Annotated in this window: 51 protein-coding genes and 2 pseudogenes (1 of these 53 cut by a window edge); 28 read left to right on the top strand and 25 right to left on the bottom strand. The window is 57.3% G+C overall.

Annotated features, from left to right (window positions below; genetic code table 11):
* Window positions 1-79, top strand: partial view of a DUF1648 domain-containing protein gene (locus DXB53_RS03440; protein WP_089572786.1) — the final stretch only. 305 nt of this gene lie to the left of the window's left edge; 79 of the gene's 384 nt are visible here — the last part of the coding sequence; its start codon lies off the left edge, out of view; it ends in the stop codon at window positions 77-79.
* Between the two features lie 9 nt (window positions 80-88).
* Here DXB53_RS03440 and DXB53_RS03435 read toward each other — a convergent pair whose 3' ends face one another.
* Window positions 89-478 carry a hypothetical protein gene (locus tag DXB53_RS03435; protein WP_117583322.1) on the bottom strand — a complete coding sequence of 130 codons (390 nt, stop codon included), beginning with the start codon at window positions 476-478 and terminating at the stop codon, window positions 89-91.
* Window positions 479-554: 76 nt separating this feature from the next.
* On the opposite strand from DXB53_RS03435, the gene DXB53_RS03430 reads away from it, so the two are divergent.
* On the top strand, window positions 555-773 hold the full coding sequence (locus tag DXB53_RS03430; protein WP_035136926.1) for a helix-turn-helix domain-containing protein: 219 nt from the start codon (window positions 555-557) through the stop codon (window positions 771-773).
* A gap of 22 nt (window positions 774-795) precedes the next feature.
* On the opposite strand, the gene DXB53_RS03425 is transcribed toward DXB53_RS03430, so the two are convergent.
* Window positions 796-1,809 (bottom strand): asparaginase, encoded by a 1,014-nt coding sequence (locus DXB53_RS03425; RefSeq protein ID WP_117583321.1) that lies wholly within the window; start codon window positions 1,807-1,809, stop codon window positions 796-798.
* 267 nt (window positions 1,810-2,076) lie between these two features.
* Here DXB53_RS03425 and guaA (DXB53_RS03420) point away from each other — a divergent pair, with 267 nt between their 5' ends.
* The 4 genes from guaA (DXB53_RS03420) to DXB53_RS03405 all read left to right on the top strand — a co-directional run bounded on the left by guaA (DXB53_RS03420) (window position 2,077) and on the right by DXB53_RS03405 (window position 7,577).
* Complete coding sequence (guaA, locus tag DXB53_RS03420) at window positions 2,077-3,675, top strand: glutamine-hydrolyzing GMP synthase (protein WP_117583320.1); 1,599 nt, start codon at window positions 2,077-2,079, stop codon at window positions 3,673-3,675.
* A gap of 211 nt (window positions 3,676-3,886) precedes the next feature.
* Window positions 3,887-4,108 carry a type II toxin-antitoxin system RelB/DinJ family antitoxin gene (locus tag DXB53_RS09920; RefSeq protein ID WP_158551530.1) on the top strand — a complete coding sequence of 74 codons (222 nt, stop codon included), beginning with the start codon at window positions 3,887-3,889 and terminating at the stop codon, window positions 4,106-4,108.
* Window positions 4,109-4,142: 34 nt separating this feature from the next.
* On the top strand, window positions 4,143-5,501 hold the full coding sequence (locus DXB53_RS03410; RefSeq protein ID WP_117583318.1) for a P-loop NTPase fold protein: 1,359 nt from the start codon (window positions 4,143-4,145) through the stop codon (window positions 5,499-5,501).
* Between the two features lie 9 nt (window positions 5,502-5,510).
* Window positions 5,511-7,577 (top strand): DUF262 domain-containing protein, encoded by a 2,067-nt coding sequence (locus DXB53_RS03405; protein WP_117583317.1) that lies wholly within the window; start codon window positions 5,511-5,513, stop codon window positions 7,575-7,577.
* A 413-nt stretch (window positions 7,578-7,990) separates the two neighbouring features.
* Here DXB53_RS03405 and DXB53_RS03400 read toward each other — a convergent pair whose 3' ends face one another.
* The 3 genes from DXB53_RS03400 to DXB53_RS03390 all read right to left on the bottom strand — a co-directional run bounded on the left by DXB53_RS03400 (window position 7,991) and on the right by DXB53_RS03390 (window position 10,157).
* The gene (locus DXB53_RS03400) at window positions 7,991-8,821 is read right to left on the bottom strand and encodes a class I SAM-dependent methyltransferase (protein WP_117583316.1); all 831 of its coding nucleotides are present in this window, start codon (window positions 8,819-8,821) and stop codon (window positions 7,991-7,993) included.
* A 114-nt stretch (window positions 8,822-8,935) separates the two neighbouring features.
* Window positions 8,936-9,541, bottom strand: coding sequence for a class I SAM-dependent methyltransferase (locus tag DXB53_RS03395; RefSeq protein ID WP_117583315.1), 606 nt, complete (start codon window positions 9,539-9,541; stop codon window positions 8,936-8,938).
* Window positions 9,528-10,157: a class I SAM-dependent methyltransferase gene (locus DXB53_RS03390; protein WP_117583395.1), complete on the bottom strand. Its 630-nt coding sequence runs from the start codon at window positions 10,155-10,157 to the stop codon at window positions 9,528-9,530. Before DXB53_RS03390 ends, DXB53_RS03395 begins: the two co-directional genes overlap by 14 nt.
* A gap of 564 nt (window positions 10,158-10,721) precedes the next feature.
* On the opposite strand from DXB53_RS03390, the gene DXB53_RS03385 reads away from it, so the two are divergent.
* Window positions 10,722-11,171: a hypothetical protein gene (locus DXB53_RS03385; protein ID WP_117583314.1), complete on the top strand. Its 450-nt coding sequence runs from the start codon at window positions 10,722-10,724 to the stop codon at window positions 11,169-11,171.
* A 208-nt stretch (window positions 11,172-11,379) separates the two neighbouring features.
* Here DXB53_RS03385 and DXB53_RS03380 read toward each other — a convergent pair whose 3' ends face one another.
* Entirely contained in the window at window positions 11,380-11,799 is a 420-nt protein-coding gene (locus DXB53_RS03380) for a YjdF family protein (RefSeq protein ID WP_117583313.1), read from the bottom strand.
* A gap of 505 nt (window positions 11,800-12,304) precedes the next feature.
* Window positions 12,305-13,267 (bottom strand): Abi family protein, encoded by a 963-nt coding sequence (locus tag DXB53_RS03375; protein ID WP_117583312.1) that lies wholly within the window; start codon window positions 13,265-13,267, stop codon window positions 12,305-12,307.
* Window positions 13,268-13,469: 202 nt separating this feature from the next.
* On the opposite strand from DXB53_RS03375, the gene DXB53_RS09875 reads away from it, so the two are divergent.
* From DXB53_RS09875 to DXB53_RS03350, 6 genes and pseudogenes are all read left to right on the top strand, one after another.
* Window positions 13,470-13,700: a hypothetical protein gene (locus DXB53_RS09875; RefSeq protein WP_128619958.1), complete on the top strand. Its 231-nt coding sequence runs from the start codon at window positions 13,470-13,472 to the stop codon at window positions 13,698-13,700.
* Window positions 13,701-14,120: 420 nt separating this feature from the next.
* Window positions 14,121-14,321, top strand: coding sequence for a type IV toxin-antitoxin system AbiEi family antitoxin domain-containing protein (locus DXB53_RS03365; protein ID WP_117583310.1), 201 nt, complete (start codon window positions 14,121-14,123; stop codon window positions 14,319-14,321).
* A gap of 169 nt (window positions 14,322-14,490) precedes the next feature.
* Entirely contained in the window at window positions 14,491-14,703 is a 213-nt protein-coding gene (locus DXB53_RS03360; RefSeq protein ID WP_117583309.1) for a hypothetical protein, read from the top strand.
* Window positions 14,704-14,719: 16 nt separating this feature from the next.
* Window positions 14,720-15,052, top strand: coding sequence for a nucleotidyl transferase AbiEii/AbiGii toxin family protein (locus DXB53_RS03355; RefSeq protein WP_117583308.1), 333 nt, complete (start codon window positions 14,720-14,722; stop codon window positions 15,050-15,052).
* Window positions 15,052-15,222, top strand: a pseudogene (locus DXB53_RS10080) (IS30 family transposase); the annotation flags it as partial. The gene DXB53_RS03355 and the pseudogene DXB53_RS10080, both read left to right, overlap by 1 nt.
* Before the next feature lie 58 nt (window positions 15,223-15,280).
* Window positions 15,281-15,643: a hypothetical protein gene (locus DXB53_RS03350; protein WP_117583307.1), complete on the top strand. Its 363-nt coding sequence runs from the start codon at window positions 15,281-15,283 to the stop codon at window positions 15,641-15,643.
* A gap of 26 nt (window positions 15,644-15,669) precedes the next feature.
* On the opposite strand, the pseudogene DXB53_RS03345 reads toward DXB53_RS03350, so the two are convergent.
* The 3 genes and pseudogenes from DXB53_RS03345 to DXB53_RS03335 all read right to left on the bottom strand — a co-directional run.
* Window positions 15,670-16,212: pseudogene (locus tag DXB53_RS03345) on the bottom strand (restriction endonuclease subunit S); the annotation flags it as partial.
* Between the two features lie 57 nt (window positions 16,213-16,269).
* Window positions 16,270-17,262 carry a site-specific tyrosine recombinase/integron integrase gene (gene xerA / locus DXB53_RS03340; RefSeq protein WP_117583305.1) on the bottom strand — a complete coding sequence of 331 codons (993 nt, stop codon included), beginning with the start codon at window positions 17,260-17,262 and terminating at the stop codon, window positions 16,270-16,272.
* Between the two features lie 37 nt (window positions 17,263-17,299).
* On the bottom strand, window positions 17,300-21,127 hold the full coding sequence (locus tag DXB53_RS03335; RefSeq protein ID WP_117583304.1) for an N-6 DNA methylase: 3,828 nt from the start codon (window positions 21,125-21,127) through the stop codon (window positions 17,300-17,302).
* Between the two features lie 634 nt (window positions 21,128-21,761).
* On the opposite strand from DXB53_RS03335, the gene tnpA reads away from it, so the two are divergent.
* A complete protein-coding gene (gene tnpA, locus DXB53_RS03330; protein WP_117583303.1) occupies window positions 21,762-22,232 on the top strand; it encodes an IS200/IS605 family transposase in 471 nt (156 codons plus the stop codon).
* Between the two features lie 138 nt (window positions 22,233-22,370).
* Here tnpA and DXB53_RS03325 read toward each other — a convergent pair whose 3' ends face one another.
* From DXB53_RS03325 to DXB53_RS03310, 4 genes are all read right to left on the bottom strand, one after another.
* Window positions 22,371-23,117, bottom strand: coding sequence for an NAD-dependent protein deacetylase, SIR2 family (locus DXB53_RS03325; protein WP_117583302.1), 747 nt, complete (start codon window positions 23,115-23,117; stop codon window positions 22,371-22,373).
* A 199-nt stretch (window positions 23,118-23,316) separates the two neighbouring features.
* Complete coding sequence (locus tag DXB53_RS03320) at window positions 23,317-24,225, bottom strand: radical SAM mobile pair protein B (protein ID WP_117583301.1); 909 nt, start codon at window positions 24,223-24,225, stop codon at window positions 23,317-23,319.
* Complete coding sequence (locus tag DXB53_RS03315) at window positions 24,213-24,902, bottom strand: radical SAM mobile pair protein A (RefSeq protein WP_055252677.1); 690 nt, start codon at window positions 24,900-24,902, stop codon at window positions 24,213-24,215. Before DXB53_RS03315 ends, DXB53_RS03320 begins: the two co-directional genes overlap by 13 nt.
* Window positions 24,899-25,099 (bottom strand): hypothetical protein, encoded by a 201-nt coding sequence (locus tag DXB53_RS03310; RefSeq protein WP_055252679.1) that lies wholly within the window; start codon window positions 25,097-25,099, stop codon window positions 24,899-24,901. Before DXB53_RS03310 ends, DXB53_RS03315 begins: the two co-directional genes overlap by 4 nt.
* 143 nt (window positions 25,100-25,242) lie before the next feature.
* Here DXB53_RS03310 and DXB53_RS03305 point away from each other — a divergent pair, with 143 nt between their 5' ends.
* Window positions 25,243-25,803, top strand: coding sequence for a TetR/AcrR family transcriptional regulator (locus DXB53_RS03305; protein WP_117583300.1), 561 nt, complete (start codon window positions 25,243-25,245; stop codon window positions 25,801-25,803).
* A gap of 83 nt (window positions 25,804-25,886) precedes the next feature.
* On the opposite strand, the gene DXB53_RS03300 is transcribed toward DXB53_RS03305, so the two are convergent.
* Genes DXB53_RS03300 through DXB53_RS03290 form a run of 3 tightly spaced genes read right to left on the bottom strand, consistent with a single transcriptional unit; the run spans window position 25,887 to window position 28,390 of the window.
* The gene (locus DXB53_RS03300; RefSeq protein ID WP_117583299.1) at window positions 25,887-26,735 is read right to left on the bottom strand and encodes an NAD-dependent protein deacetylase, SIR2 family; all 849 of its coding nucleotides are present in this window, start codon (window positions 26,733-26,735) and stop codon (window positions 25,887-25,889) included.
* Window positions 26,723-27,421: a hypothetical protein gene (locus DXB53_RS03295; RefSeq protein ID WP_117583298.1), complete on the bottom strand. Its 699-nt coding sequence runs from the start codon at window positions 27,419-27,421 to the stop codon at window positions 26,723-26,725. Before DXB53_RS03295 ends, DXB53_RS03300 begins: the two co-directional genes overlap by 13 nt.
* 3 nt (window positions 27,422-27,424) lie before the next feature.
* Window positions 27,425-28,390: a hypothetical protein gene (locus DXB53_RS03290; protein WP_199409671.1), complete on the bottom strand. Its 966-nt coding sequence runs from the start codon at window positions 28,388-28,390 to the stop codon at window positions 27,425-27,427.
* A 143-nt stretch (window positions 28,391-28,533) separates the two neighbouring features.
* On the opposite strand from DXB53_RS03290, the gene DXB53_RS03285 reads away from it, so the two are divergent.
* From DXB53_RS03285 to DXB53_RS03275, 3 genes are all read left to right on the top strand, one after another.
* Window positions 28,534-29,088 (top strand): TetR/AcrR family transcriptional regulator, encoded by a 555-nt coding sequence (locus DXB53_RS03285; protein ID WP_117583297.1) that lies wholly within the window; start codon window positions 28,534-28,536, stop codon window positions 29,086-29,088.
* Window positions 29,089-29,292: 204 nt separating this feature from the next.
* Window positions 29,293-29,823 (top strand): flavodoxin family protein, encoded by a 531-nt coding sequence (locus DXB53_RS03280; protein WP_117583296.1) that lies wholly within the window; start codon window positions 29,293-29,295, stop codon window positions 29,821-29,823.
* 180 nt (window positions 29,824-30,003) lie between these two features.
* Entirely contained in the window at window positions 30,004-31,293 is a 1,290-nt protein-coding gene (locus tag DXB53_RS03275) for an ATP-binding protein (RefSeq protein WP_117583295.1), read from the top strand.
* Window positions 31,294-31,392: 99 nt separating this feature from the next.
* On the opposite strand, the gene DXB53_RS03270 is transcribed toward DXB53_RS03275, so the two are convergent.
* Window positions 31,393-33,633 (bottom strand): DNA gyrase subunit A, encoded by a 2,241-nt coding sequence (locus tag DXB53_RS03270; RefSeq protein WP_117583294.1) that lies wholly within the window; start codon window positions 33,631-33,633, stop codon window positions 31,393-31,395.
* Between the two features lie 45 nt (window positions 33,634-33,678).
* Window positions 33,679-35,676, bottom strand: a complete 1,998-nt coding sequence (locus DXB53_RS03265) for a type IIA DNA topoisomerase subunit B (RefSeq protein WP_055252409.1) — start codon at window positions 35,674-35,676, stop codon at window positions 33,679-33,681.
* A 234-nt stretch (window positions 35,677-35,910) separates the two neighbouring features.
* Between DXB53_RS03265 and DXB53_RS03260 the strand changes: the two genes are divergently transcribed.
* The 3 genes from DXB53_RS03260 (at window position 35,911) to DXB53_RS03250 (ending at window position 37,566) form a co-directional block, all read left to right on the top strand.
* Complete coding sequence (locus DXB53_RS03260) at window positions 35,911-36,471, top strand: sugar O-acetyltransferase (protein WP_055252408.1); 561 nt, start codon at window positions 35,911-35,913, stop codon at window positions 36,469-36,471.
* Window positions 36,472-36,741: 270 nt separating this feature from the next.
* Window positions 36,742-36,972 carry a helix-turn-helix transcriptional regulator gene (locus DXB53_RS03255; protein WP_055252407.1) on the top strand — a complete coding sequence of 77 codons (231 nt, stop codon included), beginning with the start codon at window positions 36,742-36,744 and terminating at the stop codon, window positions 36,970-36,972.
* Between the two features lie 9 nt (window positions 36,973-36,981).
* Entirely contained in the window at window positions 36,982-37,566 is a 585-nt protein-coding gene (locus tag DXB53_RS03250) for a hypothetical protein (protein WP_117583293.1), read from the top strand.
* A gap of 90 nt (window positions 37,567-37,656) precedes the next feature.
* On the opposite strand, the gene DXB53_RS03245 is transcribed toward DXB53_RS03250, so the two are convergent.
* Together DXB53_RS03245 and DXB53_RS10015 are read right to left on the bottom strand one after the other, a co-directional pair.
* Window positions 37,657-42,024 (bottom strand): hypothetical protein, encoded by a 4,368-nt coding sequence (locus DXB53_RS03245; protein WP_117583292.1) that lies wholly within the window; start codon window positions 42,022-42,024, stop codon window positions 37,657-37,659.
* Between the two features lie 155 nt (window positions 42,025-42,179).
* Entirely contained in the window at window positions 42,180-43,184 is a 1,005-nt protein-coding gene (locus DXB53_RS10015) for a helix-turn-helix transcriptional regulator (protein WP_055252404.1), read from the bottom strand.
* 297 nt (window positions 43,185-43,481) lie between these two features.
* Between DXB53_RS10015 and guaA (DXB53_RS03235) the strand changes: the two genes are divergently transcribed.
* Complete coding sequence (guaA, locus tag DXB53_RS03235; RefSeq protein ID WP_082435590.1) at window positions 43,482-44,462, top strand: glutamine-hydrolyzing GMP synthase; 981 nt, start codon at window positions 43,482-43,484, stop codon at window positions 44,460-44,462.
* A 116-nt stretch (window positions 44,463-44,578) separates the two neighbouring features.
* On the opposite strand, the gene DXB53_RS03230 is transcribed toward guaA (DXB53_RS03235), so the two are convergent.
* Together DXB53_RS03230 and DXB53_RS03225 are read right to left on the bottom strand one after the other, a co-directional pair.
* Window positions 44,579-45,727 (bottom strand): HAMP domain-containing sensor histidine kinase, encoded by a 1,149-nt coding sequence (locus tag DXB53_RS03230; RefSeq protein ID WP_055252403.1) that lies wholly within the window; start codon window positions 45,725-45,727, stop codon window positions 44,579-44,581.
* Window positions 45,724-46,398 (bottom strand): response regulator transcription factor, encoded by a 675-nt coding sequence (locus tag DXB53_RS03225; RefSeq protein ID WP_055252402.1) that lies wholly within the window; start codon window positions 46,396-46,398, stop codon window positions 45,724-45,726. Before DXB53_RS03225 ends, DXB53_RS03230 begins: the two co-directional genes overlap by 4 nt.
* Window positions 46,399-46,487: 89 nt before the next feature.
* Here DXB53_RS03225 and DXB53_RS03220 point away from each other — a divergent pair, with 89 nt between their 5' ends.
* From DXB53_RS03220 to DXB53_RS03200, 5 genes are all read left to right on the top strand, one after another.
* The gene (locus tag DXB53_RS03220; RefSeq protein ID WP_197032826.1) at window positions 46,488-46,634 is read left to right on the top strand and encodes a CD1871A family CXXC motif-containing protein; all 147 of its coding nucleotides are present in this window, start codon (window positions 46,488-46,490) and stop codon (window positions 46,632-46,634) included.
* Window positions 46,627-47,538 carry a 4Fe-4S binding protein gene (locus DXB53_RS03215; RefSeq protein ID WP_055252400.1) on the top strand — a complete coding sequence of 304 codons (912 nt, stop codon included), beginning with the start codon at window positions 46,627-46,629 and terminating at the stop codon, window positions 47,536-47,538. Before DXB53_RS03220 ends, DXB53_RS03215 begins: the two co-directional genes overlap by 8 nt.
* A gap of 35 nt (window positions 47,539-47,573) precedes the next feature.
* On the top strand, window positions 47,574-48,536 hold the full coding sequence (locus tag DXB53_RS03210; RefSeq protein WP_117583291.1) for a redoxin domain-containing protein: 963 nt from the start codon (window positions 47,574-47,576) through the stop codon (window positions 48,534-48,536).
* A gap of 226 nt (window positions 48,537-48,762) precedes the next feature.
* A complete protein-coding gene (locus tag DXB53_RS03205) occupies window positions 48,763-50,454 on the top strand; it encodes an FAD-dependent oxidoreductase (protein ID WP_117583290.1) in 1,692 nt (563 codons plus the stop codon).
* Window positions 50,455-50,675: 221 nt separating this feature from the next.
* Entirely contained in the window at window positions 50,676-53,930 is a 3,255-nt protein-coding gene (locus tag DXB53_RS03200; protein WP_117583289.1) for an ABC transporter ATP-binding protein/permease, read from the top strand.
* Between the two features lie 37 nt (window positions 53,931-53,967).
* Here the strand turns inward: DXB53_RS03200 and DXB53_RS03195 are convergent, their stop codons facing one another.
* Together DXB53_RS03195 and DXB53_RS03190 are read right to left on the bottom strand one after the other, a co-directional pair.
* Window positions 53,968-55,101, bottom strand: a complete 1,134-nt coding sequence (locus tag DXB53_RS03195) for a hypothetical protein (RefSeq protein ID WP_117583288.1) — start codon at window positions 55,099-55,101, stop codon at window positions 53,968-53,970.
* Between the two features lie 63 nt (window positions 55,102-55,164).
* A complete protein-coding gene (locus DXB53_RS03190; RefSeq protein ID WP_117583287.1) occupies window positions 55,165-55,692 on the bottom strand; it encodes a DUF3592 domain-containing protein in 528 nt (175 codons plus the stop codon).
* A 539-nt stretch (window positions 55,693-56,231) separates the two neighbouring features.
* Here DXB53_RS03190 and DXB53_RS03180 point away from each other — a divergent pair.
* A complete protein-coding gene (locus DXB53_RS03180) occupies window positions 56,232-57,188 on the top strand; it encodes a tRNA-dihydrouridine synthase (protein WP_117583392.1) in 957 nt (318 codons plus the stop codon).
* Window positions 57,189-57,274 lie beyond the last annotated feature (86 nt).

The raw sequence follows: 57,274 nt of genomic DNA, 5'->3' as shown, positions 1-57,274 counted from the left end.
GGGTGTGTTCCTCAACGTGATTAACGTTTACTTTATGTACTCGGCTATTACCGGAACAGGCTTTGGCTTTGGTTTCTAGCTTGTCCTTTTAGGCAACGAGCCTGCACGCATATTCAATGGCTGCTGCGAGGCCGCCGCTCGATCGTGGTTTAAAGACCATATCGGCGGCGGCCTCGTTTTCGTATCCGGAACCGCGGAGGGCGAGTGCGATACCGGCTTCTAAAAGGAGTGGCAGGCCGCGTTGGCTGGTTGCGATTACGGCAGCCTGATTGAGCGAGCGGCTGTGCGCTTGGCATTGGATGACAAGTTCGCCTTGCGCCGGGCAAGGGACCAGAACGGCGGCGACGCGACTTGATAGCAATGCAAATGCTGTGCGCTCATCGGGCGAAAGACATTCTGCTTCAACGACGACGAGCTTGGGCGGTGCGCTGTTTGTGCGAAGCGTGGCTCGGTACGTGCGGACCGAAGAACCCGACATAGAAAACTCCTGTGTATTCGGCAAAACGTAAACTATAGTTTACGTTTATGTTCGGCTCCATTTCAAACTCGTCTGCATGGACGAACGTGCTAAACAGATTCTTGGCAGGCGGGTCGAAGAGACACGCAGGGACCTTGGTATCTCCAAGGTTGATTTTTGTGTGGCGACAGGAATCAGCCGACCCTACCTCGACCGAATCGAAGATGGGACGGCAAATTTCACGCTCAAGGTTCTATTTAAGATCGCGCCCGCACTCGGCATGACGGTGTCAGAGCTTCTCGAGGGGATCGAATAGGGGATACCCGTCGACAACTGAATTACGCCATCGGGATGCGGTCGTGGTTGACTTGGCTGTAGAACAGGCGCTGGATCTCGGCGGCATCGCGTGACTGGCCGAGTGCCCACATGGTTTTGGCTACGAGCGTCTCGGTGGTCATGTCGTCGCCGCGCAAAATACCCGAATGATCGGCGTAAGCGCGGCCGACCTCATAAACACCCAGGTCAAGGCCCTCTTCGGGGACCTGCGTGGTCATAACGACAGTGCGGCCCGAATCGACCCAGCGGAAAATTGTCTCTTGGAACGACTCGCCCGACTCACCAAACTCGGGGATGCCGCCAATGCCAAAGGTCTCCAGGATTACAGCATCGTAGCTATCGGCAAGGGCGTCCAGGATACCCGGGTTCACGCCGGGCGTGAGCTTAAGGACAAACACACGCGGGTCGATACTGTCGTAGAAACGAACCGGGCACTCATTCTGGTGAGTGCCGTGAATCCCGTTGCGCACGATGCGGTCGTTGCGGATGTAGGCAATGGGCGGATAGTTGACACTAATGAACGCGTTAAAGCTCATGGTGCGCTGCTTGCGGGCGCGCGTGCCGGCAATTGCCACGCCGCCAAACACGATCGAGACATCGTGCGAATGCTCGTCGAGCGCATAGAGCAGGCTCTGGTACAGATTGAGCTTGGCATCGGTAAAGGGGTTGCCCATGGGCTTTTGCGAGCCGGTGAGCACGATGGGCTTGGGGCTGTCCTGAATCAGGTAGGAAAGCGCCGCCGCGGTGTAGCTCATGGTGTCGGTGCCGTGCAGAATCACGAAGCCGTCGTGGTCGGCGTAACCCTCGACGATGACGTCGCGGATACGCATCCAGTCGCTCGGACGCATATTGGTGCTGTCGATGTTCATGGGCTGCACGACGTCGAGCTCGCAGAGGCCCGAGATCTCGGGGACGCTCTGGGCGAGCTCCTCACCGGTCAGGGCGGGGGAGAGGCCGTTGCCGTCCTCGGTCGATGCGATGGTGCCGCCCGTGGCGATGAGAAGGATGCGCTTCATGCTGGTATTCCTATCGTATTTGCCGCCCCAGAGGCGGAGTCGTTCGGCAGTATTGTGGCACAGGGCGTCCAATGTTCAAACGTAATACATCATCTGTAATGTTTAGTAACACTCCAATTGCCGTCAAATAAGGCCCAGGTCGTGCGTTTGCCGTGCGCTGATGGCTGCGAGGGACGAGAAACCCCATATAACGTGTACACTATGAAAGTTATTTTCGTTCATTCACGCGGGTGGGCACCGGCTCCCCGCCAACAAGAGGGGGAAACCATGGATCAAAAGGCTTCCGCAAAGGTCCTCGTACTCGACTTTGGTGCGCAGTACGGTCAGCTCATTGCCCGTCGCGTTCGCGACCTCAACGTGTATTCCGAGATCGTTCCCTGCGACATCTCGGCCGACGAGATTCGCGAGATGAACGCCTCTGCGCTCATCCTTTCCGGCGGCCCGGCTTCTGTGTATGCTGAGGACGCTCCGTCCATCGATCCTGCCATCTTTGACCTGGGCCTTCCCGTCCTGGGCTTTTGCTACGGCCATCAGATCACGGCCGTGACGCTCGGCGGCAAGGTCGGCCACTCCGAGGTGGGCGAGTACGGCCGCGCCACCATCACGCGCACGGCTGGTGCCAAGCTCTTTAACTCCACGCCTATGGAGCAGACCGTGTGGATGAGCCACCGTGATGCCGTCTCCGAGGTGCCCGAGGGCTTTACCGTTACTGCCAGCACCGACGTGTGCCCGGTTGCCGCCATGGAGTGCGTCGAGCGCAAGATTTTCACCACGCAGTTCCACCCCGAGGTCAAGCACTCCGAGTACGGTCAGCAGCTGCTGAGCAACTTCCTGTTTGAGATCTGCGGCCTGGAGCCCAACTGGAGCATGGACAACCTGGTCGAGACCATGACGGCCGAGTTCCGCGAGAAGGTCGGCGACGACCGCGTGATTCTGGCCTTGTCCGGTGGCGTCGACTCCTCCGTCGTGGCTGCGCTGGGCGCCCGCGCCGTGGGCAAGCAGATGACCTGTGTGTTCATCAACCACGGTCTGCTGCGCAAGGGTGAGCCCGAGCAGGTGGAGGAGGTCTTCACCAAGCAGTTTGACGTCGACTTTATCCACGTCCACGCCGAGGACCGCTATGCCGAGCTTCTGGCCGGCGTGACCGAGCCTGAGGAGAAGCGCCGCATCATCGGCACGCAGTTCTGGAAAGAGTTCTTCGCGGTCGCCCAGCAGCTCGAGTGCGATGGCAAGCCGGTCAAGTATCTGGCTCAGGGCACCATCTACCCCGACATCATCGAGTCCGGCGCTCGCAAGACGGGCGGCAAGACGGCCACCATCAAGAGCCACCACAACCTGATCCCGTTCCCCGAGGGCGTGCACTTCGACCTCATCGAGCCGCTCGACCACTTCTTTAAGGACGAGGTCCGCGCGCTTGGTCTGGCGCTCGGCCTGCCGGGTCACATCGTGTTCCGTCAGCCCTTCCCGGGCCCGGGTCTGGCCATCCGCATCATCGGCGCGGTCGACAAGGAGAAGCTCGAGATTCTCAAAAACGCCGACGCTATCGTGCGCGAGGAGCTCGACGCCTACAACCAGCGTCTGTTTGAGCAGACTGGCGAGCGCAACTCCGAGCACAGCTGCTGGCAGTATTTCGCGGTCCTGCCCGACATTAAGTCCGTTGGCGTAATGGGCGACGAGCGCACCTATCAGCGTCCGATCATCCTGCGTGCCGTCGAGTCCAGCGATGCCATGACCGCCGACTGGGCCAAGCTGCCCTACGACGTGCTGGCCCGCATTTCCGGCCGTATCGTGGCTGAGGTCCCCGGTGCCAACCGCGTGTGCTACGACATCACGTCCAAGCCGCCGGCGACCATCGAGTGGGAGTAGTTAAAATATGTGCAATTTACGTGCATGAAAACCTAGATAGCACCCATGGCGCACTGCATCATGGGTGCTATCTTTGTATATGGGAGCGGGTCACGGCATATTCCAGTCGCCACGTGACGGATATCCGCCACACCATGACGGATTCCAGGAACATACCGCCTGCCGCGCGTGCAATCGCCGTATTGCGCACACACGAGGCAAGGAGGTCCGCATGGAGACAGTTAACGTCACCGTACGCATGGAGAGGCAGACGAGGGACGACGCTGCGAAGCTCTTCTCGAAGCTCGGCATCAGCACCACCCAGGCGATCAACATGTTCCTCAAGCAGGCCGTGAGGGAGCAGAGGACACCCTTCGAGGTCTGGATTCGCGGCAATTTTGAGACTGGATGCAAGTGGGACAAACTGAGGCAAACTGGAACGAACTGGAGATAGTTTCTAACTATTGAGTGGGATTAGAGTAAGTAACATGCGAAGAATCGATTCAGCACCTACACGCGACATCCTTGTTAAGCTGCTGCACAACGACGCCCTCGGGAGGAATGGAGATCTCGCCGAGTTTGCCGGGATACTCAAATCCATCGAAGGCGGGTTTTCCCTGTTCGTCGACGCTGATTGGGGAAGCGGGAAGACATTCTTCGTTAGACAGGTGGCCTGCATCCTTGAAGAGGTTAATCCTTTTCTTGAGTCTCACGGAGACCTCGACGGATTGCTTGACAACAATCGCGAGCTTGCACCCTATATGGAGCTGAACAGCTTCTTGCCCGTATACTACAACGCCTGGGAAAATGACCATTGGGATGATCCGCTGCCTTCGATTGCAGCATCTATAGCCCTCCAAGGCGATGCATGCGCCTCTTTTCGCAGTGACACCGAAGCTGGCGAAAAGATTGCCGGAACACTCGACGCCATATTGGGGGTCTTTGGACATGGCGGAGCCAGCTCTTTAAGAGACGCTTTTTCGGGCAGAGATTTAATCCAGGCTTATCGTGACAGAGAAACGCTAAGGTCCTCTGTTTCAAACCTGGTAGATGTAGCTCTCCCTGAAAAAGCCAACACATTGCTTCTCATTGTCGATGAGCTCGATCGTTGCCGTCCTTCTTTTGCAATGAAGGTGCTCGAGCAGTTGAAGAATCTGTTTACAGATGATCGAGTAGTCATCGTGTATTCGGTCAACGCCAATCAACTATCACATGTTGTTGAAGGCATGTATGGGCAAGGTTTTGACGGCCGACGTTATTTGTCGCGTTTCTACGATCTAACCATCCCTCTAAGAAAGGTCGATAGCTTTAAGCAGCTAGAAGCGAACGGCTTCATAAAAACCTCCAACCGCTTTGACGTAATTGCGTATGAGCTTGCAGAGGCATACGGAATGACGATGAGGGACGCCAACAGGTATCTGACTGAGCTTTTCAGAGTTCGCCCTTTAGTATTGGAAAGCCGCGATGGATTTGTAGACGACCGGGTTCGAGCGTTTGCCGATGCCGGCCTGGTCCCGACTATGCTCGCCTTGAAAGTATTTGACGCCGACGCGTTTGCCTCTGTGGTTCAGAAATTTGAAATTGAGCCTCTTTATCATGCATTCTCTAAGAGCGAAGCGGCGATGGAGTTTATGGATGCAACATGGGGGTCGTACATAAAGTTCGAGGAGGGAAAGACCCCTTCCGACGAAGACAAGGTAGGTGCAAGGCACGAGCTCCTCGAGACCTTGGTCTACATGATTTGGTGCAAAGACAGAAACAATTCTAAATACCAGCATTCCTATCAAGTTCTTATTGGAAGAAGCTGGGGATTTGACTCGCTCCCGCGTTTAGCAAAGATTATCTAGGAGTAACAGATGAAAGGCGAAGAACGATACCTTCTTAACTTGCTCGAAGGCACGAAAACTCGATTTGTTATCCCCGTCTATCAGCGCAACTACGACTGGAAGATCGAAAACTGCAAGCAATTGTTCGACGACCTCGAGGATGTCATTTCAGAAGGCGTGGAGAGTCATTTCTTTGGAAGCATCGTCTCCAAAGCAGATGGCCCCGACACACGCATCGTCATCGATGGCCAGCAAAGGATCACCACGTCTTACCTCCTTCTCCTTGCGCTTGTGAGCAAGCTCAGGGAAGGCGCCATCGCCTCCGAAGACGACAATCTGGCCGACATGATCAACGAGGAATACCTCATCGACAAATGGCATAAGTCCGAGCGAAAGCTGAAGCTGAAGCTCATCAAGGACGACCAGGCTGCCTTTGAGGCGCTTTACTCCGCTGACGCAGAGAAGTTCATCCAGGACTCCAACGTAACCCAGAATTACATCTATTTCTGCGGCCGTATCGACAAGACAAGGCTGACGGCCGATCAGCTGCGCGATGCCATCGAGCGCCTGATGATCATCGACATCAAGCTTGACAAGGAGGATGACGCCCAGCGAATCTTCGAGAGCCTCAACTCGACAGGCCTCGACCTGAACGAGGGCGACAAGATCCGCAACTTTATCCTCATGGGTCTGGATGCCCAAATGCAGGAAGAGTATTACGAGCAGTACTGGAACGAGATCGAGAAGAATACCGGCTACGACGTAAGCTCCTTTGCTCGTGATTGGCTTGCTGCCGTCCGCAGGAAGACCCCCGCAATCAAGAAGGTCTATTCCGTGTTCAAGGACTATGTAAAAGCGGAGGCATTCGATACGAAAGTCCTGCTTGAGGAACTTCTTAAGTACTCAAAGCATTACAAGGCGATTAACGACGCCGATTCTGGAAACCATCGGCTTGATGCGGTTTTGAGGCGACTTATTCTGCTGGACATGAGCGTCATGAACCCGTTCACGCTTAATCTATTCGAATACAGGCGCTGTGGAGGAATCAGCGACCAGCAGGTGATCGAGGCGCTCAAATCCGTCGAGACCTACCTTTTCAGGCGCTGGGTCTGCAAGGTTCCCACAAATGCGCTCAACAAGGTCTTCGAGACTCTGCACAGCGAGGTTTTGAGAGGCGTCAAAGACGGCGGTTCATATCCTGACGTGTTGAACAAAGTTCTCCTCTCCAAGGAGGGCAGCGGCCACTTCCCCGACGACGCCGAGTTCATTCAAGCGTTCGAAGAGAGGGACTTCTACAGGATCGCGAGCTACAAGTACTACCTCTTCGATCGTCTTGAAAACGGAGACAGCCTCGAAAGGGTCAACGTCGTCGACAACCTTCGCGATGAGTCTTTCAGCATTGAGCACATCATGCCCCAGACGCTTTCGACAAGCTGGCAGCAGGATTTGGGCGTTGAGTTCGCCGCAATTCACGCAAGGTGGCTGAACAGCATGGCGAATCTGACGCTTACCGCATACAACTCCAAATACAGCAACAGGCGCTTTGCCGAGAAGCGGGACATGGAGAACGGCTTCAAGCAGTCTGGCTTCAGGATCAACGGCTTCGTCTGCCAGCAGGAGGCCTGGGGCGAGGAGCAGCTGAAGGCTCGCAACGAGCTCATGAAGAGGAAGTTCCTTGAGCTTTGGCCATCCATCGAGTCCGACTTCGAGTGGGGCAACGACGCCTACGAGGAGCATGCCCTCGACGATGATTTCTCGTTCACCGGCAGGCAGATCGCCGCATACAGCTTCATGGGATCTCGCTTCACGGCGAAGACCTGGGTTGACATGATCTGCGGCGTGCTTTCCATGGTTTACGAGCTTGATCCAGTCGTCTTCCATAAGTTCGTCCCTGAGGGCTCGGACTTCCCGGGAAGGTATTTCTCATGGAAAGAAAGCGACTATTGCTTCAAAGTCGGTGAGGGAATCTACTTCAATCCCGGAAGCTCGACTTATGTGAAAATCGAAACGCTGAAGATCGTTTTTGAGGCAGCGGGCATTGACTGCTCAGAGCTTCTGATCGAGCTGTACAAGTCGAAGGTCGGGGATCCATCGTAGCTGCTGGGGCCTGTAGAGGCTTCTCTACCCTGCCTCCTCTGACATGCAATGTCCATGTGATCATTAGCTGCTATCGCAGTTTGCCGTGACCCACCTTGACCCGCTAAAACACCCTGCCCCGCCCCGAAATCCGTGACCCAGATTTGGCCCCATGGATTCACGGCGATTTTGAGACTGGGTGTAAATGGGACAAACTGGTGCGAACTGCGGCAAACTGGAACAAACCGGAGAGAGTTTTTAACTATTGAGTTGGAATAGAACAGACGTTCGATATAATAATATAGTATCAGATAGCGGGCACGGTTTCAATCGAATCCGTGCCCGCTGCTGTATGCGTGCCCTTGCACGCCCAATATGCGCCGTAAAATCCGTCTTCTTCAACGTCAAAGTGAATGCGCTTCGTTTTTTGCCTCTCAAAATCTTATTTTCACGATTTGCATTTTCATCCCGTTGTCACCGACCCTTGCGAGAAACCGGAAAAAGCCGCTGACAGAAGGGTCTCTCAAATCGTTGTAACCCAGCATATAGCCGCGACTTGTGACCTGCAGACGGCTGTTCCACGTGCCGATTTCCTTGGCGGCATCCGAAACCGCAAAATATGCCCCCACATCCTTGATTTTTGCAGTCTTAAGCCATGTTTTTGCGATCATCTTTACTGCCGTCCGATTGGCAGCATCAAAGACCAGCACACCGCCGGGGAAAGCGTCCGCCATCCCCCGCACCAGTTCCCGGACCTGCTGGGTCAGAAAGTAATAGAACACTCCGGAGGCAAAGAACACCGCCCCGCCGGAGGCATCGATTTTGCCAAACCATGCGGTGTCTTTCAGGTCGCAGGGGATATTTTGTTCTCGATCCCCGGCGGGCAGCAGCTGCTGCCGCAAGGCAATCACATCCGGGAAGTCCAGATTGTAGATCTTGCATCTACCGTTGTCGCAGGTTCTGCCGGTGTTGTCCAGCCCGCAGCCCAGATTGACCACCGCCGCATTGGGGTGGTCTTTCAGATAATCCCGCACCTCGAAAGCAAGATCACCCTGCCGCATGGCCACCTCCAGCGCACCAAAGCGCTGCATCAGGCTGCGGGAGTTTTTCTCTGCCTCTGAAAAGTCGTAGTCGATCTGGCCGAGCAGACGAACCGCTGTTTCATCCTTGTAAAGGTTCGGGTACAACTCCGTACACAGCTTCCGGGAATACAGCGGGAGGATCAGCGTCTCCTGCACGGTGTTTTTCTCAATTTTACATTTCATAGGTTTCTTCCTCAGTGAATAAAAACTGTCATAATTGCCGCCAGCACAGCCGCTATGACCGGCATGCCTAACTCATGTGCAGGATGGATGCAAAAATGCCCGTGCTTGATGCCCTTACTTCCGCGCCGTGATGCAGAGCCACTTTTTCTTTTTGCGTATCTGCACCTCGTGAAAACCCGCCTGCTCCAGATACGCCTTTAATTCAATGTCCTTGTAGATGGTCATGCCGCCGATGATCTGCGTCCACCTCTCGTCCTTGTCCGTATCGCCATTGCTCTCGTTGCAGATGAGAATTGTCCCGCCTGGCTTCAGCGTCCGCCAGACCTCACGGAGGCATCGGGGCAAATCAGGCCAAAAATAGACGGTCTCAAAGGCCGTGGCGGCATCGAAGTAGCTATCCTCAAACACCATATCCGCCACACTGCCTTGCAGAACGGCGCAACGCCCCTCCTGAATTGCAACTCGGTTGAGCTTTCTAGTCTTCTCCACGCTGACGGGCGAATAGTCGACGCCCTTGACGACGCCATGCGGGCATTTTTTCAGCAGCCGTTTTATATTCGCCCCGCCGCCGCAGCCGCAATCCAGCACCTTGGCATTTGGCGCAAGTCGTAGAAATCGAAGTCCCCACCGCGCCACAGGGCTGTGGCCCAGGTTCATCATGGCAACCATAAGTTTTCCGCCGAGGCCCACGGGCTTGCGGGTGTTTTCAAAGAACGACATCTGGCCCCTCCGATTTCGTGCATTCCGCATAGGTCAACGGGAACGAGGCCTTCAGCACCGCGCTTTTCCGCACCGCCCAGCCGTTTTGACGCAGGAAACGCAGGTATTCCTCGCTTGTCCACCCGCTGTGGAGGGGGAATCCCGCCATACTCATGAAAAAGGCTTTTGCCTTGCCGGAAACCGAGTTCCCCGCGTGGGTGAAGGTTGGCGCGATGAGCACGCCGACGTCCTTCAGCACCCGCCTGATTTCTTGCAGGGCCTTTTCCGGATGCGGCACTATGTGAAGTGCGTTGGACACGATCACCACTTCGAAGGACTTCTGTGCATAGGGCAGGCGGAACATATCTTGTACGGAAAAGTGCAGCTTTGCGGATTGATTGTCCCGCTTTGCTTCAAGGATCATCTTTGCAGAGGCGTCCGTAGCCTCGATGCGCGCCGCCGCATCCACGACGCTCTTTGCGATGAGCCCCGTGCCGGTGGCAACCTCCAGCACGGTCTTTGCTTTCACCACCGGCCGGATCAGCCCATACATCTTCTCATACGCCGCCCGGTCGTTTCGCATGAAACGGTCGTACCGACCAGCATTCCTGTCCCAGAAGTCCTTGCGTTCGTGCATGGCCATCGCCCCCAAACAGTTAGAGCCATCTAACTATAACACACGAATCATGCAGTAAGATGAGGCTAACCTTCTTTTCTTGGCTAAGACGCATCTCTTCGGTTTTCGCTTATAACGGCGCGAATCAGATACTAGGCTGGAGCTGAAGAAAGAGCTCGGCGGACAGGTAGGTCGATACCGGTTCCCGGAACGGTGATCCAGCCAATTACACCAGGGCCCTAGTCATTGAGTGGGAATAGAAAATTCCTTAGTTATGGGGGTATAAATTTGATTTCCTTTAGGATACCCCCCCCATAACTATATGAATTGACCTGCTGACTCCAATGAAGATTGGAGGGCAACTGCCAGGGGTGACGGCCCAGCGAGTGTTATTTTGCGAGCTATGCGCGTTGAAAGCGACCTTTCGTGGCATAAACTACTTGCCGGAAGCCGCGGCTTTCAGAGTACGGCTTACGTGTACGTTTAACCTCCGTGGGCGACGGGGTGCCGCAAGGCGTAGAATATCGCCCACCTGTAGGGGCCTGCAGCGATGCGGGCCCCACTTCGTATGAAGAGGCGCAACCGGTGAAGGTCGTATCCATCTCCCAGGACTTCTTTGACCTCGTCGAGGGCGACCGCGAGCTCATGCTTAAGCACAATCTCCCCTGCATCGTGGTGGTGAGGCTGCGTTTCCGCGGGAAGCGCAGGGACTTCGCCGTACCGCTGCATTCCAACATCGCCCCCAACGTGCCCAAAGACCAGTACTTTGCGTTGCCACCCCGCCCCACGACGCGCCCGTGCTGTCGCCACGGCATCCACTACATCAAGATGTTCCCCATAACCAAGTCCTACCAGCGCCGCTTCAGGACCGAGGGCTCGGCCTACTACGAGACGCTCCAGCGCATCATCGACGGCAACACCAAGCGCATTGTCTCCGAGTGCCAGGCGTACCTCGACCGCTACGAGCGCGAGGGAAGGCCCCGCTTCGCCGTCGACATCGACCGTATCGTGGGGCTGCTGGAGGGCGAGAAGTAGGGCACCTCGGCTCAGTCTCGAGCCATGCGGAGTCGCTCCGCATTTTTGAACGCCGCGTGTGCGTCCCAAATGCTTGAGAAACAAGCTGTGAAGTGCAGTGGCTCGCCCGTGCCCGTGCATAGCCGTCACCATCAGCGTCTACGCGGCGTCGGCTTCAAGTGGAACTGGCCCCACTGCTGTATATGGTCTGCCTTGCTGCACATGGCGATCAATGCCCACGATGCTTCTGCTTGCGCTTCAGCTTCCGCTGCTCGAAGCGCGCCTCCGCCTCATCCGCGCGACACTGGCTTCTTGCGCGGGCCGATTCCCGCTTCATCGCTTCCCGCTGTGCTGCGAGCGCCTGTTGTGCCTTGGTGCTCACCGCGGGCCGCTTAAGGGCTTTCGCTGCCTCGCGAGCGCGTCGCTTGGGATTCTTCGCGGGCTTGCTTGTTTCCGTGGCCTCGTCACCGAAGAACGAGAGCTTCGCCCATTTGCTTGTAACGAATTGCAGGATTTCCTCATTGGACGGTTCTGCACCGAAGACGATGCGGGCGGCGCCGTATCTGCCGTCCTCGACATGCTCCGCCAGCCCGACCCAGAATTGGCCGTCGTGATATACGGTCAGGGTGGATGACACGCTGATCTGCATGGTTGGTTCCTCCTTTATGTAGATGACCATGCAGAGAAGGGACAACCAAGGAGGCAGGTTACTGATGCGGACTCCCGCACGCCCACGACTACCCGACGGGGACTGTGTTTTCATCTCTGGTGCCCGCATTGTAGCACGCGCGGATTTACGATGTTGATCGCCGGCGCCTAGGCGGAGATGAAGGCGGTTCGATCTAGGTCAAGCCGGTCGCTCGTTCATGAAGCGGCCGATTCCCTGAAAATAAAAGGCGCCCAGGAGGACACCTACAGGCTATCTTCGAAATACTTGGTTTGGGGCAGACGGAGGAAAAAAATAGGGCAGAATCGCTCTCACGATCCCGCCCCGCAAATCCGAGGGTTTCTAACTGGCTCCATTATTCCGGGCTTCTCAGTTCTGTCATTGACCCAGGTATCACCCGTCTCCTATAGCGAGTGAATATAAAAATAGGGCAGAGTCGCTTGCGCAAGTCCGCCCCTAAAACCGTGAAGGTTTTGCTATCTGCAGGCTATTCTACCAACCCGAGCGATTCTGTCAACCTGCGAAGGAACTCGAGCGCGGAGCGAGCTGCGGCGTCGGGCCCCTTGTCGGGCAGCGCCTCGGTTTCTCCGTCGGCCCTGGCGAACATCTCGGCGAGCTCGGATGCGGCGCGCGAGCGCGAGGAGCCCTCGGGTACCAAGCCGGAGTGCGCCACGAGCACGGTCGCGACCTCCTGCATGGCCGTATTCCCCATCCACTTCCTCCTGGTCGCCTTGGGGATTCCCACGGCGGCGACCCTTCGGGAGACGCCACTGGACGCCGAGCCCCGGGCGGCGCCCCTCTCGGCGAAGCAGTTGATCAGGCACGAGCCGTGCGCGGCGCAGTTGCGGACGGACTTCACGCGCTTGAGGTCGTAGTGGGAGGCCTCGAAGCGCCTGTCGCCCCATCGCCTGGCGCAGAAGCGCACGAAGTCGATGAGGGTGCCGAACGAGGTGAGCTCAAGGAAGGCCCAGGCAGGCATGTCGCCGGAGTACTTCGCGTAGAGGCTCGAGCTGTAGGGGCTGCGGCCGCTCATCTTGAGCTCGCGCAGGCGGTACTCCCTGTTTGCAGTGGTAAGCGATGCCATGTAGTCGGCCACGATGGCGTAGCCGTCCTCTCCACGGTCCTCCATCTCGCGAAGCAGTGTCACCTTCTGGAAGTGCTCGATGTCGAGCGTCATGCCGAGCAGGGCGTGGCGTAGCTCCTGGTCGAGCGCCGCGAGCAGGCGTAGCTGGCCGAAGTCGAGGTCTACGTAGCGGCCGTCGCGCGGGCCTCCCTCGTATTTCGAGAAGAGTTTGCGATAGGATGCGAGCTTGAAGAAGTTGCACTTGTCGCGCAGGTAGTCCTCGGCCTCTTCCTCGGAACACAGCTCGAAGGCTACGCCCTTCTGCTTGAGGTGCTCTATCTGCTGCTCGATCGTGAGGATCGGCTTCCTATCGTGGGGTTCGGCCATGCTCGTTCTCCTGTCATAAAAAGTATTGCCTATTTTACCAGCATGTTCTCGACATTCGGTGAAGGCCTCATCGTCGACTCATGGGCAAGCCGCCTGATACGACTCCCTTTCCCTGCCAGCAGCGCAGTCGCCTGACCTGCGGCTTTGGAATCGCGTTGGAAGCCGCCCTCGACCAATCATTTGCAGTTGTTGCGAGTGGCTTGTGCGTGATGCTGCGGTTGAGTTCCAGAAACGGGCGATTCCGCCCAATCGGGCATCCGAATCACGGCCGGAAGCTCCTTTGGGACAAAAACAAAAACTCAAAGCCCTGAGTTTGAAAAAAGTTTTTGAAGTTGTCCCAGCTTTTGTCCCCGAAGCCGACGAGACGCGACATCGCGTCATTCGGCGGCACGCGTTCCGTGTCGATGCCGAAAACTGGGTGCAACTGGAATGACGGGACGACAGAACCAAAGCCACCAGCGAAATAGTGGGAATAACAGCCCTCGAACCCTTTGGTTCGAGGGCTTTCTTTTTGCATCTCTACCTGGGAAAACGACCCAATTATTCCCGTGTGTCCCTACTGGGCGGTACAACGGAGTACTCGGCGGTACGGGAATAATTAGGCCCTGCGGGAATAATTCACAATTCGGGTCCCCCGAAGGCCGATTTCGAGCGGATGAAACTGACTTGAAACTGCGAGGCGGATTCAAGCCCTCTTCAATTGCATTCTCCCAGGTCAACAAATGGGAATAAAGAAATGCGAAAATCGGTTTCCTCAGTTTCAGTGACCCCGAATGCCGCCGAATAACGCCGTGTATTCTGAGCGTATTGCTTGCATTGTTGCATTATTTTCCACAATGCAAGCATGGAATAAATCGAAGTCATACGAGCCACCAACGACATCGCCTCTTCCCAAAGGGGGCTCTTCACATCTGTGCAGGCGAAGGTGCTCGGCGTCGAGCGGTACGCGCTCTCGAGGCTGGAAGGGCTCGGCAACATAGAGAGGCTCGCGAAGGGCGTCTACCGCATGGGCGGCTCGCCGAGCACGCGGGAGGAGGACGTCCTCGCGGCCTGACTGTCGATCGACCCGGGGAGGCGCCCCGTCGCCATGGGGGCGACGGCTGCATGGCTCTACGGCATCGGCGAGGTCAGCCCCTCGCCCTACGAGTTCTGCACGCCCGAGAGAAAGCAGACTAAGCGCCCGAACCTGATTCATCAGGAAGCGCCGCCTCGACCCGAAGGACGTGGCGATCGTCTCGGACATCCCGGCGACGAGGCCCTGGCTCACGGTGGTGGACCTGATAGACTCCGGGGAGGAACTGAGCCTGGTCGCGAACGTGCTCGCGGACGCGCTCGAAAGGGGCCTCGTCGAAGACGAGGGCGCGCTGAGGGAGAAAATCGACGCCGGGGGGCAAAAGCCGGGATGCCGGCGGGGGCCAGCCTGTACGATTCGTTAGCTAGGAGGCGGGAAGAATGACGTACGAGAACGGCGGTCAGCTCGACAGGGCCCTGAAGAGGGCCGTTCGCGACAGGGGCGGTGACCCCGGGGACGGCTGTCGTCGGGCTTTGCGCGACCGGTTCCTGCGCAGGGTGTTCAGCAACCCCGACGGCCGGTTTATCCTCAAGGGCGGAAGCGGGCTGCTCGCGCGCATCCCCGACGGCCGCGTCACGCGCGACATCGACTTCGCGACGGCATCTGTGTTTGATAGCGTTCAATTTACGGGTTGGGGCTGCGGTGGAAATCCTGGACCAAAAGAGGACCAGGATTTCCACCGCAGCCCCAACCCGAAAATCAGGCTTGACTAAACACAGACGGTCTGCTGCGCGAGTACTTCCCGAAGGGGACCGGCTTCTCTGCGGTCTCGGACGAGGAGGTCGAGCGGGTGTACGATGCCATCAACCGCAGGCCCCACAAGCGCCTGGGGTTCAGGACGCCCTACGAGGTCCACTACTCAGGGGTGTTGCAGTTGCTCTGAGAATTCAAGCTCGAAAAGGCGCAAGCAAAGGTATCTTGACTACGCTCTAAAGCGTGGCGTGAAGTCCGGCATCGTTGACGCGCTGAGGCTTCAGGGAATTGCCGCGAGCGAGGTTGATGCAGTTTCTGTTGTGGTTGACGAGCATTCGACTTCGATCGACGGAAAGTACAACCTGGCAGAATCGGTTGATGAGGAGCTGCGCTGCGGCATGTTCAACCCAACGTGGCAGACCTCCTACCCTCCTGTATTTAGCGACTGGCTGCCCAAGATTCCAGTCTCCTATGTCGACTCCTCCAAGGTGGCTATGGTGAGGGCGGCTGACGTGACGGCGAACTGGGCATTTATGGCCGAGCGCGACAAAGAGACATATCCGCGAGCCTACGAGATGCTATCAAAGGCGACGGTCCTCGGGCTTCTGTAGCGTTGGACATGTAACTATCTGTCTTTTCAAAAGCCGTGAAGATCTTGGTGGATGATAAATTGCGATTTGTCGACCTGAGCGACGAAAGAGGCGAACTCTTGCTGAAGCTCAAGGGGAGGCAAGGGAACCGTCATTCTCTTTAGAGCTTCTTTGGTAATTGCCTCCCTTGTTGCTCCAGCCGCTCTTGAGCCGTTTAGCAGGAGTCTCTGATACGAATCACTGATCAGCACCGTGTTCAATAGCACCGGCAGCATCCGTTTTTGGTCGACTCTGACAATTGAGACATGCTGATTAACACGTCCACCAGCCAATTCATCCGGCAAAAGACATGAACGAGCAACCGAAGCGCCAGTAATATTCAGAAGCACGTCACCCTTCATCAGCGTGACGCCTTCTAGTTTTGCGGCTTGTTCATCATCAATACAAGCAAGGTCCTTCCACACGAAACGACCGTTGTGAACATTCATACTTCTGACCAGCGGAACACCTTCGGCCTTGTATGCCGTTTTGCCGCCTCGTGGTGTTGCTCCGGAACCCAACTTGGTACAGAGGTCTTCAAGCCTAACGAAAGGCCATTTTTTACCATCGACCGGATCGCCAAATACCTCTACAAACCGTGATTTGACTTAACAGATATACCTTCTATGAGAGTCCCTTACGTTGTCCTGATCGACCATTGCGTACATCAACGTTGTATCAATCTTTTGATGGCCAAGCAGCTTCTGCACCTGCTCGATGGGCATTCCTTTTCCAATTGCTTTGGTGGCCAGCGTTCTCCTGAACTTATGTGGGTGGACGTGTTTGACGCCTGCTTTTGTTCCCAAGGAGCGAAGGCGGAGCTCGACTCCGCTTACTTGCAGCCTAGAACTCGGCTTTGTGAGACTACAGAATAGCGCGGCGACGTTATCGCTGCGTTCTTGCAGGTAGTTGTTTAGGTGCAGCTTTGTAGTCGCATCAAAATAGACGACTCTCTCTTTGTTGCCCTTTCCGAGTACAATGCACTCTCGCCGATTTAGATCAACGTCTTCTCGATTGAGCGAGACGAGTTCGCCTATTCTCATCCCTGTTGAACTAAGAAGGTTGATGATTGCCAGATCCCTCTTGCAAGAACAGGCGTCTGTGAGGGCTATAAGTTCTTCATCAGAATATACGGACTTGACCGTTCTCTTTGAGCGAATCTTTTTAATGCGTCGTGCAGGGCTTTTGAGTATATGGTTCTCGTCTTCAAGCCAAGAGAAGAATGACGACAGGATGCGCCTGACGTTGTCGACGGTGATGCTCCCTGCGTTATTACCCATGGGATATTCGCTCAGGTATGTTCGTAAGTCATCTGAACTAATCCGGACAATTGGTTTTTTGATTGCTTCGAGCGCCCTTGTAAGTGTGGCCTTGTAGTACCTGATGGTCTTAGGCGAGCATCCCTCGATGGTTTTGGCTGCGAGGAATCGCTCCATGTACTTTGAGGCCTCGTCTTCGACATTGCTGAGCGCGTTCACTTCAAGTTCGATGCCCCTGAGTTCGCTCATAAGGACGCTCTCGAGATACGAAAGCACTTCGCCGCTAACGAGTGCCTGCATTTTTGTGAGAACCGCGTTTGCTATTTCGATCGTCGTGTGCATCAGTTCCTCCCATCCCGATATGGATGGGAGGAACGTATCACGCGAGGAATCGGTCTAGAAGGGCGTCGCGCTCTGCGGAAAGGGCGTCGACCTCTTGCTCGAGTGCAAATTGCGATTTGTCCGCCTCGGCAGCGAAGTCGGCGAACTCCTGTTGGAGGGACAACGGGGGAATTGCAATGGGAATAGCGGCCAAGTCTGCTGCGCTGATGTTTGCCTGATGGACACTTCCCTTCGCTATATTACGAAGGACTCGCTTTCCTTCCTTTGAATTCAGGTAACCAGATACATATTCGGCAGAGCTGTGGTCAGCGAACCTTACGCACACGATGTACCCAGCAATAACCATGGTCTCTGACTGATGAAAAACGCAAGTTTTCCCAACCTTGTCAATGCTGTTGGTTCGATTAAAAAGCATATCGCCATAGCGGACGGTAGCATTTTCGAGAGCTTGGCCCTTTAGGGTGATTCGCTTTGTATCGGTTAGGTCAAGGATGCCGTCGTCGGTGATATTGTTCATTCGGATGTAGACATAATCGCCATCGGCGCCGGCTTTTGCTGAAGTGCCGTAGTGCATTTCTATGCTGTAGTTGCCGATTGTTTCGATTGGCCATGATGCGTGTGTCTTGGTTCTAAACATCTCGACAAACCGTGATTTGACGCTTTCCTTGAGAGCGGCGATTTGCTGTCTTTTGCTATTGATTTCATCTGTTAAGCGATTGAAACCGTCGATGAGGGCTCTCTGCTCGGAGAGCGTCGGGACTGGGATGGGGTATTTGAGCAGCTCATTCTTGTCTCCGCGAGGCCTGCCGGTTCCCGTGAAGGTGGACATATCGTAGTCGAAGAAGTCCTTCTGCCACAGGAGCAGATGGAGGAACTCGGGCAATAGGCTGTCGGTATTTATGCTTCGGAATACCAAAACGTCCTTGGAGCACGCCCCATCGCGGTCTGCGAGCCAAATCTTCTGCAGATAGGGGCGAATATTGGAGACGAGCGTGTCTCCCTTCTTGTATGCGGTGCCAGCACTTGCCGGAAGCTCTCCGCTATAGGCGGTTATGCCGCCACGATCCTTGACCATGTTCTCCGTTGTTACGTAAGTGTCGGTGGTGATGGAACTCTGGGCCACGCTGTTGGTAACGTAGGATGTGATGTCTCTAAGCGTCTTGACTACGGTGCCCTGGGCGAACGAGCGGGGCTTGTAGAAAGAGCGGGGAATCGTAAGAGTCTCGTCGAACTTCTCGGCATCAAAGTCGATGAAATCGGTGGTCTTGGCATAGTAGTAGTACTGGGCAAGGTCGCCGGGCTCAACCTGCTCGCCGGAGAACCATGCTCTGATGATGCCGCTTAGCGAGTTCGTGTCGTCCGATTCGTCGTCCGAATAGAGCACGCCCTCACCATCGATGGGCTGTATCCCCTCGTTGCCTTTGCGATTGCTCCATTTGTAGCCAAGGAAAGAGGCGATTTCCTTGGTCGTGTTAGGTGAGTTGATGATGAGCGTCTGTTCGCCGCAGACGAGACCCCAAACGCGCAGGCGTTTGCGCTCTTCCTTGTGCGCATAGCGATAGAACAGCTCGTTCTCTGCTTTGAGCTGTGAGTTCTTGTCGGCCGCCTTCCAAGTCTTGCTCTTTCGAAGGGTCTTGAGCTCCTTCGATGATTCGAAAAGATGGCAATAAACGTTGAAGTGGCGAGTGTTTGCCCATTCGTTCCAGCCAGCCTCTCCTGCGAGAAAAGCCCGGTAAGTATCTCCGTCTACATTAATTGTGTCGAGATAAGCGTTGAAAGCGCTTTCGTCTTTCCAACCAGTGAGCTTCCTGCGCTCAAAAACAGCGTCAACGAAATCAAGTGCGTTCGCATTGCGGGGCGGGATCTCGTCAAAGCGACGTAGGAACATAATTGCGACGTTTGTTCCTGTGGCCGCGAATGTGCCTGATCCAAACCTGGCGATGGAGACGATCTCGAAGGAGCTCAAAAGCACATCGCGTGCGGCCATGAAACTCGAGCTCGTGCTCTTGTCGAGGATCGAGGTGGGGAGGACAATGGCGGCGTAGCCTCCGGGCCGAACAAGCTGTGCCGCACGCTCGACAAAGAGGGTCTCGATTTCCGAGCCGCTATCGCTGATGGTTTCCAGCACTTTGAGTTCGTTGTTGTGAAGCTTGAGATGCGGTTTGAAGGCCGCGACAGAGTACGGGGGATTGGCGACAAGAATGTCGAAGCGTCCCCTGTCGGTTCGGCTGTCGATTCCCTTGTCGGGATAATTTTCAAGTCCGTCGCCGAAGACCACGTTGCTCTGCCCTGCGCCATGCATGTAGAACGAGACCTTGGAAACGCGAGCGAGTCGATAGTCCTTCTCGATGCCGACGAGATTGTCTCTGACCCAGTCGGCGTCTCCGAGGTCATCCTCTATGGTCGGATCATATTGGCATGCGGCGTCGGAGATTTCTTCGAATCCTTCTGTGAGAAAGTGCCCCGCGCCACAGGCGTAATCGATAACGCGTGGATAGTGCACGGCACCAGCCTCGTCCTGCACGATGCTGTCGAGTGGGAGTGACTTCCAAATAAAACGGGTGATGGGCACAGGTGTGAAGAATTGGCCCTCGTTTTGCTTAAAGCCCTGATTAAGGAGCTGTTCGAAGAGGTCGCCCAAGAATTGAATGTCTTGAGTTCCTACGATGCGATACGGCTGTAGAAGTTGCACCGTCTCTACGAGTACCTTGCCGTTCTGAAGAAAGAGTTCCTCGTTGTGGACGTCTTTGAACGCAAAGTCATTGTTGGTATAGAACTTGAGCTTGCGCAGCGTGCCGTTCAGCTCCTCGATGAGCTTCTTGCGGTGCTGGCCCGTATAGTTGCTTATGAGGTTTTCGGCGTAGTCGTTGGGAACGTACAGGACCTCTTCCCGCATGAGCTTTCTCATGCCGTCTGAGTGGAGTCTCTGGAGCCTGTCCTGGAGCGTTTCGTAGGTGTCGCGTCCTTGGCGGTATTGGAACTCAATCTCCTGGGTTGGCATTTTCGAGAGCTCGTCTTGGAGCTTCGCGATAAAGAGCGCGATAAGGCGATTGAAGGCGTTCTCTTTATCGGAGACGTTGTTGTGGCGGAGGATTTCCTCGAAGCGGTTGACGATGCTGTCTTCGGCCCTGAAGTCGACAAGGTCCTTCTTGAGAAGGGGAGGAACCATCGGGTGGTATGCCGTCGACCTATCGCCAAAGAGGATGTTTCCCTCGACTTGTTGGTTGTACGTTTCCGTCCAAACTTGATGGAGCTGTTCCACTGTATGGGCGTCGCGGTAGAGCGCAATGGTGTCATCGCGTTTGGCGAGCGCGATGAAGTTCTCGTCATCGCTGCAGTTAATTGAAACCTGGTCTGGCACGATTTCGTTGTTGATGAAATCGCATGCAAAGAGTACCAACCAGCGAGTCGCGCGCTCTTGTTGCCAATAGGAGAGGAGTTGCCCTCCGTCTGACTGCATGTTCTTGAATTCGTTTTTGAACTCGGTTCCAGGGGTCTTGCATTCGACGATTGCGAGTGTGTCGCCCCTCTCGTCATTAATGCAGATATCAGCGCGGCCGCTCTTTTGTTCGTGCCCAAGGGCCCATTCGCGCTCCAGCTCAAGTGATTCGGGGCGATATCCTTTGTCGAGGAGCATGGTTACGCAGACGAGTACGACGAAGTTCTCGTTATCGGAAAAGTTACAAGTTGTGTCTTTGTTGACTTTGAACCCCAGGTCTTTCGGGTAGCCGATGCGTTTCTTGGAAAAATCGACCGTGATTTGCGCGCTGGTCTCTTCCCAGGATTTCTGATAAACGGTGCCGTCGCCCGAGGGCTCGTAGCACAGAGCCCTAAGTGCGTCGCGAAGATTGTCCAGAGTAATCATCTAATGTCTCCGTAGCTGCGAGGTGAAAACACAATTCGCTAATTTTATCGCAGAGGGCGCCGTAAGAACGTAGTGTGATTGGCGGTGCTGCTGCTTGCCAGGGCATTTGATTGGATGATGACGCGCACGGGGCGGGATTCGCCAGTCCGCTAAGCCACGCTGGCAACAGTAGCGTACCAGGCGGTTGCTTGCAGAGATCCTCACGCGCGCCGTGCTTGAACCACTGGAGGTACGTGTTTCTCGTCGTGCGTCCATCGGTGACCGATCCGCCTTTTACTAAACAAGTTTATCGAGCGCGCGAAGCGATTGAGCCAATGGCGAAGCTCCAACTTATTCGTCAACTCATGGGCAAGCCACCCGAGACTACTCATTTCTCCTACTAGCAATGAAGGTCTGCGACCTGCAGTTTTGCAAACTGCTTGAAAGCCACCCGATGAGATACCCCCGATTTCCACTTGGAATCGGGGGTATTTTTATTTACAGGCTTTAGCCTGTGCGGGGCGCGCAGCGCGCCGCATCAGAAACCACCCGCTATGCGGGTGGGGCCAAACGGCTTTACAAAGCCGCCCCCTCGCCGGACACTTGCGATTGTTCAGGCCGCAAGGAATCCGAGTCGAGAGGGCGGTGGTGGCGTATGGCCCAGAAGGCCTACGGCCTGTCGCACACGAAGTGGACGTGCAAGTACCACGTCGTGTTCACGCCGAAGTATAGGCGCAAAGTCATCTACAACCAAATAAGGTCCGACCTTGGGGAGATCTTCAGGAAGCTCTGCCAGTACAAGGGGATAGAGGTCATCGAGGGGCACCTGATGCCCGACCACGTCCACATGCTGCTGGCGATACCGCCGAAGTACAGCGTGTCGAGCGTGATGGGCTACCTGAAGGGGAAGAGCTCGCTGATGGTATTCGACAGGCACGCGAACATGAAGTACAAGTTCGGCAACAGGAAGTTCTGGGCCGAGGGCCACTGCGTGTCCACCGTCGGCCTGAACGAGGCCACGATCGCGAAGTACATCCGGGAGCAGGAGAAGGCCGACATCGCGCTCGACCGGCTGAGCGCCAAGGAGTACGAGGACCCCTTCGATAGGGGGCCGGGGCGTAAATAGCGCCGGTTTGACCGGCCCGTCACGGGTCAATCTGCAGTGCGGCCCGAACCCCGTGAGGGCCGGCGCCTTTAGACGCGTGCCGGAAATCCAAGGGTTACACCCTAAGAGCAAACCACCCCTTCTAGGGGTGGTTTTGATTTAAGCGTCCACGCATGAAACACGGCGCGATGAACTGCGCTGCTCGTCGCCCGTCCGCGCCGCCGAGAGCAGGGCGCCCAAATCGGCCTGGATCGCCTCTGCCTTGCTTCCAAGCTGCAACGGAGCCGAGTCGCCCGAGATGTTTACGCTCAAAAGGTGCGCATCCGGCAGCTTCGCGGTCATGCTCCAGAACGGGAGCGTGATGATGCCGGGGGTCATCTCGCCCACGCCGAGCTCCAGCAACAGCACGCGGCCACTGCTGCGCTCGCGCACAAAGCGTTCGTATCGTTCGAGGCTCTCGCGCCATGCTCCGCCTTGCAGAAACGTGTCGTCGCGCACCCACGGCACAAGCTGCCAGCCGCAATGCGGGCATCGGGGGATATCCTCGCTGAGGACCTCGAACCCCGCCATGCCCGCGAGCATGCGTTCGACGTAGGGGCTCGCGTCGAAGAGCTCGTCACAGCATGGCTGCTTGCACTGAAGGTGCGCGAAGCTTCCCTGATAGTTACAGGTTCTCTCGTCGGGAAACGTCTTCTCGGCCTGGGTGTCCACATTGGTGCTCAGGATGAAGTAGTCCTTATGGCCGATGAGGGACCGTAGGTCGAGATAGGGCTGCGAGGCCAGCTCGCGCAGCATGAAGTCGATGTATCGCGCATAGTATGCCCACTGCTGCTCGAGGCTGGGGTAGAGGTGGTAGAAGCCGTCGAAAAGGCTCTTGACTACTTTCGATTGATGCTCAGTGCCCATTGTATTCGCTACGATTAAACTCGGCACAGGGGATACTGGTTTTCCGTGCGAAAACGCTCATGCCGCTAAATTGAGCGACCGCCTGTACTGCAGCGGGATCATCCGCCCGAGCGATCCCTTAATCCGTCGCCCGTTGCGCCAATCGGCAGAAGCCACGCGTGGACGCTAATCGCTCGAGCGAATCGTCGTCGGTTTCCGTTTAACGATTTCTTTTTCCGCTATTATCTGACCCTCGGACTTCCTCGTGATAGAAGTAGTCCACGATCACCGGATGCCCCTGGGGGACTCTGCCATAAGGCATTTCGTTGTCCACAAAGGGGCAATCGTACTTCTTGGCCATTTCCTCGGCTTTTACTTCAAGCGCTTCAAAATAGCTACGGTTGCGCTTGTTATAGATCTCATCGTAAAGCGGTACGAGATTGGGATGTTTCTCGGCGATATAATCCAGGATCGTTTTTTTGAAACCACCCCGAAGATTGAGATTTTCGAGCCAAAACAAATCGCACCGATCCTTTACTCGCTCAAAAATCATCTCAAAATCCGTGATGCCGGGAAATACCGGGGACACGAAGCAGACCGTACGGATACCTTCGTCATACACCTGCTTCATAGCAGCGATACGACGCTCGATGCTCGACGCGGAGTCCATATCGTTCTTGAAGTTCTCATCCAGCGTGTTGATCGACCATGAAACGGTCACTCGTCCAAGCCTCTTCAGCAGATCGATATCCCGTACCACAAGATCGGACTTTGTGCAGATCAGAATATCTGCATCGCTGCCAATCAGCTGCTCCAGGAGTTTCCTGGTATTCCCGAATCGCTCCTCCTGTGGATTGTAGCCATCCGTCACAGAACCGATAACCACCCGCTGTCCAGAGTATTTCTTCGGATTCTTGATTTCCGGCCAATGCTTCACATCAAGAAAGGTGCCCCATTCCTCCTTGTGTCCGGTAAAGCGCTTCATAAAGGAGGCATAGCAATACTTGCAGGCATGCGTGCAGCCTACATAGGGATTGACCGAGTAGCCGCCTACCGGCAGGCTGGACTTGGTCATGATGTTCTTTGCTTCCACCTCATTGATGAGGATTCCATCGATCACTTCCGCCATGTTCTCTGCACCTCCAGCACTCTTTCGAATTCTTCCGGCAATTCCTGAATCATGTTTTCGTCCCCTATGACAGAGACGAGGTCTTCCTTCATAAACATTGGAATGCCAAGCGCGTGCGCCTGGTCCGTCAAAGACCATGCCCACTCCGGTTCCGTATGAACCTTCCTGCTCTGCGCCCCGGTCATGGTACCGACGACGATCCAGTTGATTCCGGAAAGGTCGACCGTACCGGGATCGTCGAATAGCGGCTCAAAAGTAACGAAGAAGTGATTTGCTTTGACGTTTTTCCGAAGGGCGTCGATACGCCACAGCTCCGCTTTCCTCGTCACCGTAACGCCGAACCATGCGTTTTCCAGGTCGGTATCTAAATCCAGCAAATCGGGTCTCTTGGTCAGGAACAGGAACTGATGCTGTGGATTCTCATGGATCTTTGCAAATACCTCGTCTCGCCATTCCAGCTTCCACCCGGAGAGATCGCTCATGCCGGTAAGGAGAAAGTTCTGCGGGCGTTTCTTTTCCATCATCTTGAGCTTGCTCGGGAAGAACGCAGGATCAGCGAAGTCGTCAATCATATGCCAACGTTTCACATTGTTACGGGCATAGCAATATGGACACCCCACCGTGCAGCCGATGACGATATTCATATTCTGAATCTGATTTTTGATGCAGATGCTCATAACGCCTGCCTACCTGCCTCTCCCGTAAACACGCAATCAGCCTTCCCCACCTTGCGGGCAAAAGCCTCGATATCTTGCTTGCAAGCAGCAGGCTCGCAATCGCTCAAATCGTATGACGTGCCGCCGTTTCGATAGACGGCCCGATGGGAAAACGATCGGCTGACAAGCCCGATGCCGAGCTTCTCGCACAGGGTCATCCGTGCTCCCTTTCAGCTATAAAAAACAGGTGTCTATAAACAGTATCCTTGTTGATTTTCGCAGGGGCAATGAACAAACGCGTGCACCTGTCGATAAACGAACAGCTACTGGACATTGTCAAACGACTCAGATTGGAGAGGCGATGGGAGAAACCAAGATCGACCGCCGGCGGCGCTACACCCTCTCGGTCATACAGGAGGCGTTCTTCGCGCTGCTGGCCGAGGTCGGCTTCGCGAAGATGACGGTGGCGGACATCTGCCGCCGCGCCGAGATCAACCGGGGAACGTTCTATCTGCATTACGAGGATAAGTACGCGCTGCTCGATGCGCTTATCGACGAGGCATTGGCAGCGGCTCCCCCGCTTGAGGGGGTTGAATCGGCAACGCTTTGCCAGCGTCCGCCGGCAGACGACGATTATCGCCTGCTTTATTCGGACAGCGACTCATACGCTCGCGTAGCCCAGCGCGTCATAGAACGCGGAGCGGAGCAGATGGTTCCCTGGGTCATGGAGAAAACAGGGCTTTCACGCGAAGACGCCTTCCTGCTCTTCGTCCACAACGTCCAGGGCAATCTGGCCGTCAACCGCCTGCTCGGCTGGAGACGAGGCCCCGAGTTCACCCATGCCCAGGAGCTGCTCAACGCCTATTCCGAAGGGGGCTTACTGGCGGTATCCGCTCTTCGCGATTCCGATAACCCATCGTGACCTGCGATTCAGGAATACCAGCCTCCGAGCCCTCTCGTTCGGAGGCTGCGGCTAAAACCTCATTGCGCGTCTACCGCTCCGCGTTACTCGCCACCTGCCCGCGCCACCGAGAGCAGGGCGCCCAAATCGGCCTGGATCGCCCCTGCCTTGCTTCCAAGCTGCAACGGAGCCGAGTCGCCCGAGATGTTTACGCTCAAAAGGTGCGCATCCGGCAGCTTCGCGGTCATGCTCCAGAACGGGAGCGTGATGATGCCGGGGGTCATCTCGCCCACGCCGAGCTCCAGCAACAGCACGCGGCGATCGCTGCGCTCGCGCACGAAGCGCTCGTATCGTCCGAGGCTCTCGCGCCATGCCGCACCCTGCAGAAACGTGTCGTCGCGCACCCACGGCACAAGCTGCCAGCCGCAGTGCGGGCATCGGGGGACATCCTCGCTGCGGATCTCGAACCCCGCCATGCCCGCGAGCATGCGCTCGACGTAGGGGCTCGCATCGAAGAGCTCGTCGCAGCATGGCTGCTTGCATTGAAGGTGCGCGAAGCTTCCCTGATAGTTGCAGATCCTCTCGGTGGGAAACGTCTTCTCGACTTGGGTGTCTACATTGGTGCTCAGGATGAAGTAGTCCTTATGGCCGATGAGGGACCGTAGGTCGAGATAGGGCTGCGAGGTCGGCTCGCGCAGCATGAAATCGATATATCGCGCGTAGTAGGCCCATTGCTGCTCGAGGCTGGGGTAGAGGTGGTAGAAGCCGTCGAAAAGGCTCTTGAAGCCAAAGGCTTGCTGCCAGTCCGCCATTCCTGCGCGCGCCATGCCCGCGCGGTTGTAATGGTTGAACCCGGCGGCGCTCGACATGCCCGAGCCGATGCCGACGATGATGGCGTCGGCATCGTCGATAAGGCTTCGAAGCCTACGCGCTTCTCTTTCTAGGGGTGGCATCGGGCGATCTCCTCGAAAGCCGGGGCCATATCGCCGTCAACGAGAATCGTCTCGCACGAAGCGTCGGGCGCCATGGCCTGGCCGTAGTTGAACACGATGTAGGTGGCGTGCTCGCAGGCGTTCGCGATCTGGGCGAGCATGCGCTTTATGACGCCGTTGTGCAGTCCCACGCCAAGTTCGAGGATGGCGACCCTGCCGTTGCGATGGGCTTGCACAAGACGCGCGAGCTCGTCGAGCTGGGTCATGGCGAGGGCGTCTGGATGGGCGAGACGCCGCTCGTCGATCGACGTGCGTATGCTCCCCTCCGTCTCGAGCACGCGGTTCTCGTTGAACCCTGCGCGTACGAAGTGCCCGTCGATATTGCACGTGATCACGAAGGCGTCGGCGTGCTCTGTAAGACGCCGCAGCCCGTTCATGAGCGGGCTGGGCTCATACTCGACATACTCCTTTTGATGGAACCGCTCGACCCATCGGCTTCGCACGCTGGCATCCGGGGAGGCGAGCCCCTGCAGCATGCAGCCGATGCCGTCGGCCTGAGCGAGGTCGCCGTACGCCTCTCGGAAATGAGCATCGGCGCAGAAGAGGTTGAGCCCCTCTGCCATGTCCAGCCCGTTGCTGGCGCCGATGATGACAAGATCCGCCTCGGAAAGCGCCGTGCCTATGCGAACTGCTTTCACCGTTTCCATGTGCTACCTCCCCAGCGTCTTGCGCACGTCGGCGAGCACGTCGGCGATGTCGGCGCGAACGGCGAGCCCCCGATCCTCGATCGCGCGGGGGAGAAACTGCGTCCTGTTGTTCACGGCGATGTAGCTAGCCTGCGACAACTGCGCCGTGAGGGCCCAGAACGGCTCCTGGATAAACGCGGGCGTCATGCGGCCCACGCCCAGCTCGAGGAAAAGGATCCTCTGCCGCGCGTGCGCGTCGAGCCAGTCGGACACCTTGTGGTACTGCTCCTCGTAGAGCTCGCCCTGCAGGAAGTTGCCGTAGCCGCGAACCCAGGGGAACGCCTCTGCCCCGCAGTGCGGGCAGCGCGGCACGATCTCTGTCGGAACCTCAAGGCCGTCTCCCATGGCCTCTACCATGTGGGAGACCGGCTCGACCGCGTTCCACACCTCGTCGGTGCAACAGTGGGAGCACTGAAAGAAGCGGTGGTCGCCTTGGATCTCTGCCACTTTCTCCCAGGGATAGAGCTTCACAAACTGCGTGTCCTGGTTGGTGGTGAGCACGAAGAAATCCTTCTCGGCGAGAATGGCGTCGAGGTCCCTGTAGGGCTTGCGCAGCGGGGCGTTGAGCGTGGTGTCGAGGAAGGTGGCGAGGTATCCCCAGCGCGCCTCGGCGGTGGGCCAACGGTAGAACGACCCCTCGAAAGCGCCCTTGAAACCGTAACGCTCGGCGAATTTGCCGAAATGCTTGCGATAGGTTGCGTTGTCTTCGTAGTAGAAGTCGCCGCCGCCTGCCGCGGAGAGACCGGAGGCCCCGCCCACAAGCACGCAATCGGCTTCATCGATCATGCGGGCGACGTCCTCAATTTGCTGCTCGTAGGGCTTAGGCTCGCGGTCACTCAGCTCATAGGGCGTGCCGCCGCTGCGATAGGCGGCCTGAAGGGAAAACGATTGGTTGGTGAGCTCGATAACGAACTGCTCGTACAGAGTCACTGGATACCTTCTTTCAGCTATTATGAACAGGTGTTGATAAAAAGTATCCATGTTGATTTGTGCGAGAGCAATGAACAGCTTCGATGCGCCGTTGATAAACGAACGATTGCCGGGCATTGTCGAGCGTTGCAATTGGAGGGGTAATGGAAGCGGGGAAGATCGATCGTCGCCGACGCTATACACTCTCGGTCATACGGGAGGCGTTCTTCGCGCTGCTGGCCGAGGTCGGCTTCGCGAAGATGACGGTAGCGGATATCTGCCGCCGCGCCGATATCAACCGTGGCACGTTCTATCTGCACTACGAGGACAAGTTCGCCCTGCTCGACGCGCTTATCGACGAGGCCTTGGCGGCGGTGCCGCCGCTCGAGGGAACGGAGGCGGGTGCCCTCTGCCAGCGTCCGCCGGCAAACGATGACTATTATCTGCTCTACTCGGATGACGACGCGTACGCCCGGGTGGCACAGCGCGTCGTCGAGCGCGGCGCCGAGCAGATGGTTCCCTCGATCATGGAGGAGACTGGGCTTTCGCGCGAGGACGCCTATCTGCTCTTCGTCCACAACGTCCAGGGAAATCTCGCGGTCAACCGCCTGCTCGGTTGGAGGCGAGGGCCCGAGTTTGCCCACGCTCAGGAGCTGCTCAGCGCCTATTCCGAAGGGGGCATGCGGGCGGTATCGGCTCGTCACGATCCCCGTAGTTGATTTTAACCGCAGGCCATTTCGGGCAGGCGACGTTGCTATGGCCCCTCTTTGGTTTTCGATGTTGTATAAGGCAATTGCAATCGCCTTGAGCTTCTTTAGGGAACTTGAGCAAGAGATATGGCCTGCTGGCGATTGATTAACCCCATTTGTTTTGGTTACAAGAAAAAATGCTGCGCGCCTGCAGCATGAAGGAGAGGGAATCCTATGAATATCGTTGTATTGAGCGGCAGCCCGCGTAAGGGCGCCAATACCGATACCATGGTCGAGGCGTTTGCCGAGACCGCGCGTGAGGGCGGCAATACGGTCGAGGTCGTCCGCGTTGCCAGCAAGAAGATCGCCGGCTGCTTGGGATGCCAGTACTGCTTCGCTCATGAGGGCGTCTGCGTGCAGAAGGATGACATGGTCAACGTGATCGAGTCGCTGAAAGACGCAGATATGGTCGTCTTTGCCTCGCCTATCTACTGGTTCGATATCACTGCGCAGGAGAAGGCTGTCATCGACCGCCTGTACGCCTTCGGTGCTACGGGCTTCCCGTTCACCAAGACGGCCCTTTTGCTCGATAGCCACAGCGAGGGCGTCTATGATGCGGCGATCGCCATGTACAAGTCCACGTGCGCATACTGCAAGTGGGAGGACCAGGGCATTGTCACCATCAGCGGTATGACCGAGCGCGACAGCATGGCCTCCTCGCCCAAGCTGGAAGAGGTGCGAGAGCTCGCTCGCAAGCTCGCCTAAGGGCAAGAAGAGCGCATGGCAATCGGTGTTGGTGGAAATGCTTGCTGTCCTTACCGAGAGATAGGGGCGCATTCCCTCAAGCGCCGTATAGAACAATTTTTAAACGCAGAAAAATAACTGAAAACAAATTAATCCGCGTTAAAATATTGTCAAACAGAAGTTAATGAGGGAAGGTTGCGTATGCGTCGCAAGGCAGACGAGCTACTTAGGGAATGGCGAGACAGAGCTGATAGAAAACCTTTGCTGGTCAAAGGCGTGCGCCAGTGTGGCAAGACCTATTTGCTCAGAACGTACGCCCAGGATCTTTTCGAATCGGTTGTCTACGTTAATCTTGAGAACGACCGGTCGGCGCGAGCGGATTTTTCGGGCGGTCTTGACCCTCATTCGATTGTGCGCGCGATCGAGGCTCGTACGGGACAGCGTATCGTGCCTGGCAAAACCTTACTGTTCATTGACGAGATCCAGGCATGCGAGGAAGCGCTCACTTCCCTTAAATACTTTTGCGAAGATGCTCCCGAGTATTACGTTGCGGCTGCCGGGTCGCTTCTTGGGGTTGCCATTAACCATCAGTCGTATTCGTTCCCCGTCGGAAAGACCGACTTGATCGAGATGACTCCACTCGATTTCGAGGAGTTTCTCTGGGCAATGGGGCACGATCAGCTGGTCGATGAGATACGCTCGTCATTCGAGTTAATGGGTCCTCTTGCGCCAAGCCTTCATGAAAAGGCGCTTAGGCTCTATCGACAGTATCTTGTTGTTGGCGGAATGCCCGAGGCGGTCCAAACGTATATCGATGATCAGTCAATCATTGATGTGGCCGAAAAGCATCGGATTATTCTCGACGGATATTCCGCCGACACCAATAAATATGCTGATGAACGCTTGAGCGCAAAGACGCGTGCGTGCTTCGATTCCATTCCACAGCAGCTTGCCAAAGAGAATCGCAAATTTCAATACAAGGTAGTGCGAGCGGGGGGCAATGCGTCTCTCTTTGGAGATGCTCTCGACTGGCTTGTATTGTCGGGTACGGTGGCGCGCTGCAGCCTAGTCGGGCAGATCGAAAGCCCTTTAGAGGCCTTCGTTAACCCTTCTGCTTTTAAAATCTATCAGGCGGATACAGGGCTGCTCGTCTCCAAGGCCGGTGCTCAACGCGCCGATATTCTTGCCGGCATCGGCGGCACATTCATGGGTGCACTTACCGAAAACTACGTCGCCCAACAGCTTTCAGCCATGGGCTATCCGCTGCATTATTGGGCGCGAGATAATCGTGCGGAAATCGACTTTGTAGTAGAGAAGCAGGGATGCTTGTCTGCGATTGAAGTCAAGGCGGGAGAGAACACAAGATCTCGAAGCCTGTCCTCACTTAAAAAGACCCATCCGGGCGTACGCCTTATCAGGCTATCGACTAAGCCCTTTGGAATGAATGATGGGCTTATGTCTGTTCCACTTTATGCGGCATTTTGTCTATAGGGATGATGCTGGTGTAATGCATGGGGCCCAGGGCGCAGCGTTTACTGCGCTCCGGGCCCCGCTGCTTAGTTAAACCATGACGGTTTGGTCGCCGTCGTCCTAGTCAAACAAACTCGGCATGTCGTTTTCCTTCATGAGGGCACCGGCAGAGGGCAGGCTCTGCGCGGTGAACTTCTCGGCCGAGACGCCGGCGCCAAGAATCTCCTCGGTCGTGCCGACAGTGGTGACCGAGCGGCCCTTCTTGGCCGTGAAAGCCTGGACGCCCTGCGTGTTGGTGGTCGTCTTGGTCTTGAGCAGCGACGTGTTGAAGTTCATCAGGCGGTAGTCGCTCGAGACCAGCGCGAGGTCGCGGTCTTCCTTGAGCACCTGCGCATACAGCAGCTTGCTGCCGCCGTAGATGGCGTTCTTAAGGCGCTTGCGGTTGGTCTTGGTAGCGTATCCAGAAAGCGCGACACGCACCACGCGGCCGTTCTCAAAGACGAACAGCACGTCGGCCTTGTAGTCCTCGGGGTCGATGACCCAGATGACGCTCTCGTCGGGTTCCATCTCAAGATCGGTCGGAAGGTACGAGCCCAGCTGGGCCGACTTGGTGTCCTCAAACGCCGCGACCTTGCACTTGTACACCTGGCTCTTGTTGGTAAAGACCAGCAGCTCGTGGGTGTTGGAGGACGGGAACTCGATAAAGGGTTTGTCGCCGTCCTTGTACTTGAGCGTGGTCGCCTTCTTGAGCACGCGGTCCGTCATCTTCTTTAGGTAGCCATCGCGCGAGAGCATGATGGTGACCGGGTACTCCTCGACCTCGGGCTCCAAGCTTACCTCGATAACCTCATGGGGCTCGATCCTGCCCGTGCGGCGCGGCATCACGTACTTCTTGTTGACCGCTGCTAGCTCGTCGCTGATGACCTTCTTGATGTTCTCCTCGCTGGAGAGGATCTCCTCAAGCTCGGCAATCCCGCCCTCGAGCTTGGCGATGTCCTTGGTGCGGTTGAGAATGTACTCTTCGTTGATGTTGCGGAGCTTGAGCTCGGCAACAAACTCGGCCTGGGTCTCGTCGATGTCGAAACCCTTCATAAGGTTGGGCACGACCTCGGCCTCGAGCTTAGTGCCGCGGATGATGGCGATGGCCTTGTCGATGTCGAGCAGAATTGCCTCGAGGCCGTGCAGCAGGTGCAGACGCTCGGACTTTTTGCCCAGGTCAAAGTTAATGCGGCGACGCGTGGACTCAATACGCCACTTGACCCACTCGTGCAGGATCTGGCGCACGCCCATAACGCGGGGATAGCCGTCGACCAGCACGTTAAAGTTGCACGAGAACGAATCCTGCAGCGTGGTCGAGCGATAGAGCTTCGCCATGAGCTTGTCGGGGTCGACACCGCGCTTAAGGTCGATGGCGATGCGCAGACCCGAGAGGTCGGTCTCGTCGCGGATGTCGGCAATCTCCTTGACCTTGCCCTCTTTGGAGAGCTTGACGATGCGCTCGATGATGACATCGGTTTTGGTGGTGTAGGGGATCTCGTAGACCTCGATGATGCGCTCTTCGGGAATCCAGCGCCAGCGGGAGCGGATCTGGAAGCCGCCAAGGCCGGTCTCGATTATCTTTTCCATCTCCTCGCGGCGGTAGATAATTTCGCCGCCGGTCGAGAAGTCGGGCATGGGCATGTATTCGAGCAGGTCGCAGTCGGGATCCTGCAGGTAATGCATTGTGGCGGTACAGACCTCGTTGAGGTTGAAACCGCAGATATCGGATGCCATGGCGACGCCGATGCCCTTGTTGGCCGAGACGAGGATGTTGGGGAACGTGGTGGGCAGCAGGCGTGGCTCCTTCATGGCGCCGTCGTAGCTGTCGACGAAGTCGACCGGGTCCTTGTCGATGTCCTTGAAGATCTCGGCGCTAATGGGGGAGAGCTTGGCCTCGGTATAGCGCGAGGCGGCGTAGCTCAGGTCGCCCGAATAGTACTTGCCAAAGTTGCCCTTCGACTCAACGAAGGGGGCGAGCAACGCCTCGTTGCCGGTGGCCAGGCGCACCATCGTCTCGTAGATCGCGGCGTCGCCGTGCGGGTTGAGCTTCATGGTCTGGCCCACGATGTTGGCGCTCTTCTGGCGCTCGCCCTTGAGCAGACCCATCTTGTACATGGTGTAGAGCAGCTTGCGGTGCGAGGGCTTAAAGCCGTCAATCTCGGGGAACGCACGCGAGACGTTGACGCTCATAGCGTAGGGCATGTAGTTGACCTCGAGCGTCTGCGTGATCGGCTGATCGGTGACCTCGGAGTGCAGGCCGATGACGTTCTCGGCGTTGACCTGCTTTTTCTTGGGCTGGTTCTTCGTCTTCTTCTTTGCCACGATTTCCTCTTGAACTTCTTATGGGCCGTCGTTATCGATTTGCTGCTACTGCAGGTCCAGCTGGTCCAGGTATTCCTTGCCGTGCTCGGAGATGTGACGCTTGCGGCCCGTCTCGTCGTTGCCCAGCAACAGGTTGAACATGGTCTCCATCTTGGTGACGTCCTCGGGTTCTACCTTGATCAGGCGGCGCGTCTCGGGGTTCATGGTGGTGAGCCACATCATGTCCGGATCGTTCTCACCAAGACCCTTGGAGCGGTTGATCGAGCACTTCTGGTCGCCAATCTCCTTGAGGATGCCGTTCTTCTCGAGCTCGGTGTAGGCAAAGTAGGTCTTCTCTTTGCAGTTGATCTCGTAGAGCGGCGACTCGGCGATATACACGTAGCCCTCGTCGATAAGCGTGGGCACCAGGCGATAGAGCATGGTGAGCACAAGCGTGCGGATGTGATAACCGTCGACGTCGGCGTCCGTACAGATAATGACCTTGTTCCAGTTGAGATTATCCAGGTCAAAAGCACCGAGGTTCTTGATGCGCTTGTCCTTGATCTCTACGCCGCAGCCCAGCACGCGCATGAGGTCCATGATGATGTCGGACTTAAAGATGCGCGGGTAGTCCTCTTTCAGACAGTTGAGGATCTTGCCTCGGACGGGCATAACACCCTGGAACTCGGCATCGCGCGAGGTGCGGATGGCGCCTGCTGCCGAGTCGCCCTCTACGATGTAGATCTCGCGACGGCTCTTGTCCTTGGAGCGGCAGTCGATGAACTTCTGCACGCGGTTGGCCATGTCGGTCTTCTGCTGCAGATTGGTCTTGATGCTCTGGCGCGTCTTCTCGGCGTTCTCGCGCGAGCGCTTGTTGATGAGCACCTGCTCCATGATCTTGTTGGCGGCGTCTTTGTTCTCGATCAGATAGGTCGAGAGGCGCTCCTTAAAGAATGCCGTCATCGCCTGCTGGATAAAGCGGTTATTGATGGCCTTCTTAGTCTGGTTTTCGTAGGACGTCTGGGTGGAGAAGCAGTTGGTCACCAGCACCAGACAGTCCTGGACGTCCTGCCACTTAATGCCGCTCTCGTTTTTGTTGTACTTGCCCTGTTGCTTGATGTAGGCATCGATGGCGCTGGTCAGAGCACTACGGGCGGCCTTTTCGGGCGAACCGCCGTTCTCGAGCCATGACGAGTTGTGGTAGTACTCCTGCATCATGAAGGTGCGCGAGAAGCACATGCACGCGGTGATCTTGACGTTGTAATCGGGCAGGTCCTCGCGGTCGCGACCGCGACGGTCAGCCTCGATAAAGAAGGGCTCGGTAAGGTAGTCGGTACCGACCTTCTCGAGCACGTAGTCCTCGATGCCCTTGGGATAGCAAAAATCCTCTTCGGAAAACTCGCCATCGTCGCCCTCAATGCGCAGGCGGAAGGTCACGTTGGCGTTGACCACGGCCTGGCGGCGCATGGTCTCGCGATACCAGTCGTGGGGAATGCTGATCGAGGTAAAGACCTCAAGATCGGGGCGCCACTTGATGGTGGTGCCGGTGCGGTCCTCGTCGCTGGGCTCGATCTCAAGCGCTTTCTTTTTGGCGCCAACGACCTTGCCTTTCTTAAAGTGCAGGGAGTACTTGTTGCCGTCGCGCCAAACCGTGACGTCCATGTACTCGGATGCGTACTGGGTCGCGCACGAGCCCAGGCCGTTGGTACCGAGCGAGAAGTCGTAGTCGCCGCCCTGGTTGTTGTTGTATTTGCCACCTGCGTAGAGCTCGCAAAAGACGAGCTCCCAGTTAAAGCGCTTCTCGGAGGGGTTCCAGTCGAGCGGGCAGCCGCGGCCGTTGTCCTCTACCTGAATGGAACCATCGCGAAAGGCGGTAAGGGTGATGAGCTTGCCGTAGCCCTGGCGCGCCTCGTCAACGGCGTTGGACAGGATCTCGAAGGCGGCATGCGCGCAGCCGTCGAGTCCGTCCGAGCCAAAGATAACGGCGGGGCGCAGGCGTACGCGCTCCTCGTCCTTGAGCTGACGAATACTGTCGTTACCATAGTTTGCGGTGTTTTTTGCCATGCTCGCTCTCTCGATGCTCCTTTGCTGCGTTGTAGTCATATAGATAGTCAAGGTAGCATAGCCCAGGCCTCGGACGATTCCAACTAACACGAATTCCATCGAACGCGCGTTCGGAGTCGGTGACCTTTAGCTTCTGCGGTCATTCCCTGCGCGGCGTGGTGCTCGTGTTAAAACCGTGGCTTATCGGCTGGTAGAATTGCCGCATCAAGACTGCATGTTGTTTGAGGGGGCGCAATGACTGAGAAAGAGAAGATGGAGCGCGGGGAGTGGCATGATGCCAACTTTGACGAGGAGCTCCTGGCGCAACGCGCAAAGGCGGAGGCGCTCTGCTATGACTTTAATATGGCAAAACCCGGAAGCGACGCGCAGCTTGACGCTTTGAAATCCTTGCTCGATACCGATCTTCCGCAAGGGCTGACGGTCCTTTCGCCTGCCTACTTTGACTACGGGAGCAAGACGAGCTTTGGTGAGGGCTGCTTTGTAAACCATGGCTGCTACTTTATGGACGGCGGCTCTATCACCTTTGGTGGCAACGTGTTTATCGGGCCGTTTTGCGGCTTCTACACCGCTTCGCACCCCCTAAAGGCAAAGGACCGCAACTTGGGTCTCGAGAAGGCTCTGCCTATTGTTGTAGGCGATAACTGCTGGTTTGGCGCGAACGTATCCGTGTTGCAGGGGGTTACCATCGGCAGCGGTTGCGTAATTGCCGCGGGCAGCGTCGTGACGGAAGACCTTCCGGACAACGTGGTGGCGGCAGGCGTTCCCGCGGTCGTCAAGAAGATCATCGAACAATAACGGAGCTATTAAACGATGGGGCACGCATGGTTCCGGCAAATCCGGTTATTGGCGTGCGCGTTGGCCATGCTGATAAGTTCCACTTACTCGGGTCCTTCCGACTCGGTTTTGTCCGAGTAAGATTGAATAGCGAATCGAAATTGTTATGTCCACATGGCGATGGCGGACATGGTTTCCATAATGACAGATATAGTTGACATCTTGTGAAGGATGCAATATATTTCTGTCATGTTGCAACGGATATCTGTCCATTACTACGAAAGGAACTCCATGCCGGGCAAAAAGAACCTACGCATGAAGGCGGCACGCGCGGCGGCTGGCCTTTCGCAAGCTGACTTAGCCCAAGCCGTGGGCGTTACGCGCCAAACCATCGGCCTTATCGAGGCGGGCGGCTACAACCCCACGCTCAATTTGTGCGTGGCAATCTGTAAGGCGCTGCGCGTTACGTTGAACGACTTGTTTTGGGAAGACGAAACCGACGCCGACCCTAATGCTCTTTAGGAGTTCACTATGAAATATGAAGATCTGAAAATCGTGCAAAAGTGGCGTGAATATGCCGGCCAAAAGGATGAACGCCTGGAGGCTGAGAACGCGAAGATCTACAAGATTGGCTTCGTGCTGCTTTCGTTTGGCATGTTGATGATCTTTTTCTACCAGTTTATAGCTCGACAGGTTACGTGGGTTCACAGCGACGCTAGTGAAATGCCGCATGGCTTTGCAACGCCGTTCGAGGCAGCCATGTATTTGTGGCTCGTTCTCGTGATGTTGATTTGCGCAGGACTGCAAACGCGGAAGGGCTATGTCGATACCAATCGTTTTGGGCAAACCGAGCATCTTCCTGTTGGATATTTCCTGCTTGTCAGCGGTCTTAGCGGCGCCGCGTTCGCGCTTGTTATTGCCGCAATGCGCTGTATCGCTGAGGCGCAGATCGTACCGCTCGAAAGCGTCTTTTGGTTGGCGAACCTGGTCACGGGCGTGTTCTGCGGTGCGACGATTTTCGCGGCCACGTTTGCTGTCCTGTGCGCAACGTTTTTCACGGCGAAAAGACGCCGTGCCAAGCTCGAGGCAGAACTCGACTCCTCAGACGACATTTAATGCGCAATGGGCTGGCTCTGGGTATTCAGAACCAGCCCATTTTGATGTTCGATGAGCCGAGTCGGCGCCTCTCACAAAAGTAACTAGGAGCTAGCGAGGCCTATCCGAATTGTCCTCATTGGCGGTGTCTTTTTCGAGCGCCGTGCGGCGGGCGCTGTAGGCGACAAGGCCGGCACCAACTGCGGCGAGCGCTGCTGCGGCTGCGGTTAGGGGGACGTTGCTGTCGCCCGTGCCCGCAAGCGCGCCCGCTTTTCCGGAGCGCTTGTTATTGCCGTGGTCTTTGCCACTGCCGGAGCTGCTTCCGCCGGAGCCGCCGCCCTCGTCAGTACCGCCGCCACTCGAGCTACCATCGCCGTCTGCTGTCATCGGGGCGTCGTGAAGTCCTGTCGTATCCGCGCTGTCGCATACGCCGACCTGAACTTCTGAGCGTTCGCATGCCGCGTCGGGCACATGAAGCTCGTGCAGAACGGCACTCAGCGCCGAGTTTGCGCCCGGTCGGATCTCCTCGAGCGTTACGGGATCGAGCGCCACCAGATTACGCGCCTTCGCATACAGCGTGACGCGTTTGCCCACTTCGTCGCTCCAACTCTCGGGGATGGCGAAGCTCATGCGGAACTGTGCCGTGCAACCCGGTGCCAGCACGGCGTTGCCGTTGTCGGCTACCAGCGGGTGCGTTGCAAAACGTGCGCCCAGCGTCTCGAGCGCGTACTTTACGTGTGCCATGTCGTTGGCCGAAGCGTCTTCGGCAAGCTCTGGATCGTAGATCGAAGCCATGCGTGCGTTCGCTCCGAATCCGATGGATGCGCTGGAGAACGGCTGGCTGGAGCCCTCTCGGTACAGATCGATTGTGCCGGCAGTCAGCAAAGTGTTGCCGTCGTTTCGCACCGTGACCATGAAGGATTCGCCTGCTGCTCCGGGCACCACCGCGCCCGAGGTAGCGACCGCGCCCGTCGGAGTGGCACACGCCACCAGAGGCACTTCGATGCCGTGCAGCTCTGCCTCGCTCTTCTCCGCGCTCACAATGTGCGTGGCGAGCGCGGAGAGCATGCCTCCCGACGTCAAAAATGTCGTTATCTGATCGACGGGATGGTCCAGCTCGCACATCACGAACGGCTCCGTGAACAGATCGCCTGCCAAGGTGCTGGCGAAGATGCGGAAGTGCTTGCCCATTACTGCTACCGGGTTGCCTTCTTCGTCGTAGGTTTGCCCCACCTTGCCATCGGTGTTCTCTACATAGAGCGCGCACCTGCCGTTGTTGCTTACGCTAAACGATGCCGGGCCACAGCCTGCGGCACCCACGGGCTGCGTTGCAAATGCCGATGCGCCTCGCGTCCAAGTAATATGCTGCAGCTGCTCGTTGACGGTGGTCAAAAAGCCCGAATGTTGTGGCCACGGCACCGCATGGGGCACCGTGGCGTCTGGTGGCATAACGCCCCAGCCCGCAATGGACTGGCCGATCACGGCGTACGATGCGCAGCCGCAACCGTCTGCGGTCTCGTACGCAACGGGCACCACCATTTTGCCGTTGATATTCTCGGGCTCGCTCAGCTCGATACTCGACGGTGCCTGCGGAAAGCGAAGAACTTGGCGGAACGTCAGGCTGTCGCCCAAATCATCCGACCACAGGGTAAAGCATTCCAGCGCAACCTCGGCCTCGCTGCCGAGCGCCTTCTCTGCGGTGGTTCCGCGGCGGTGGAGGTAGGCACCCGACAGGCGCCCGTCGACCAGCGTCTTGCCTGCCGTGATGCGCGGGCACTGCAGGCAATGGTAGCCATCCTCTTGCAGGCGGCCGCGCGAGATGCTGCGCCATGACGTATGCGACACCACGCGGATCTCGTCATTACTTATGCGCAGGCGCACAACGGACAGTATGCCGGCTGTGCTTGCCGTATCGAAAAGGGTGTTGTCGCCGGCGGGGCGCTCGCCCGAGACCAGCAGCACGTAGGCGTCCTGGTTTCCTCTTCCGTCCGTATATTCCACCACGTCGAAGTCGTAATCGAATATGCCGTCGCGCTCCACGTCGCCCTCGCCAAACCCAAGGGGAAAGTCCACGGGCGTGGGAGCGGACCACGTGCCGTTTGCCTTTGTGTGCACCACCAGGCGCGAGCGGCCATTGTCGCCGTAGCGCACCGAGGCGATACGGAACAGGTATTCTACGCCGGCAATCATCGTTAGCTTCATGTGGGCTTCGCTGAGCACGCCGGAAAACAGCACGTTGTCGCTCGAGGGTTTGACGCCGCCACGCTCGTCCTCCGACACGCCGGCAGAATTGGCGTTCGGGTCCGCAACGGCGTTCGTTGACTGACCGATGTAGGTGTACTCATACATCGGTGCGGCATTTTCGTCGTTCTCTACCAGTGCATGGACGAAATGCTCGATCTGTCCCGTGTCGTCGCTTTCTGAATCCGCCTCGAGCTCAATGCGCGTGACCGCTTGATCCCAATCGCGCACGACAGGCGCGGCGTTTACGGCAGTGGCCTTAACCTCGGCGCGTGCGAGCAGCTCGGCGTTGGTGACGATGGTGGCCGATGCGATAAACTGCGGCACACCACCTGCCTCGGTGTTGCCGGGCGTGCCGAAGCAGGCATCCAGCGTGTAAGGCGTATCTCCACCCAATGCCAGCTCAGAGCGTTGGAGCACATACTGGTCGCCATTGTTCACCGACATATTCCACGAATCGATGAGTGTGGGCCACGACCCCGACCAAGCCTTGGTGGTCCACTTGAACATTACGAACTGGAGTATCACATCGACATCGACGTCTGCACCTACGCGCAGCCGCGGAAGCTGGTGTCCATCTGCCTTCTCGTACCCAATGAACAGTGTGAGGGATGCGGCGCCACGCACAGCGGACGAAGCGACGCCTGCAATGCCGGCTCCAAAGGTGACGGCAAGTCCGATCTGGATGGTGAACGAGCCCGACGTGTTGGAATAGTCGAGCGAAATGTTCTTGAAAAACGCCGCGCCGCTGCCGTGCGTGTGGGCGCCCACGGCGAGCGCCAGTTTTGCCAGCACCCAGGGGTTGACGTTTAGGAAAAACGGCACCGGTCCTAGGGTAAACTGCTCGGTCCAATTGAGGTCGGTTCTTACCTGGAAGAGGGCCTTAATATTGCCGTATGCGGGGTCGTTGTTGTCACCCCAGGTTTTGCCCACCCAATCGTAGGCGAGCGAGCCGTACAGCTGTGTGGCGATATCCATCGTGAACAGCGGCGTGCAATGGTGGCGAAGGAGCTTGGTGTTTCTTGGATCGGTGCCCGAACCGGCACTCATACTTTTGTACTGATTCCACTTCCCCTCCATTTCGTCGAGGTAGCGGTTTGCCTGCTTGGCGCCCGACTCGCGCGGTGACTTCTTCCAGTACTCCGGATCCGGATTGCCCGAATCGTTCATATAGCTGGCTGGTTTGTATCCTCCGCCAAACAGCACGTATCCAGCAAACGAGAAATCGAAGAGGATCGGAAATGTGGGTATCCAGCACGTGAACTTATTGCCGCCGATGCCGGGAAACGCCGCGGGGAAATCAAACGGAGTGACCTCTTGGTCCATGGTAGTGGGGACGATAGTGGTCGAGCCCGATTCCGCCTTTGCGGCCGGCGCGGTGACAACGGCCATGGGGGATGAGAGCGTGTAGGTTTTGCCCTGATAGTCGAGGACAAAGCGCAGCTTGCACCCTTCCTCCAGAAGGCCCGATGCCGCGTCGAGAAACTTGTCTTCGAGTGTGAACGTCGCCAGATTATCCGCGCCTGATGCGCTGGCCTTGATCTGGCCGATCTGCGTGACGGTTTCGGGCGAGCTACCCGTGGCGGGCATTACCTTGTTGATGTGCAGCGTTGCCTGTCCACCCTGTGGCAGATGTGCCTGTACAATAAAGGCATGCGTGTCGGGTTGGTCGTTTGCCGCGTCGTCCTTCGGCAATGCCATGAACGTGGCATCAGCGTACTGGATGTCCCATTCGTCGAATGTGAGCTGGCGGAAGTACGGCTCGCCGTCGGACAGCGGACGTGTGGGTGCGGTTATGGCGGTGCCGCCCTGGATACGCGCAAGGGGAATCTCGACATCGCGGTAGCCCGCCATGCTAATGGAGATGCCGCCGTTAAAGTCGTACGCGTCGAGAAGCGTTGCCTCGTCCACGTAGTCTTCCGAAAGAGGGGCGACCTCAAAGATGGCCGTGCCTTCGTCATCGGTCGTGGCGGTGAGCTGCTTGCCTACGGCATAGCGCGATGTGAGCGTGACCTGGGCACCTGCGATGGGCGTATTCTTGTTGGCGACGTCGACCACGACTACACCAAACATGGTGCGCGAGAGAACGAGCACCTTGAAGGGATCTTCTTCGTCGGCATAGGCCGCGGTGGGCGCGAACGGCAGCAGGAAGGCATTTTCGCTTCCCGGCACGCGAGGCAACATGATGCTCGCCAGCGAGGACGCTCCAGCAACAAGTAACGAACGGCGATCAAGCATCTTGGGCTCCCATCCCGCAAATATCGGTGGAAATAATCCAATTTTGCGAGAAGACGCTTCGTGGCGGTAGTGCCGTTCGATGGCCAAAATGTCCAAATTGATCGAGCGAAGCGCCGGGTTCCGGAACGCGTTCGATGCGCTTGGCAGCCCGGTCGCTAACGCAACATATGCGCGACCAGCTCGGCGCGTGTGCCGATGCCAAGCTTTGCGTATACGCCGGATAGGCGGTTTTTGACGGTGCCCGGCGATACTCCCATATGGCGTGCGATTTCGGCGTTGGTCCACCCACGACAGGCGAGCATGGCCATGGTGAATTCCGTGGTCGTTAGATCGTCGGCCACGTCCTCGCCCGAATCGGGGTTGTGGATGCGCCGCCAGCCGTAGCTGAAGCGGTACGTGATCTCGATGATGCGCGCGAAATCGTCAGGGTATTGCGTTTTTAGGCACGCCTCGATGAGCCCCTGTAAAAGGCCGTGGTGCTCGCCGATGAGCTCGATGAGGCCGTCGGGGCGCGCAATGTCCCAAGCGGCGCCAAAATGCGCTTTTGCGGCGTCGACGTCTTTGAGACTCATGTATGCCATGGAAGCTGCCAGGTGCAGGAACAGTTCCGAGATGGGATAGCTTCCCTGTTTCATAATTAGGGCGTTTTCCGCCATGCCCAGACTGCGGCCATATTCGCCGCGCAGGTACAGGGCATGCGCCATCACGTAGCTGGCGAACAAGCGCAGGCCTTCGGGCAGATGCGCCGCAAGCGGATAAAACTCTTCGGCAGAATACGGGGAAGGCAAGTGCAGCAGGACGCTCGCGGCCGAGGCGAACAGGATATGCGTGGCGTGGACGGCGGGCGATTCCTCGTCAGTTGGCGTATCGAGGATGCCCGCAAGGCACCGGCGGGCGTCGGCGATACGGTTGAGCGACAGACTGGCGTATCCGCAGATAAAGCATGCGGAATAGCGCAGTGCGGGATCGGTGGCGTCAAGATAGGGGCGCGCCGTCTTGGCAGCAAGGGTGGCCTGTCCGCGAAAGTACAGCGCTTCTGCCGTGGCAATGGCGCGCGAATCGGGGTCGGAAATGCCTGCAACCGCAGCGTCCATCTGCCCCGGCACAAAGGCAGTGCACATCAACGGCATGGGAACGCATGGGTAGCCATCGCAGTCCATCTTCCATCTCCCAACAGCTGGCAACAATAGCAGCAATTGTACTCCTGTTGCTCGGGACTTGAATTTGTGGGTATCGCCTACGATTGTGCCGAACGTATAAAGGAAGAGTCTATTGGCGATGCTCCCAAGGTGGCTACCGAAGCCTAGCTGACCTCGACATTAGGAAAAAATACCACCCCTGTAAAAAGCTCTGTCGCAGCGATGGGAAACGCATCTCGTTCTGCATATAATGAGGTCATGTGACGGTGCGTTTGCATACGTGTAACGCATTCCCATCGAACCGAAAAGGAGCTCTGCATGGATCCCAACAAGCGTCCCGACGACATGGTGCGTATCACCACTCCCGAACTTGCCCAGGCGTTCATCGAAGAGCAGGTCGCTGCAATCCGCGAGCAGATCGGCGACAAGAAGGTCCTGCTGGCCCTTTCGGGCGGCGTTGACAGCTCGGTTGTCGCGGCCTTGCTCATCAAGGCCATCGGCAAGCAACTCATCTGCGTGCACGTGAACCACGGCCTGATGCGCAAGGGCGAGAGCGAGCAGGTCGTCGACGTCTTCAAGAACCAGATGGACGCCAACCTGGTCTATGTTGACGCGACTGATCGCTTCCTGGATAAGCTCGTGGACGTCGAGGAGCCCGAGGCCAAGCGTAAGATTATCGGCGCCGAGTTCATTCGCGTGTTCGAGGAGGAGGCCCGCAAGGTTGGCGACGAGGTTAGCTTCCTCGCCCAGGGCACCATCTATCCCGACATCCTGGAGTCCCAGGATGGCGTGAAGGCTCACCACAACGTGGGCGGCCTGCCCGATGACCTGCAGTTTGAGCTCTGCGAGCCCGTCAAGCTGCTGTACAAGGACGAGGTGCGCGTCGTGGGCCGCGAGCTCGGCCTGCCCGAGAACATGGTTGAGCGTCAGCCGTTCCCCGGTCCTGGCCTGGGCGTCCGCTGCCTTGGCGCCATCACCCGCGACCGTCTTGAGGCGCTGCGCGAAGCCGACGCCATCGTGCGCGAGGAGATCGACAAGGCAGGTCTGACCATCTGGCAGTATTTTGCCGTCGTGCCCGACTTCCGCGCCACCGGCGTGCGCGAGGGTAAGCGCGCCTACGACTGGCCCTGCATCATCCGCTGCATCAACACCGTTGACGTCATGACCGCCGAGGTGCCCGAGCTCGACTGGGCGCTGCTCAAGCGTATTACCGCTCGCGTCACCGCCGAGGTTCCCGGCATCTGCCGAGTGTGCTACGACCTCACGCCGAAGCCCGTCGGCACGGTCGAGTGGGAGTAAGCTAACTCAGCTGGTAGGCGACGAGAACTAGCAGATGTGACAAAGGGACAGTCCCTTTGTCACATCCTCGATATTATGTGCGGGATGGTACGCCACGCGGCGTGCCATCCCGTTCGTTATTTTAATGAGCCGAGTGCGCGAGTGGGAAGAGTCACGAGCATGGTCGTTCCGCGCTCCGAGCTCTTTTCGACCTCGATGGAGCCGCCGTGAAGTGCGGCGATCTCCCAGACCAGCGCAAGCCCCAGCCCCACGCCGCCGTATGCCCTGCTGCGCGATTTGTCGACGCGATAGAAGGGCTGAAAGATGCTCGTCTGGTATTGCTCGGGAATGCCCGGCCCCTGGTCGCGCACGCGTAGCAGCACGCGGTCGCCTTCGGCGCAGGCGTTGATTTGCACGGTCGAGTTGGGCGCGCTATAGCGTATGGCGTTTTCGGTCAAGTTGAACAGCAACCGATAGATCAGCGTGTCGCTGCCGATCGTTTGCGCGTCGCCCTCACTTGTAAGCGTGATGTCTTTTTGCTCGGCAAGGGGTGCCAGGTCCGTGAGCACTTCTTCGATCATCGGCGCTAGGTCAATCACATCGTTGCAAGGGACACTGCGCAGCTCGCTCATCTCGAGCAGGGTCTTTGTCATGTGCGTCATTCGCTCGGTCTGCTCCTGCAGCAGCCCGAGCAGGCTCGCTGTATCGGCGTCGACGTCGGGGTGCTCGGCGCAAAACAGCTCGACCTGGGCCTGCATGAGCGCAAGTGGCGTGCGCAGCTCGTGCGCCGCATTGCCCGTAAACTGTCTTTGTGCGGAAAATCCCTCGTCAAGGCGGGCAATCATGTCGTTAAACGACGCGCTGCAGCGCCTGAGTTCAGAGGGCACGTCCTCGCTGATTTTTGTGTCGGCGAGGTTGTCGGGCCGCACGCTCTCGACTTGCGTCGCAAAGAAGCGCAACGGCCGCAGCGCATGTCCGCTTACAAAGTAGGCCAGCACGCCGCCGAGCAGCGTCACCGCCGCAGTTATATACCAGCTCGTCGCGCCAAACGATTCTTGGGCGTCGTTCACGACGATGGTCAGCGCGTCGTCGAGCTCTTTGTTTGTCGGGTCAAATGAGCTGGGCGAGGCCGCCTCCACCTTGCTGTGCGCCGACGCTTCTGCACCAATCGAGTCCATGTAGCGCATGCCGGAGTAGCCAACCAGGCAATTCATAAGTACGCAGGTCGAACATATCAGCAGTGCCGTCATCAACGTGATGCGCCACTGCAGCGACAACCGCTTCATTTGCCATCCTCCATAACGTAGCCTTCGCCGATTCGGTTGCGGATGGGGTCGTGCCCCAACGCGCCGCGCAGCTTTTTGCGCAGCGACGAGATGTGCACGCGGGTCGCGTTGCTAAAGCTGTTGACGCTGCTGTCCCATACGTGGTCGATGAGCTCCTCCTGGCTCACCGGCCGCCCCTGGTTAAGCATCAGGTATTCCAAGATGCCGGTCTCCTTGCGCGTGAGGGACAGGATCTCGTCGCCCACTGTGGCGAGGCGCGCCTTGGTGTCAAAGCTCAGCGATCCACAGGTTAGAACAACGTCGCTTTGTGTAAAGCGTCTGAGGGTAAGGCTGCGAATCCTTGCCGCAAGCTCGTCAAGATGAAACGGCTTGGTGAGGTAGTCGTTGGCGCCCGCATCGAGCCCCGCTACCTTGTCGGAGACCTCGCCACGTGCCGAGAGCACAAGCACCTTGGTCTCACAATCAGCTGTCCTGAGTTGCCTGAGCACGGTCATGCCGTCGACATGGGGGAGATTGAGGTCGAGCACGACAAGATCAAAGGTCTCGACATCGAGCAGATCGAGGGCCTGCTGCCCGTCGTAGCAGCAGTCGACGCTATAGGCCAAGTTGCGCAGGCTGCGTGCGATCGCATCGCACAGCGCCCGCTCGTCCTCGATGACCAAGATGCGCATAACGTTCTCCTTGCATAATCATTCACGCTTAACACGGATTTTATAGTCGGTATGGTCCAATGGGTCGCGAAACGAAAGGAGTGGTCAGATTGTTCAAAGCGATTAAGCCTGTGGCGCAGGTGGCTTTGCTGATCGTTGGGGTAGCCATGGTTGGCTTTGGAATTATGCGCGGCGAGGCAGATGCCGTGCTGGCCAAGGCAATCAGGCTGTGCTTGGAGTGTATCGGAATTGGATAAAAGAAAAAACACTGCATCGCATCTTTTAGCGCGATTTCGTGGATTGATTCAGGCGGCGGCGACGCTTGCGACCAATATTCACCTGCCTAACTTTGCCAAGGGCGGCATCTACCAGGGAGCGGGCAAAGCCGTCTGCGTGCCGGGCCTCAACTGCTACTCGTGTCCAGCGGCCTCGGGTGCGTGCCCCATCGGGTCGTTTCAGTCGGTGGTGGGCTCGTCTAAGTTTAGCTTCTCGTATTACGTCACCGGAACGCTCATTCTGATCGGCGTGCTGCTGGGACGTTTTGTATGCGGCTTTTTGTGCCCGTTTGGATGGCTACAAGAGCTTTTGCATAAGATTCCCAGCAAAAAGCTCTCCACGAAAAAGCTCAAGCCGCTCACGTACATCAAGTATGCCGTGCTGCTGTTTGCCGTGGTGCTGCTGCCCGTCTTGGTGGTTAACGATGTGGGTATGGGCGACCCGTTCTTTTGCAAGTACATCTGCCCGCAAGGTGTGCTCGAGGGCGCGATTCCGCTGTCCATCATGAACGTGGGAATCCGCTCCGCGCTGGGAAAGCTCTTTTCCTGGAAGCTCGCGATCCTCATTGTGGTTGCGGTGCTGAGCGTGCTGTTCTATCGCCCCTTCTGCAAATGGATTTGCCCCCTCGGCGCATTTTATGCGCTCATGAACAAGGTGTCTTTGCTGGGGATCCAGGTTGACCAGTGCAAATGCGTCTCGTGCGGCAAGTGCGCCAAGGTGTGTCAAATGGACGTGGACGTTACGCGTACGCCCGACCATGCCGAGTGCATTCGTTGCGGCAAATGCGTGGGCGCGTGCCCCGTCGATGCTATTAGCTTTCGCTATGGGCTGGGTGTGACGGGCGACAAACCCGCGCAGTCCACGCAAGCCTGCGAAAACAAATAGGTACCTATATAAGTTTCGATATAAACGGAGGAACCATGAAACTGTCAAAAATTGCAGCTCTGTTGATGCTGCCCGTGCTGGCGCTGACTCTCGCGGCGTGCTCTGCCCCCAAGGGCGACGCGAAGGGTGCTACGAGCGGCGATGCGCAGATTGCCGAGCTCATAGCGCAAAAGCCGTCGAGTGCCGAGGAGGCGGCCGAGCTGTACCAGCAGCTGCTGCAAAAGGAAAACGAGATCTTTGCGAGCGATAACGCCCTATGGGAAAAGGTGTTCCTTGCGGCCAACAAAGACACTCCCATGATTGAGGACGGCAAGAACTACGGTGACTTCTTGCTCGATACCATCGAGGGCGCCAAGGATCAGTTTGCGGCTGACGAGCTTAAGACGCTTAAGGCCGGCGCGCAGCAGGTCAAGGAGATCGAGGACAAGCTCATGGCGCTGGAGAAGGAGTTCCCCGGATGCGGCAGCACGCCCGGCGAGGGGGAGAGCGTCGATGCCTCGACCGCAGGCATGACTAACGGCGAGAGCGGGGAGACGAAGTTCCCCAGCTTTAAGGGCAAGGACTTGGACGGCAACGATGTAAACAGCGACGAGCTGTTCTCCAAGAACAAGGTCACCGTCATGAACTTCTGGTTTACCACCTGCAAGCCGTGCGTGGGAGAGCTGGGCGATCTGGAGAAGCTCAACAAGGAGCTTGCCGAGAAGGGCGGCCAGGTCGTGGGCGTTAATTCCTTTACGCTCGATGGCAACAAAGACGAGGTGGCCGATGCCAAGGACGTGCTTTCCAAGAAGGGCGTGACGTATAAGAACATCTGGTTTAAGTCGGACAGCGAGGCCGGAAAGTTCACCTCCAACCTGTACTCGTTCCCGACCACCTACGTGATCGACCAGAACGGTAACATTGTGGGAGAGCCGATCATGGGCGGCATCAACTCCGCTGAGCAGCGCGAGGCGCTCAACAAACTGATCGATCAGGCACTCGCGAAGAGCGAACAGTAAGTCCGTGGGACAGACAACTGAAGGGGAGTCGCTGGAAACAGCGACTCTTTTTTCTGCTTCGGGGTAGCATCATGGGTATACGTCGAAAGGGCACGCAGCTTTTCGTGCATTGCCCGAGCGGTGCGCGAAGCAACCAAGCTGTGAGTTTTCTTAAGCGTTCTGGGTATGGCAGTGTCAAGAATATCGGCGGCATAAGCGGCTACACGGGAAAGGTGGTGCGTTAGCTATGAAGGTGGTTATCGTTGGAGGCGTCGCGGGCGGCGCATCGGCGGCGGCACGTTTGCGCAGACTCGACGAGCAGGCCCAAATTGTCATCTTTGAGCGCACGGGTTTTGTATCGTATGCCAATTGTGGGCTTCCGTACTACATTGGCGGCGTGATAGAAGAAGAGAGCGCATTGACGCTGCAGTCTCCCAAGGGCTTTTGGGATCGCTTTCGCATTGCGGTCAAGACGAGTCACGAGGTGTTTGCCATCCATCCCGATTCGCATACGGTCGAGGTTCGCAATATGCTGACGGGCGAGGAATTTGTCGAGACGTATGACAAGCTCATCCTGTCGCCGGGTGCAAAGCCGATCCGCCCTGCGTTGCCGGGCATCGACTCGGATAAAATCTTTAGCCTACGCACCGTTGAGGACACGCTGCGTATTCACAGCTATGTTCGAGAGCGGCGACCGAGCAGTGCCGTCGTGATCGGCGGCGGCTTCATTGGCGTCGAGACGGCGGAGAATCTGTGCGAGCTGGGGCTCCAGGTGACCCTTCTGCAGCGTCCCGTCCAGCTTATGAACAACCTGGATTACGACATGGCGACCCTTTTGCATACCGAGGTGCGTGAGCACGGTATCGATCTGCGCCTCAAGGCCGATGTGACAGGTTTTGAGGAAGTTGATGGCCGCGTTGTCACCCATGTTGCGGGCGATGACCCTATCGGAGCCGATATGGTGCTGCTTGCCATTGGCGTGGCACCTGAGAGCCATCTGGCGCAAGAGGCGGGGCTCGAACTGGGCATCAAGGGGGCTATTGTGGTCAACGACCGCATGGAGACCTCTGCTGCCGACGTGTATGCCGTGGGCGATGCCGTGCAGGTCACGCATCAGGTGACCGGCGAGGACGCGGTCATTTCGCTCGCCGGCCCCGCCAACAAGCAGGGGCGTGTCGTCGCCGATGTCATAGCCGGCATGGACAGCTGCTACCTCGGATCGTTGGGCTCATCGGTTATCAAGGTATTCGACTTGACGGCGGCAAGCACGGGACTATCCGAAAAGGCGGCACACGCGGCGGGAATTGACTGCGACAGCGTGGTCCTGTCGCCCGGTTCGCATGCGGGTTATTATCCGGGTGCAACGCCCATGACCATGAAGGTTGTCTTCGAGAAGCAGGGATTGCGCCTGCTGGGTGCGCAAATCGTGGGCATCGATGGTGTGGACAAGCGTATCGACGTTCTGGCGACTGCCATCCAGGCAGGCATGCGCGGCGATAGGCTTAAGGATTTGGACCTAGCATACGCGCCGCCGTATTCATCGGCGAAGGATCCCGTCAATATGGCGGGCTTTATGATCGAGAACCTCAATCGCGGCATACTGGCGCAGTGGCATTGGGAGGATGAGCCCAACTTGCCACGCGATGGCAGCGTGCAGCTGCTCGATGTTCGTACGGAAGGGGAGTATGAGCGCGGGCATATCGATGGTTTCGTAAACATTCCCGTCGATGATCTGCGCAATCGCCTGAGCGAGCTCGACCGGGCCAAGCCGGTCTACGTGATTTGCCAGAGCGGCATTCGCAGCTACATTGCTTGCCGCATTTTGGCGCAGCATGGCTTTGAGTGCTTTAACTTCTCGGGCGGCTATCGCTTCTTTGCAGCCGTGACTGAGGCTCGCCGCGGCAGCGCTAACGTTATGCCGTGCGGGCTCGAAAAGTAGCGCGCATTGGAATGTGACAAAGTGACAGCCTCTTTGTCGCATCGGGGATGTTATATGCGGGATGGTGCGCCATGCGGCGTGCTGTCCCGTTCGTTTTTTGGCGCGGTTCGTTACATTCCTCACTGGTATCGGCCAAAAATGAGGATAGAGTAGGACAAACGCGCCGAACGTGAACGGCGGGGGAGCGGGCGAGCGCGCCCGCGCGAGAGAGGTTGCCGTCCATGCTGGATCTCAGAGTTATTTGCAAAAGGTACGTTACGCAGTCGTTTACGCAGGTAGCGCTCGACAGCGTAAGCCTGTCTTTTCGCGATAACGAGTTTGTAGCCATCCTGGGTCCCTCGGGTTCGGGTAAAACTACGATGCTCAACGTCATTGGTGGACTCGACCATTTCGATTCCGGCGACCTGCTGATCGATGGCATCTCGACCAAGGATTTCAGCGACCGCGATTGGGATGCCTACAGAAACAATCGCATTGGCTTTGTGTTTCAGAGCTACAACCTCATTCCGCACCAGAGCATTTTGGAAAACGTGGAGCTGGCGCTTACGCTCACGGGCGTGGGACATGCCGAGCGCCGCCAGCGTGCGCGTAAGGCGCTCGAGACGGTTGGTCTGGGCGAGCACGTTGACAAACGCCCGAACCAGCTTTCGGGCGGGCAGATGCAGCGCGTGGCCATTGCCCGCGCCTTGATCAACGACCCCGAGATTGTGCTGGCTGACGAGCCGACCGGCGCCTTGGATTCAACGACGTCCGTGCAGGTTATGGATTTGCTCAAGGACGTTGCGCGCGATCGTCTGGTCATCATGGTCACGCACAATCCCGAGCTGGCGTACCAGTACGCCACGCGCATCGTCAGCCTGGCGGACGGCAAGGTCACCGACGATTCCGACCCCTTTGATGTGGCCACGGTCGCACATCGCGAGGCAAAACCCACGCGCAAAACCTCGATGAGCTTTATGACGGCGCTGGGGCTTTCTGCCCGAAACCTCATGACCAAGAAGGGCCGTACGGCCATGACTGCCTTTGCAGGTTCGATTGGCATTATTGGCATCGCGGCGATTCTGGCGCTCTCCAACGGCGTAAACGGCTACATCAAAAAGGTCGAGGAGGACACGCTCTCAAGCTACCCGCTTACGATTTCCAAACAAGATTACGACCTGTCGTCTATGATGGGCGGACAGGGGGGCACGGATGAGGAGGCGTCCAAGGGCGAGGACTCGTCCGATGGCGCTACCGGCGGCAAGGCTCAGGGGACCGATAAGATCCCTGTGGTCACGGCCGTAAAGGACATGTTCGCAAGTGTTAAATCTAACGATATGACGAGCTTTAAGGCATGGCTTGACGACGGCGGCAACGGTATCGACAAAGAGGTCAACGCTATTCAGTATGGTTACGGCGTGACGCCGGTTGTCTATCGTTCGAGTAAGGGCGACGAGAAGCCCGTTCGCCTTGTTCCCAACGCTATGACCGAGGCCATGAGCGGAGGCGCGAGCTCGGCGGCAACGGTGAGCATGGATTCCATGGGAACGTCGGTCTTTAACGAGATGATTGACGACCAGAGCCTGCTCGACAGCCAGTACGATGTCGTTGCCGGCCATTGGCCTACGTCCGCCAACGAGGCCGTGATGGTGCTTTCGAGCCGCGGAACGGTGGGCGACTACACGCTCTACAGCATCGGCGCGCTGGATATCGATGAGCTCAACGACCTGGTTAACAGTGCCATGACGGCCGACGGCAAGGTCAAGACGCCCAAGACCGGCAGCGACTTTACCTACGACGATGCACTGTCCACGACGTTTAAGGTGTTGTCGCCGGCCGATGCCTATCACAAAAACGAAGAGACCGGCATGTGGACTGACATGTCTGGCGACGCCGACTTTATGAAAGCCAAGGTTGCCGACGGTATTGACGTGCGCATTGTGGGCGTGGTGCGACCCAACGAGGCGGCAAACGCGAGCGCATTGTCCCCGGGCATTGCCTATACGCATGCGCTGACTCGCCAGCTTATGGAGCGTGCTGCCGATTCGCAAATCGTGCAGGAGCAGCTTGCCCACCCCGAGACGGATGTCTTTACGGGCAAGTCTTTCGATGAACTGCAAGGCGAGGCCAAACAGGGCGTGGATTTGGGCAGCATGTTCGGTGTGGACGAAGCGGCGCTCAAGAGTGCGTTCTCGTTCGATACGTCGGCGCTCTCGGGTGCGGCCGGCGGTATAGACCTTTCTGGTATCGACTTGTCCGGGCTGGACCTTGACCTTTCGGGCGTTGGGAAGGACATCGACTTCAGCGACATCATGGCCAAAGCGCCGGCCCCAGATTTCTCGGGCATCTTTGACGGTCTGGAACTCACGCCCGAGCAGATGCAGCAGGTAGGAACGCTTGCCAACCAGCTGTTTGAGGGCTTTCTGCAGTCTGATCAGTTTAAGGCGCTGTCGCCCGAAGATCTTAAGGACGCGTCAAAGCTTGCTGCCGCATTCTCGGCGTATCTTGAGAATGATGCCGCAGCCCAGCAATGCCTGGCTCAGCTCAAGGCGTTGGGCGGCGATGCCTTGGCCGAGCGTCTGCAGCAGGTGATGGGCGACTATGTGCAAAAGCAGCTGGCTCCGTATTTGCAGCAGTCTATGGATCAGGTGATGAAGGCGGTCAGCGAGCAGATTGCGACGACGGTATCAACCCAGCTCAAGGCGGGTGCGGCAGGGTTCATGGACCAAATGGCGACGCAGATGTCTTCGAGTTTTGCCAACCTGGCGAGCGCCATGCGCGTGGATGCGGGCGCCTTTGCTCGTGCCATCCACTTCAACATGGACGCCGAGGATCTGAGCTCGCTCATGATGAGCTATGCCAAGGCGTCGAAGCTCACCTACGACAACAATCTGACCACGTTGGGCTATGCGGACGAGGCGGACCCCATTTCGGTCAAGATTTTCCCGCGCGACTTTGAGGCCAAGGAGCGCGTGCTCGATTACATCGATGCGTACAACAAGCAGGTCAAAGCTGCTGGCCACGATGAGCAGGCAATCTCGTATACCGACTACATGGGCATCATCATGGGCTCGGTGACCGACATCGTGAATACTATCAGCTTGGTGCTCATCGCATTCGTGAGTATCAGTTTGGTGGTGAGCTCCATCATGATCGGCATCATCACCTACATCAGCGTGCTGGAGCGCAAAAAGGAGATTGGCATCCTGCGCGCGATCGGCGCGTCAAAGCGCAACGTGGCCAACGTATTTAATGCCGAGACCTTTATCGAAGGCCTCATTGCCGGCGTCTTTGCCATTGTCGTCGTGGTGGCCGTGAGCTTTCCGGTTAATGCCTGGGCGCTTGCGGCCAAGCAGGTGCCCAACCTGATGAGCCTGCCCGTTCAAGACGCGCTGATGCTCATTGTAATTTCGGTGCTGCTGACGGTCGTTGCCGGCCTGCTGCCGGCTCGCAGCGCATCCAAGAAAGACCCTGTGGAAGCCCTACGCTCCGAATAATGTGACAAAGGGACAGTCCCTTTGTCACATTGGGTGGCTAGCTCGTTTTGCCCATCAATGTGATACGGATGCTTGGATGGGTGTACTCGTCAAATTCATCCTCGGGATCCGTGTCAAACGAATAGTACGTTTTGATGGGGTTGTCACTCGTCCTGATGGAGATTCTCTCGTAGAGCGAACCGTTCAAAAAAGCCTGCCTAAACTCTTCGGGGAGCTTTTGCGGTGCTAGGAGCTCGGGACTCACGGTCTTGACGTCTACGGTTTGGACGACAGAGGAAAGTTCGTCCAAGTCGAGCTCGATGCGGGCGAGGTTGTCCTCAAGGCTCGCGTCGGGGTCGATCTCTGCCGCGTAGCTCACTTCCGTGAGCGTTCCCTTGTTGTCAAAATCCAGGTACGTATAGGTCTTCTGGGCATCGGAGTCGCCGTCGTGCAGATAGCTGCGGACGTGATAGCCGTAATCTTGATATCGCTCGTAGGGGTCATCGGCGGACACGTACTCGCATGAGGGCTCTAATGCCTTGCGTGCGATGGCGATCTGCTCGGCCGCGGCCGCGGCGTTCTCCTGCATCTCGATGTTTCCCTGCGCCAGCTGCGGGATATAGGCGCCGCACACGATCGCGAGGGGCAGCGCCACAAGCGCGACGACCCACTTCTTTGCACGGGGGACAGGCACGCCACAGGCCTCTGCCATGGCCCTTGCGTTGGCGAAGCTTTCGGCAAGCACGTCTGCCGCGGTGGCGACGGCGCCTACGGCAGCGGCGACTTCTGCCGCGCCGCCCAGGTTGCGTGCGGTCTCGTTGTCGCTGTTCTTGAGCAGGCGTGCGGCGGCCTGCGTGCCAACAACGCCTGCGATTTGTGCCGAGCGGTCTTTCTCGCTCTGCTCGATGGCGAGCCGGTTCTGCATTTCCTTCCACTGCTTGCCGCGCATGCCAAAACGCGGCGCGAGGGCACAGTAGCAGAATATGACGAGCTCGATGGCGGTGAGCACCAAGGCGGTCATCATGCCCGTCTCTTGGAAGCCTTCGTGATGGAAGACGATGTCGTCGATCATTTCGAAAGGAATAATCAATAAGGGCAGCACGAATGCCATGGCAAGCGCCGCGCCGGCAACCTTGGGACAGATGCAGTATCGCTGGATGCGCTTACGTTCTTGTTCGGAAAGTGTTGCCATGGCTGATCCTTGGTGTCGTAACGGTCGTTGCGGCGCATGGGGCGCGGGGCGCATCAGTTTGAGCTAGCGCTGGATAAGAACATAGAGCAAGATGCTCATCGCGATGAGCAAGAAGCCTGCGATGTTAAACATCAGTGTGGCAAAGTTGCCCACGATGGGGCGTTCGACATAGCTTTTGTCTGGGTTGCTGGGGTTGTAGTACACGGTCATTTGGCTACCGAGGGGCCAAAGCTGCTCCGCGAGGGTGCCTAGGCGGGCGATGGGGCCTGTCTGCACGTGCAGCCAGCCCTTGGCGTCTTCGTAGGCGGTGGCTTGCGTGCGGATGGGGAGTCCCGACAAGCTTTTGGTCTTTATGCCACGGAATTGTTTTTTCGCGCGGTATTGCGTGCCGTCGACGGTGTATTCCAAAACGGGATTCATTCTGCCTTCACCCATAAAGCGATGGTCGATGACCGTCCCCATGGTCACGGCGGTACAGGCCTTGGCTTTTTTGCGGGCGGCGGCCTTCATGAGCGCGCTCACTCCGATAAGCAGGATGCCGATGCCCCCAACCAAGATGAGCGCGAGCAGGGATATCTGCGACGTGGTCACGGCGTTCTCCTTTGGCGCGATACCGTCATATGTGACCCAGTATAGAGAATCCCGCCATCGATGAGCTATTGCGGGGGGGGGGTCAATTCTGAATGTGACAAATGGACTGTTCCTTTGTCACATCGGGGACTGCGGAATCGAGGTCTAATACTTTTCCCGAGAAGTGAACGAGTGAAAACGGACTCCCGAAGCATCGACACTTTTGGCGTGCAATTTCCTGCGATTTTGCCAGTCAAATCCTGCGGTTTTGACGCCTAAAAATGTCAATGCTTCGGGGGTCCAAATACAGCCGTTCACTTCTCGGGAAAAGCATTAGACCTCGAAATATGGGCGGCGTTCGCGAACGGCAACTAGCTTGCGTCCGGTAGCCGGCACTTGGGGCAAAGGGACTGCCCTTTTGCCCCTTCACCATTGCATCGTATCTGGTGTGGAAAAAATATCGCCTGCGTTCTCGCGCCTGCGAAGAGTTCCTGAACCGCTTGAATGGGATGTGACAAAGGGACTGTCCCTTTGTCACATTGATTTGAGAGTGGATGTTGATGAATTTATCGCTGGCCCCTATGGAGGGGATTACCGGGCATGTGTTCCGTCGCGTGCATGCGGAGTGCTTTGGCGCGCTCGATTGTTATTACACGCCGTTTTTGCCGCCGCCGCGGGTGGGCAACCGCTTTGGTGGCAAGGCGTTTAAAGAGGTCGATCCTGCCAATAACCAGGGGCTTAACGTAGTACCTCAGCTGATGTCCAAGAATGCGGACGAGTTTGTGTGGGCGGCGCAGGTGCTCGCCGAGATGGGGTACCGCGAGGTCAATCTCAACCTTGGCTGCCCCTCGGGTACGGTTGTTGCCAAAGGCAAGGGTTCGGGCTTTCTGCGCAACCTGGATGAGCTCGAGGTGTTCTTGAGCGACGTGTGCGAACGCTCACCCTTGCCGGTGTCGGTCAAGACCAGGCTGGGGTTGGAAAGCGATGACGAGTACGAACGCGTGCTCGACCTCTATTGCCGCATGCCGCTGGCAGAGCTGATCGTGCATCCGCGCGTGCAAAAGGACCGTTATACGGGCTCGCCGCGTAAAGAGTTTTACGGCGAGACGTTGGAGCGGGCGCCGTTTCCCGTGGCCTATAACGGCGACATCTTTGATCTTGAGGACATGGATGCGCTGGTGGGGGCCTATCCCGGAACACGCCACGTAATGTTGGGGCGCGGCTTGCTCGCGAATCCCGCGCTGGCTCGCATGGTTAAGGGCGGCTCTGCCGCCACGGCTGCCGAGTTGCAGCGCTTCCACGACACGCTGTTTGCGGCCTATGCGGACGAGATTGGGGGCAACGCGGTCTTTCGCATGAAGGAATGGTGGTTCTACGCCAAATGTGCCTTCGCCGATCCCGCTACCGTGCACAAGCTCGTGCGCAAGACCAAAAAGGTCGACGAATACCGCGCCGCCGTCGAGCGCGTCTTTCGCGAGCAGCCGCTCGCGCCTGTTGCCCGCTTTTGTGGCTACTAGTCGTTGGGGACGTTCTTTAACGACTAGTCATTCAAGAACGTCCATTACAGTCGAAATTGTCAGCCCGGGACCGTCTCGGGCTACGA

Source organism: Collinsella sp. OM04-5, assembly GCF_003439125.1.
Taxonomy (GTDB): Bacteria; Actinomycetota; Coriobacteriia; order Coriobacteriales; family Coriobacteriaceae; genus Collinsella.
Note: the sequence above shows the minus strand (reverse complement) of the source record. Positions and strands in the feature narration are given on the sequence as shown.

Bases quoted from the DNA above. Each gene is read 5' to 3' on its own strand.
- DXB53_RS03435 (WP_117583322.1), bottom strand. From the start codon at position 478: ATGTCGGGTTCTTCGGTCCGCACGTACCGAGCCACGCTTCGCACAAAC.
- DXB53_RS03430 (WP_035136926.1), top strand. From the start codon at position 555: ATGGACGAACGTGCTAAACAGATTCTTGGCAGGCGGGTCGAAGAGACA.
- DXB53_RS03425 (WP_117583321.1), bottom strand. From the start codon at position 1,809: ATGAAGCGCATCCTTCTCATCGCCACGGGCGGCACCATCGCATCGACC.
- guaA (WP_117583320.1), top strand. From the start codon at position 2,077: ATGGATCAAAAGGCTTCCGCAAAGGTCCTCGTACTCGACTTTGGTGCG.
- DXB53_RS09920 (WP_158551530.1), top strand. From the start codon at position 3,887: ATGGAGACAGTTAACGTCACCGTACGCATGGAGAGGCAGACGAGGGAC.
- DXB53_RS03410 (WP_117583318.1), top strand. From the start codon at position 4,143: ATGCGAAGAATCGATTCAGCACCTACACGCGACATCCTTGTTAAGCTG.
- DXB53_RS03405 (WP_117583317.1), top strand. From the start codon at position 5,511: ATGAAAGGCGAAGAACGATACCTTCTTAACTTGCTCGAAGGCACGAAA.
- DXB53_RS03400 (WP_117583316.1), bottom strand. From the start codon at position 8,821: ATGAAATGTAAAATTGAGAAAAACACCGTGCAGGAGACGCTGATCCTC.
- DXB53_RS03395 (WP_117583315.1), bottom strand. From the start codon at position 9,541: ATGTCGTTCTTTGAAAACACCCGCAAGCCCGTGGGCCTCGGCGGAAAA.
- DXB53_RS03390 (WP_117583395.1), bottom strand. From the start codon at position 10,157: ATGCACGAACGCAAGGACTTCTGGGACAGGAATGCTGGTCGGTACGAC.
- DXB53_RS03380 (WP_117583313.1), bottom strand. From the start codon at position 11,799: ATGCAGATCAGCGTGTCATCCACCCTGACCGTATATCACGACGGCCAA.
- DXB53_RS03375 (WP_117583312.1), bottom strand. From the start codon at position 13,267: ATGGCCGAACCCCACGATAGGAAGCCGATCCTCACGATCGAGCAGCAG.
- DXB53_RS03355 (WP_117583308.1), top strand. From the start codon at position 14,720: ATGACGTACGAGAACGGCGGTCAGCTCGACAGGGCCCTGAAGAGGGCC.
- xerA (WP_117583305.1), bottom strand. From the start codon at position 17,262: ATGCACACGACGATCGAAATAGCAAACGCGGTTCTCACAAAAATGCAG.
- DXB53_RS03335 (WP_117583304.1), bottom strand. From the start codon at position 21,127: ATGATTACTCTGGACAATCTTCGCGACGCACTTAGGGCTCTGTGCTAC.
- tnpA (WP_117583303.1), top strand. From the start codon at position 21,762: ATGGCCCAGAAGGCCTACGGCCTGTCGCACACGAAGTGGACGTGCAAG.
- DXB53_RS03325 (WP_117583302.1), bottom strand. From the start codon at position 23,117: ATGGGCACTGAGCATCAATCGAAAGTAGTCAAGAGCCTTTTCGACGGC.
- DXB53_RS03320 (WP_117583301.1), bottom strand. From the start codon at position 24,225: ATGGCGGAAGTGATCGATGGAATCCTCATCAATGAGGTGGAAGCAAAG.
- DXB53_RS03315 (WP_055252677.1), bottom strand. From the start codon at position 24,902: ATGAGCATCTGCATCAAAAATCAGATTCAGAATATGAATATCGTCATC.
- DXB53_RS03310 (WP_055252679.1), bottom strand. From the start codon at position 25,099: ATGACCCTGTGCGAGAAGCTCGGCATCGGGCTTGTCAGCCGATCGTTT.
- DXB53_RS03305 (WP_117583300.1), top strand. From the start codon at position 25,243: ATGGGAGAAACCAAGATCGACCGCCGGCGGCGCTACACCCTCTCGGTC.
- DXB53_RS03300 (WP_117583299.1), bottom strand. From the start codon at position 26,735: ATGCCACCCCTAGAAAGAGAAGCGCGTAGGCTTCGAAGCCTTATCGAC.
- DXB53_RS03295 (WP_117583298.1), bottom strand. From the start codon at position 27,421: ATGGAAACGGTGAAAGCAGTTCGCATAGGCACGGCGCTTTCCGAGGCG.
- DXB53_RS03285 (WP_117583297.1), top strand. From the start codon at position 28,534: ATGGAAGCGGGGAAGATCGATCGTCGCCGACGCTATACACTCTCGGTC.
- DXB53_RS03280 (WP_117583296.1), top strand. From the start codon at position 29,293: ATGAATATCGTTGTATTGAGCGGCAGCCCGCGTAAGGGCGCCAATACC.
- DXB53_RS03275 (WP_117583295.1), top strand. From the start codon at position 30,004: ATGCGTCGCAAGGCAGACGAGCTACTTAGGGAATGGCGAGACAGAGCT.
- DXB53_RS03265 (WP_055252409.1), bottom strand. From the start codon at position 35,676: ATGGCAAAAAACACCGCAAACTATGGTAACGACAGTATTCGTCAGCTC.
- DXB53_RS03260 (WP_055252408.1), top strand. From the start codon at position 35,911: ATGACTGAGAAAGAGAAGATGGAGCGCGGGGAGTGGCATGATGCCAAC.
- DXB53_RS03255 (WP_055252407.1), top strand. From the start codon at position 36,742: ATGCCGGGCAAAAAGAACCTACGCATGAAGGCGGCACGCGCGGCGGCT.
- DXB53_RS03250 (WP_117583293.1), top strand. From the start codon at position 36,982: ATGAAATATGAAGATCTGAAAATCGTGCAAAAGTGGCGTGAATATGCC.
- DXB53_RS03245 (WP_117583292.1), bottom strand. From the start codon at position 42,024: ATGCTTGATCGCCGTTCGTTACTTGTTGCTGGAGCGTCCTCGCTGGCG.
- DXB53_RS10015 (WP_055252404.1), bottom strand. From the start codon at position 43,184: ATGGACTGCGATGGCTACCCATGCGTTCCCATGCCGTTGATGTGCACT.
- guaA (WP_082435590.1), top strand. From the start codon at position 43,482: ATGGATCCCAACAAGCGTCCCGACGACATGGTGCGTATCACCACTCCC.
- DXB53_RS03230 (WP_055252403.1), bottom strand. From the start codon at position 45,727: ATGAAGCGGTTGTCGCTGCAGTGGCGCATCACGTTGATGACGGCACTG.
- DXB53_RS03225 (WP_055252402.1), bottom strand. From the start codon at position 46,398: ATGCGCATCTTGGTCATCGAGGACGAGCGGGCGCTGTGCGATGCGATC.
- DXB53_RS03210 (WP_117583291.1), top strand. From the start codon at position 47,574: ATGAAACTGTCAAAAATTGCAGCTCTGTTGATGCTGCCCGTGCTGGCG.
- DXB53_RS03205 (WP_117583290.1), top strand. From the start codon at position 48,763: ATGAAGGTGGTTATCGTTGGAGGCGTCGCGGGCGGCGCATCGGCGGCG.
- DXB53_RS03200 (WP_117583289.1), top strand. From the start codon at position 50,676: ATGCTGGATCTCAGAGTTATTTGCAAAAGGTACGTTACGCAGTCGTTT.
- DXB53_RS03195 (WP_117583288.1), bottom strand. From the start codon at position 55,101: ATGGCAACACTTTCCGAACAAGAACGTAAGCGCATCCAGCGATACTGC.
- DXB53_RS03180 (WP_117583392.1), top strand. From the start codon at position 56,232: ATGAATTTATCGCTGGCCCCTATGGAGGGGATTACCGGGCATGTGTTC.